General features: G+C 68.1%; 50 protein-coding genes (1 of these 50 cut by a window edge). 32 read left to right on the plus strand and 18 right to left on the minus strand.

The genetic code is table 11. From position 1 onward, the window contains the following. Nucleotides 1-55: 55 nt before the first annotated feature. The gene (locus VMT65_RS27115; protein WP_326311259.1) at nt 56-1138 is read right to left on the minus strand and encodes an AraC family transcriptional regulator; all 1083 of its coding nucleotides are present in this window, start codon (nt 1136-1138) and stop codon (nt 56-58) included. Here VMT65_RS27115 and VMT65_RS27120 point away from each other — a divergent pair. The 3 genes from VMT65_RS27120 (at nt 1137) to VMT65_RS27130 (ending at nt 3754) form a co-directional block, all read left to right on the plus strand. After that, on the plus strand, nt 1137-2624 hold the full coding sequence (locus VMT65_RS27120) for a flavin-containing monooxygenase (protein WP_326311260.1): 1488 nt from the start codon (nt 1137-1139) through the stop codon (nt 2622-2624). The two genes, VMT65_RS27115 and VMT65_RS27120, sit on opposite strands and share 2 nt — an antisense overlap. 104 nt (nt 2625-2728) lie before the next feature. Continuing rightward, a complete protein-coding gene (locus tag VMT65_RS27125; RefSeq protein ID WP_326311261.1) occupies nt 2729-3277 on the plus strand; it encodes an Rv3235 family protein in 549 nt (182 codons plus the stop codon). 135 nt (nt 3278-3412) lie between these two features. Beyond that, nucleotides 3413-3754 (plus strand): histone-like nucleoid-structuring protein Lsr2, encoded by a 342-nt coding sequence (locus VMT65_RS27130; RefSeq protein WP_326311262.1) that lies wholly within the window; start codon nt 3413-3415, stop codon nt 3752-3754. 6 nt (nt 3755-3760) lie between these two features. Here the strand turns inward: VMT65_RS27130 and VMT65_RS27135 are convergent, their stop codons facing one another. After that, nucleotides 3761-7378 carry a BTAD domain-containing putative transcriptional regulator gene (locus VMT65_RS27135; protein ID WP_326311263.1) on the minus strand — a complete coding sequence of 1206 codons (3618 nt, stop codon included), beginning with the start codon at nt 7376-7378 and terminating at the stop codon, nt 3761-3763. 267 nt (nt 7379-7645) lie between these two features. On the opposite strand from VMT65_RS27135, the gene VMT65_RS27140 reads away from it, so the two are divergent. Further along, nucleotides 7646-7870: a hypothetical protein gene (locus tag VMT65_RS27140; RefSeq protein WP_326311264.1), complete on the plus strand. Its 225-nt coding sequence runs from the start codon at nt 7646-7648 to the stop codon at nt 7868-7870. A gap of 34 nt (nt 7871-7904) precedes the next feature. Here VMT65_RS27140 and VMT65_RS27145 read toward each other — a convergent pair whose 3' ends face one another. Then, the gene (locus VMT65_RS27145) at nt 7905-9185 is read right to left on the minus strand and encodes a M20 metallopeptidase family protein (RefSeq protein WP_326311265.1); all 1281 of its coding nucleotides are present in this window, start codon (nt 9183-9185) and stop codon (nt 7905-7907) included. Nucleotides 9186-9345: 160 nt separating this feature from the next. Here VMT65_RS27145 and VMT65_RS27150 point away from each other — a divergent pair, with 160 nt between their 5' ends. After that, nucleotides 9346-11934 (plus strand): ATP-dependent Clp protease ATP-binding subunit, encoded by a 2589-nt coding sequence (locus VMT65_RS27150; protein WP_326311266.1) that lies wholly within the window; start codon nt 9346-9348, stop codon nt 11932-11934. Nucleotides 11935-11941: 7 nt separating this feature from the next. Here the strand turns inward: VMT65_RS27150 and VMT65_RS27155 are convergent, their stop codons facing one another. Then, on the minus strand, nt 11942-12556 hold the full coding sequence (locus tag VMT65_RS27155; protein WP_326311267.1) for a YbhB/YbcL family Raf kinase inhibitor-like protein: 615 nt from the start codon (nt 12554-12556) through the stop codon (nt 11942-11944). A 125-nt stretch (nt 12557-12681) separates the two neighbouring features. On the opposite strand from VMT65_RS27155, the gene VMT65_RS27160 reads away from it, so the two are divergent. After that, the gene (locus tag VMT65_RS27160; RefSeq protein WP_326311268.1) at nt 12682-13185 is read left to right on the plus strand and encodes a PaaI family thioesterase; all 504 of its coding nucleotides are present in this window, start codon (nt 12682-12684) and stop codon (nt 13183-13185) included. An 18-nt stretch (nt 13186-13203) separates the two neighbouring features. Here VMT65_RS27160 and VMT65_RS27165 read toward each other — a convergent pair whose 3' ends face one another. From VMT65_RS27165 to glpK (VMT65_RS27175), 3 genes are all read right to left on the minus strand, one after another. Continuing rightward, the gene (locus tag VMT65_RS27165; protein WP_326311269.1) at nt 13204-14034 is read right to left on the minus strand and encodes an MIP/aquaporin family protein; all 831 of its coding nucleotides are present in this window, start codon (nt 14032-14034) and stop codon (nt 13204-13206) included. Between the two features lie 208 nt (nt 14035-14242). Beyond that, complete coding sequence (glpD, locus tag VMT65_RS27170; RefSeq protein ID WP_326311270.1) at nt 14243-15919, minus strand: glycerol-3-phosphate dehydrogenase; 1677 nt, start codon at nt 15917-15919, stop codon at nt 14243-14245. A 42-nt stretch (nt 15920-15961) separates the two neighbouring features. Continuing rightward, nucleotides 15962-17500, minus strand: a complete 1539-nt coding sequence (gene glpK / locus VMT65_RS27175; protein ID WP_326311271.1) for a glycerol kinase GlpK — start codon at nt 17498-17500, stop codon at nt 15962-15964. A gap of 150 nt (nt 17501-17650) precedes the next feature. Here glpK (VMT65_RS27175) and VMT65_RS27180 point away from each other — a divergent pair, with 150 nt between their 5' ends. From VMT65_RS27180 to VMT65_RS27200, 5 genes are all read left to right on the plus strand, one after another. Then, entirely contained in the window at nt 17651-18415 is a 765-nt protein-coding gene (locus VMT65_RS27180) for an IclR family transcriptional regulator (protein WP_326311272.1), read from the plus strand. After that, nucleotides 18412-19926, plus strand: a complete 1515-nt coding sequence (glpK, locus tag VMT65_RS27185) for a glycerol kinase GlpK (protein ID WP_326311273.1) — start codon at nt 18412-18414, stop codon at nt 19924-19926. Before VMT65_RS27180 ends, glpK (VMT65_RS27185) begins: the two co-directional genes overlap by 4 nt. 10 nt (nt 19927-19936) lie before the next feature. Continuing rightward, entirely contained in the window at nt 19937-20770 is an 834-nt protein-coding gene (locus VMT65_RS27190) for a DUF72 domain-containing protein (protein ID WP_326311274.1), read from the plus strand. A gap of 70 nt (nt 20771-20840) precedes the next feature. Further along, on the plus strand, nt 20841-21560 hold the full coding sequence (locus VMT65_RS27195) for an ArsR/SmtB family transcription factor (RefSeq protein ID WP_326311275.1): 720 nt from the start codon (nt 20841-20843) through the stop codon (nt 21558-21560). A gap of 60 nt (nt 21561-21620) precedes the next feature. Beyond that, on the plus strand, nt 21621-22970 hold the full coding sequence (locus VMT65_RS27200) for an MFS transporter (RefSeq protein WP_326311276.1): 1350 nt from the start codon (nt 21621-21623) through the stop codon (nt 22968-22970). 54 nt (nt 22971-23024) lie between these two features. Here the strand turns inward: VMT65_RS27200 and VMT65_RS27205 are convergent, their stop codons facing one another. After that, the gene (locus VMT65_RS27205) at nt 23025-24023 is read right to left on the minus strand and encodes an acyl-ACP desaturase (RefSeq protein WP_326311277.1); all 999 of its coding nucleotides are present in this window, start codon (nt 24021-24023) and stop codon (nt 23025-23027) included. A 302-nt stretch (nt 24024-24325) separates the two neighbouring features. On the opposite strand from VMT65_RS27205, the gene VMT65_RS27210 reads away from it, so the two are divergent. Beyond that, nucleotides 24326-25570, plus strand: coding sequence for a KasA/KasB family beta-ketoacyl-ACP synthase (locus VMT65_RS27210; protein WP_326311278.1), 1245 nt, complete (start codon nt 24326-24328; stop codon nt 25568-25570). A gap of 149 nt (nt 25571-25719) precedes the next feature. Continuing rightward, complete coding sequence (fadD32, locus tag VMT65_RS27215; RefSeq protein WP_442790314.1) at nt 25720-27600, plus strand: long-chain-fatty-acid--AMP ligase FadD32; 1881 nt, start codon at nt 25720-25722, stop codon at nt 27598-27600. Between the two features lie 94 nt (nt 27601-27694). Here fadD32 and VMT65_RS27220 read toward each other — a convergent pair whose 3' ends face one another. Beyond that, nucleotides 27695-28303 (minus strand): NADPH-dependent F420 reductase, encoded by a 609-nt coding sequence (locus VMT65_RS27220; RefSeq protein WP_326311279.1) that lies wholly within the window; start codon nt 28301-28303, stop codon nt 27695-27697. A gap of 110 nt (nt 28304-28413) precedes the next feature. After that, a complete protein-coding gene (locus VMT65_RS27225) occupies nt 28414-28989 on the minus strand; it encodes an NADPH-dependent FMN reductase (RefSeq protein ID WP_326311280.1) in 576 nt (191 codons plus the stop codon). Between the two features lie 224 nt (nt 28990-29213). Between VMT65_RS27225 and VMT65_RS27230 the strand changes: the two genes are divergently transcribed. Beyond that, nucleotides 29214-30368: a lipase family protein gene (locus tag VMT65_RS27230; RefSeq protein WP_326311281.1), complete on the plus strand. Its 1155-nt coding sequence runs from the start codon at nt 29214-29216 to the stop codon at nt 30366-30368. Nucleotides 30369-30424: 56 nt separating this feature from the next. Here VMT65_RS27230 and VMT65_RS27235 read toward each other — a convergent pair whose 3' ends face one another. Together VMT65_RS27235 and VMT65_RS27240 are read right to left on the minus strand one after the other, a co-directional pair. Next, entirely contained in the window at nt 30425-31555 is a 1131-nt protein-coding gene (locus tag VMT65_RS27235) for a YeiH family protein (protein WP_442790332.1), read from the minus strand. Nucleotides 31556-31586: 31 nt separating this feature from the next. After that, a complete protein-coding gene (locus VMT65_RS27240; protein WP_326311282.1) occupies nt 31587-31739 on the minus strand; it encodes a hypothetical protein in 153 nt (50 codons plus the stop codon). A gap of 178 nt (nt 31740-31917) precedes the next feature. Here VMT65_RS27240 and VMT65_RS27245 point away from each other — a divergent pair, with 178 nt between their 5' ends. Beyond that, nucleotides 31918-33642 (plus strand): GMC family oxidoreductase, encoded by a 1725-nt coding sequence (locus VMT65_RS27245; protein WP_326311283.1) that lies wholly within the window; start codon nt 31918-31920, stop codon nt 33640-33642. 26 nt (nt 33643-33668) lie between these two features. Here the strand turns inward: VMT65_RS27245 and VMT65_RS27250 are convergent, their stop codons facing one another. Next, entirely contained in the window at nt 33669-34910 is a 1242-nt protein-coding gene (locus tag VMT65_RS27250; protein WP_326311284.1) for an oxygenase MpaB family protein, read from the minus strand. Nucleotides 34911-35009: 99 nt separating this feature from the next. Here VMT65_RS27250 and VMT65_RS27255 point away from each other — a divergent pair, with 99 nt between their 5' ends. After that, a complete protein-coding gene (locus tag VMT65_RS27255) occupies nt 35010-35678 on the plus strand; it encodes a TetR/AcrR family transcriptional regulator (RefSeq protein WP_326311285.1) in 669 nt (222 codons plus the stop codon). Between the two features lie 3 nt (nt 35679-35681). Here VMT65_RS27255 and VMT65_RS27260 read toward each other — a convergent pair whose 3' ends face one another. After that, the gene (locus VMT65_RS27260) at nt 35682-36386 is read right to left on the minus strand and encodes a TetR/AcrR family transcriptional regulator (protein WP_326311286.1); all 705 of its coding nucleotides are present in this window, start codon (nt 36384-36386) and stop codon (nt 35682-35684) included. A gap of 125 nt (nt 36387-36511) precedes the next feature. On the opposite strand from VMT65_RS27260, the gene VMT65_RS27265 reads away from it, so the two are divergent. The 5 genes from VMT65_RS27265 to VMT65_RS27285 are packed head-to-tail and all read left to right on the plus strand — an operon-like array spanning nt 36512 to nt 41808. After that, nucleotides 36512-37372 carry a metal-dependent hydrolase gene (locus tag VMT65_RS27265; RefSeq protein ID WP_326311287.1) on the plus strand — a complete coding sequence of 287 codons (861 nt, stop codon included), beginning with the start codon at nt 36512-36514 and terminating at the stop codon, nt 37370-37372. A 30-nt stretch (nt 37373-37402) separates the two neighbouring features. Continuing rightward, nucleotides 37403-38284 carry a metal-dependent hydrolase gene (locus tag VMT65_RS27270; protein ID WP_326311288.1) on the plus strand — a complete coding sequence of 294 codons (882 nt, stop codon included), beginning with the start codon at nt 37403-37405 and terminating at the stop codon, nt 38282-38284. 19 nt (nt 38285-38303) lie between these two features. Then, complete coding sequence (locus VMT65_RS27275) at nt 38304-39872, plus strand: flavin-containing monooxygenase (RefSeq protein ID WP_326311289.1); 1569 nt, start codon at nt 38304-38306, stop codon at nt 39870-39872. Further along, entirely contained in the window at nt 39869-40765 is an 897-nt protein-coding gene (locus VMT65_RS27280) for an SDR family NAD(P)-dependent oxidoreductase (RefSeq protein WP_326311290.1), read from the plus strand. The genes VMT65_RS27275 and VMT65_RS27280 overlap by 4 nt, the downstream gene beginning before the upstream one ends. Continuing rightward, complete coding sequence (locus VMT65_RS27285; RefSeq protein WP_326311291.1) at nt 40762-41808, plus strand: ferredoxin--NADP reductase; 1047 nt, start codon at nt 40762-40764, stop codon at nt 41806-41808. Before VMT65_RS27280 ends, VMT65_RS27285 begins: the two co-directional genes overlap by 4 nt. On the opposite strand, the gene VMT65_RS27290 is transcribed toward VMT65_RS27285, so the two are convergent. The 3 genes from VMT65_RS27290 to VMT65_RS27300 are packed head-to-tail and all read right to left on the minus strand — an operon-like array spanning nt 41734 to nt 45034. Next, nucleotides 41734-42588 carry a class I SAM-dependent methyltransferase gene (locus tag VMT65_RS27290; protein ID WP_326311292.1) on the minus strand — a complete coding sequence of 285 codons (855 nt, stop codon included), beginning with the start codon at nt 42586-42588 and terminating at the stop codon, nt 41734-41736. The two genes, VMT65_RS27285 and VMT65_RS27290, sit on opposite strands and share 75 nt — an antisense overlap. Further along, entirely contained in the window at nt 42585-43799 is a 1215-nt protein-coding gene (locus VMT65_RS27295) for an amidohydrolase (RefSeq protein WP_326311294.1), read from the minus strand. Before VMT65_RS27295 ends, VMT65_RS27290 begins: the two co-directional genes overlap by 4 nt. After that, complete coding sequence (locus tag VMT65_RS27300) at nt 43796-45034, minus strand: MFS transporter (RefSeq protein ID WP_326311295.1); 1239 nt, start codon at nt 45032-45034, stop codon at nt 43796-43798. The genes VMT65_RS27295 and VMT65_RS27300 overlap by 4 nt, the downstream gene beginning before the upstream one ends. A gap of 161 nt (nt 45035-45195) precedes the next feature. Between VMT65_RS27300 and VMT65_RS27305 the strand changes: the two genes are divergently transcribed. From VMT65_RS27305 to VMT65_RS27330, 6 genes are all read left to right on the plus strand, one after another. After that, a complete protein-coding gene (locus tag VMT65_RS27305; protein WP_326311296.1) occupies nt 45196-46419 on the plus strand; it encodes a serine hydrolase domain-containing protein in 1224 nt (407 codons plus the stop codon). 195 nt (nt 46420-46614) lie between these two features. Continuing rightward, nucleotides 46615-48276 carry a thiamine pyrophosphate-binding protein gene (locus VMT65_RS27310; protein ID WP_326311297.1) on the plus strand — a complete coding sequence of 554 codons (1662 nt, stop codon included), beginning with the start codon at nt 46615-46617 and terminating at the stop codon, nt 48274-48276. After that, nucleotides 48273-48935 carry an SRPBCC family protein gene (locus VMT65_RS27315; protein ID WP_326311298.1) on the plus strand — a complete coding sequence of 221 codons (663 nt, stop codon included), beginning with the start codon at nt 48273-48275 and terminating at the stop codon, nt 48933-48935. The genes VMT65_RS27310 and VMT65_RS27315 overlap by 4 nt, the downstream gene beginning before the upstream one ends. Beyond that, nucleotides 48923-49954 (plus strand): 3-oxoacyl-ACP synthase III family protein, encoded by a 1032-nt coding sequence (locus tag VMT65_RS27320; protein WP_326311299.1) that lies wholly within the window; start codon nt 48923-48925, stop codon nt 49952-49954. The genes VMT65_RS27315 and VMT65_RS27320 overlap by 13 nt, the downstream gene beginning before the upstream one ends. A 14-nt stretch (nt 49955-49968) precedes the next feature. After that, on the plus strand, nt 49969-50973 hold the full coding sequence (locus VMT65_RS27325) for a pyridoxal phosphate-dependent aminotransferase (protein ID WP_326311300.1): 1005 nt from the start codon (nt 49969-49971) through the stop codon (nt 50971-50973). 122 nt (nt 50974-51095) lie between these two features. Further along, a complete protein-coding gene (locus tag VMT65_RS27330; protein WP_442790333.1) occupies nt 51096-51485 on the plus strand; it encodes a MarR family winged helix-turn-helix transcriptional regulator in 390 nt (129 codons plus the stop codon). 19 nt (nt 51486-51504) lie between these two features. Here the strand turns inward: VMT65_RS27330 and VMT65_RS27335 are convergent, their stop codons facing one another. Beyond that, entirely contained in the window at nt 51505-52215 is a 711-nt protein-coding gene (locus VMT65_RS27335) for a Mut7-C RNAse domain-containing protein (RefSeq protein ID WP_326311302.1), read from the minus strand. Nucleotides 52216-52570: 355 nt separating this feature from the next. Here VMT65_RS27335 and VMT65_RS27340 point away from each other — a divergent pair, with 355 nt between their 5' ends. The 5 genes from VMT65_RS27340 to VMT65_RS27360 all read left to right on the plus strand — a co-directional run. Continuing rightward, on the plus strand, nt 52571-52987 hold the full coding sequence (locus VMT65_RS27340) for a hypothetical protein (RefSeq protein ID WP_326311303.1): 417 nt from the start codon (nt 52571-52573) through the stop codon (nt 52985-52987). 123 nt (nt 52988-53110) lie between these two features. Beyond that, a complete protein-coding gene (locus tag VMT65_RS27345; protein WP_326311304.1) occupies nt 53111-54625 on the plus strand; it encodes a condensation domain-containing protein in 1515 nt (504 codons plus the stop codon). 3 nt (nt 54626-54628) lie between these two features. Beyond that, nucleotides 54629-55945, plus strand: a complete 1317-nt coding sequence (locus VMT65_RS27350; RefSeq protein WP_326311305.1) for a glycosyltransferase — start codon at nt 54629-54631, stop codon at nt 55943-55945. After that, nucleotides 55942-56916: an ATP-binding cassette domain-containing protein gene (locus VMT65_RS27355; protein WP_326311306.1), complete on the plus strand. Its 975-nt coding sequence runs from the start codon at nt 55942-55944 to the stop codon at nt 56914-56916. The genes VMT65_RS27350 and VMT65_RS27355 overlap by 4 nt, the downstream gene beginning before the upstream one ends. Next, on the plus strand, nt 56913-57237 hold the 5' portion of the coding sequence (locus tag VMT65_RS27360; protein WP_326311307.1) for an ABC transporter permease. It continues 503 nt past the right edge of the window; the window shows 325 of its 828 coding nt (coding positions 1-325); it begins with the start codon at nt 56913-56915; the stop codon falls past the right edge of the window. The genes VMT65_RS27355 and VMT65_RS27360 overlap by 4 nt, the downstream gene beginning before the upstream one ends.

Below are 57237 nucleotides of genomic sequence, written 5' to 3' on the forward strand. Positions count from 1 at the left end.
AAACTCGCGTGCTTCTGATCGGTGGGCGCGTCATTTCGGTTCGTGCCGGACCGATTCAGCCCGTTCGGCCCCGCCGCACCGCGGTTGGCGTAGTGCCCCACCAGCGTTGGCAGCAGCGGGTGAATACCGACTGCTCGGACAGGCCGATGAGCGAGGCGACCTGGCTCATCGGCATATCGGTGGTGGTCAGATAGCGGCGGGCCTCGCCGCGGCGCACCTCGTCGAGAATGGCGGCGAAGGTGGTGCCCTCGGCGGCCAGGCGACGCTGCAGGGTGCGCGGGTGCAGGGTGAGCAGTCGTGCGACGGCATCGATTTCGGGTGCGGCGGTGCCGAGCAGCTTCTGCAGCGTGGTGCGCACGCGCGGGGTGAGGGTCGCGGCCGCGTCGCCGGACTGCTCGGCGAGAAAGGCCATGGCGAGCCGGTGCAGATTCTCGTCGCCGCCGGAAAGCGGACGATTGGCCAGGCTGCTCGGCACCCGCAGCAGCGCGGCCGAACGCTCGATTCGCACTGGCGCGCCGAAGAATTCCTCGTAGGCCTGGATCGGGGCCGCCGGACGGTAGGGCAGCTCCACCGACCGCAGGCCGTAGCGATCCTCGGCCAGACGCTGAATCGTCCTGTGCACGAAGGCCAATCCCAGATCGGTGCCCTGCACGGGAGTCGGCTGGCCGGGCGCGGCGACACCGTAGTGCAGCGCGATCACGCCGCGATCGCGGTACGGGTCCGGTGCCATGGTCAGACTGAGCGAGCGGGCGTGCACGAACAGATACCGCGAGGTGCACTCCAGCACCTCCGACAGGGTGGGTGAGTTGCGAATCGCGAGGGCCAGCGGGCCGAGCATGTCCAACTCCTGCCGCCGGGCCATGCGCAGCCCCAGATCCGGGCAGCCGAGCCGATGCGCGGCGAGCTCGAGCACCGCGGCCACCGCCTGATCGGGGACCAGCAGATCGTCGGTGTCGAGGGCGGCGACCGGCAGCCCGCAGGCGGCCGTGAGCTCCTCGGCGTCCCCGCCGAGTTCGGCCACGGTCGCGCGGAATCCCCGCAGTCCCGCGGATCTGATCACCGACATGTCGTCCAGAATCAAATACTTGTCGCGCAGAGTCAAGAAACCGAATAGTGGGCGCAACAGACTGGAGGTCATGAACGCTCTCCCCGCCGAACACCTCGACGTCGTCATCGTCGGAGCCGGGCTCTCCGGCATCGGCGCGGCGTATCGCCTGCAGACCGAGCAGCCCGGCCGCAGTTATGCCATTCTCGAGGCGCGTGCGGCGCTCGGCGGCACCTGGGACCTGTTCCGCTACCCGGGCATTCGCTCCGACAGCGACATGTTCACCCTCGGCTACCCGTTCAAGCCCTGGCGCGACGCCAAATCCATTGCCGACGGGCCGTCCATCCTGCGCTACATCGCGGAGACGGCGAGCGAGAACGGCATCGACCGGCACATCCGCTTCGGCACCAAAGTCCTTGCCGCCCAGTGGGACAGCGCCGAATCGCGCTGGACGCTGACGGTGGAGCGCACCACCGCCGACGGGGTCGAGCGCGACACCCTGACCTGCGGCTTCCTCTACTCCTGCTCCGGCTACTACAACTACGACCACGGCCACGAGCCCGAATTCCCGGGTCTGGCCGACTTCACCGGCACCGTCGTGCACCCCCAATTCTGGCCCGCGGACCTGGATTACGCGGGCAAGCGGGTGGTGGTCATCGGCAGCGGCGCGACCGCGGTCACCCTGGTCCCGGCCATGGCCGAACAGGCCGAGCTGGTGACCATGCTGCAGCGCAGCCCCACCTGGATCTCCGCGGTCCCCGGCCGCGACAAGGTGGCCGACCGGATTCGCGAACTGCTGCCGCCGGATCTGGCGCACCGCATCATCCGCACCAAGAACATCCTGTTCAATATCGGCTTCTACCAGTACTGCCGACGTCGCCCCGAGGCCGCGCGCAAACTGCTCACGGGGCTCACCACGCGAATCCTGAAGGACGAGAACCTGGTCGCCGAGCACTTCACCCCGGACTACAACCCGTGGGATCAGCGACTGTGCGCGGTGCCCAATGCCGACTTCTTCAAGGCCATGCGCAAGGGCGCGGCCGAGGTGGTCACCGATCACATCGAAACCTTTGTGCCCGAGGGCATTCGGCTGCAGTCCGGTCGGGTGATCGAGGCCGACGTCGTGGTCACCGCCACCGGCCTGCAACTGCTCGCCTTCGGCGGCATAGATCTAGTGGTGGACGGCGAGCCGGTGAAGCTGTCCGAGCAGTTCGTCTGGCAGGGCACCATGCTGACCGGCGTGCCGAACTTCGCGGTCTGCATCGGCTACACCAATGCCTCCTGGACCCTGCGTGCCGACCTCACCTCCCGGCTGGTCTGCAAGGTCCTCGCCTACATGGATCGCAACGGCTACACCGCGGTCGTCCCGCAACCCGAACGGGCCCTGCGGGAACGCCCGCTGCTGGACCTCGCCTCCGGCTACATTCAGCGCTCGATCGGCGACTTCCCGCGCCAGGGCGACAAACACCCGTGGTCGGTCCGCCAGAACTACCTCCTCGACACCGCCACCACCCTGCGCACGGACCTGAGCAAGACGCTGCGGACGGTGGCCGGAGCAAAGGCCCTGCAACGGGTGTGAGCGGCCACGGACCGAGGTGATCGGCGAGGGTGCGAAGTTCGTTTCTCGCCCTCGTTCCCCTCGTCATCCCGGCATGCTTGTGGTGTCGAGGGGAGGGGTTTGTGATGTCCGAGGGTGGGTTTCTGCTGCCCGCACCGCGATTCGAGCCGCCGGTGCGGCCGTGCCCGCGGCCCCTGATCGATCGGGCGGCGCAGTCGGGCCCATTCCGGTGTCGGAATCGGGTGGACAGCCTCCGGTCCCCGGCGAAAGCGGTCTCCCGTTCGGGTTCGGTCGGCCTGCAACGGGTTTTGCGGTCTTCGCACGCTGTGAAAACTCGAGACAGTGATGAGTACAACACTGCGGCAAGGCAATTCGCGGGGAAGGTGGTGCGTTTGGCACTGGAGGTGCTGGACGGCCGCCGCCCGCCGGCGCAGTTGGCCGTGGTGGCCGACCCCGCGGTGGTGGCGGCGGCGCGCACCTTGGCCGGTGCGCGGACCCTGCCCGGACGCGGACTCGGGAGCGCGACGCTCACCAGGGTGGATGTGATCATGGCCGACCCCGGCGCTGCCGAAGTTTGCGCGGCATACGATCGCGGCGCGCGGCATTTCGCGCTCGCCGCCCGCATTGTCCGCGGTCGTTCCGGCTGGCGCTTGGCCGCATTCCGGGTGTGCTGAAGACTGTCCGGTCTCTGCGGTAATAGCAAGAAAGTCTGGTGCCGCCTAATTCGATTCGCGCCTGGTTTGAATCCTGCATCCCGCGGCATTAGCATTTCGGCGAATAGCGGCACCTCACACGTGGAAGGGCAGTCCATGGCGAAGAAAGTCACCGTAACTCTGGTTGACGACTACGACGGCGAATCGAAGGCCGACGAAACCGTCTTTTTCTCGATCGACGGGAACGACTACGAGATCGACCTGTCGAACAAGAACGCCGGTAAGCTGCGGGAGTCCCTCGAGCCCTGGACCGACAAGGCGCGCAAGGTGGGTCGTTCCAAGCGCAAGACCGCGGCCGGTGGTCGCACCCGTCCGGCCGTGGACCGGGAAGAGAGCACCGCGATCCGGGAATGGGCTCGCGCCCAGGGACACCAGGTTTCCTCGCGTGGTCGTATCCCGGCCGAGATCGTCGACGCCTACCAGCGTGCCAAGAATTAACCAGCGCTAATCGAGGCCGCGGAAATTAGCTGGGAACCGATGGCCCGCGGTCATCGGTTCCGCGCGAAGCGACATATCCGACCAATGGCCCGATCCGGATTCGCGCGGTAGTGCGGCATCGCGATCGGGAAGTTCCGAGCGAATCCTTTCGAGTTGCCGTTCGGCATGGTCGCGATGCGCTGCGGCACGCTCGGTGTCGCCCAGGGCCGCGGCCAGTCGGGCCAGGATGGCGTCCATCGGGCCGAACTGCGTCATTCCGCTTTCGAGTCCGATGAGGGTCCCGGCGTGCGGAGCCAGGTATTCGTACAGTCGATGAATTGCTGGAATGTCGCTGAACTCGATGGCGGCAACCGCCCGCAATGCGGACATGAGAACCGGATAGAAACCCGCCGCAATCGGATCCGAGTTCTCGTAGACGACGCGAGCCCGCTCGTGCTGCCCCGCCTGGAGCAGGGCGAGCGTGTACGCCGGGGCCGCCGACGCGGGCAGTGCCGCATAGGCATTCGCGAGTCGATCCAGCAGTCCGCTCAGATCCCCGCGCGCCCAGCCGATCGAGAGCGCGCAGAACAACTCCGCCTCGGCGTGGTTGAGCATCCCCGATTGCCGGGCGTGGGTGGCGAACCGCCGATACAGCTGCTCGGCGGTGTCCACGTCCCCGCGCAGCAGCTCCATGGTCGCGGCGAAACAGCCGACCATATCCAGTAGTGGCCGCAGCTGCCCCTCGTCGGCGAACTCCACCGCGGCGCTCACCCGCCGCCCCGCCTCCCGCAGGTCGGTCCGCGCCACCGCGGCCCGATAGCCCAGATACTGTGCGAGCGCCCGATATTCGGCCAGCCCCGCCGCGGCCGCCACCTCCTCCAGCTCGGTGACCAGCCGCGCGAACTCCGGACCGTAGTCGAAGGCCAGATACGTCACGGCATTGATCGCCGCGCACAGCAATTCGGGATCCCCGGTCCGCCGCGCGATCGCCAGCGCCCAGGTTGCCAGCCGATGCCCGGCCGGGTACTCCACCAGACCGGTCTCGAAGGTCGAGGCCACCAGCAGCAACACCAGCTCGCCGCTCGCCGCGTCGGACGAATCACGATGGCCGACAAAGGCTTCCGCGTCGTCGGACGCCGATCCGGGTGGTGCCGTACCGGTCTCCAGCAGGACCAGGGCCGCCCGCGGCACGCCGTGTCGCGCCAGGGCGCGGGCCAGGGCCCGGCGCATGTGCTGATCGGGCGTGCTCCAATCCCGGATCGCCCAGATCACCGGCGCGCGCCAGCAGGTCAACGCCCGCACCACCAGATTCGGATCGCCGAGCTGCTCGGCCAGGGTGAGGGCCCGGTCCCGCTCGGCCCGCGCCTCCCGATGTCGATTGTCGTAGGCCAGCGCGGTCACCAGGGCACAGCGCGTGCGCAGTAGGGCGATTCGATCGGCCTCGGACGCGTGGTCGGCATCGTGGCGGGCCAGCCGGTGCAGTTCCACGGCCGACCGCAGCAGTCGCACACTCGCGCTGCGCATGCCCCGCCGGTACCGCTGCTCTGCCGCCCGCTCCACGTATTCGATGGCCCGCGAGGCCGTTTCGGCCGTCGCGCCCGCACTGGCGTGACGCGCCAGCACCTCCGGATCCCGGGCCAGCGCCGCGAACGCGTCCGCACGCGCTTCCAGCAGTTCCAATGCCGCCCAGTGCATCCGCCCGCGCCGCAGGGCGGGAATGCCCGCGTAGACCGCGTCCCGGATCATGCCGTGCTCGAACCGAACACTCCCGCCGCTGCGCGACTGCACCAGTCCGGCCCGCTCGGCCGCCGCCACCAGATCGATCACGACATCCTCCGCCAGTCCGGTCGAGGCGCTCAGGATGGCCAGGTCGGCCCCCTCGCCCCAGACCGACACGTGCCGCAGCACCTCGGCGACGCCCGGCGGCAACTTCTCGACCCGGACCTCGATCAACTCCCGTATCGAATCCGGCACATCATCCGAATCCCCCTGTCCGGCCAGCGATTTCGCCACCTCTCGCACGAACAGCGGATTACCGCCGGTCCGCCGACGCAGCAGCGCCACCTGCTCGTCGTCGAGCTCATCGGCCCCCGCGGCCCGGGCGACCTGTCTCGTCCCCTCCGCATCCAGCCCGGTGAGGTCCACCCACGTGCCCGTGTACTGTGCCAGCGCCGCGACCGAATCGTGCGCGCCCCGGCCCGCCTCGGATCGGCGCAAGCTCACCAGCACGAACACCGGCTCGTCTCGCAACCAGCTGGCGACCTGCCGCAGGACCTGCAGGGTCGCCGGATCGGCTCGCTGCACATCCTCGAGCAGCAGCGCCACCGGACCCGAAGTCGTTGCCGCGCGGCACTTCTCGGCGATCACCCGGGCCAGCGTGAACGTCTCTTCGTCGCCGCGGGGCGGGGGCGACTCCGATCGGATCGGTCCCGCCGTGGTCACGAAGGCCGGGCTGCGGGGTCGCGCCGCCGACGTGGTCGCGGCCGCGCCGGTGGCGGATTCCAGCGCGGTGAGTATTTCCGTCCAGGCCCAAGCCGTTGGCGCACCGTCGATTTCGGGACAGGTGCCGGTCGCGACCAGCCAATTCGCGTTCGCCAGAGCGGACAGGACCGCTTCGGCCAGCACGGTCTTGCCGATTCCGGCCTCGCCGGATACCCAGGCGAGCCGCAGCCGCCCGCCGCGCGCGGCCTCCGCGGTGCGCAGCAACTCGGATAGTTCGGTGACATAGCCTGTGGCGCACTGGGACTGCCCGCCCCCGGCGTCGGCGGCCGGTCCGTGTTCCCGCGCCGCGACCGATTCCGGCCGGGCCGCGGTCGTCACCGAGATATCGGCCGGGGTCGTGGGCGGTGTCGCGGCCGTGGAGCCGAGGGTGGCGGAGTGGTTGAGGATGGCGATCTCGAGGTCGCGCAGGGCGGGGGAGGGGTCGACACCGAATTGCATGGCGAGGAAGTCCCGCGAGCGGCGAATGGTGGTGAGGGCCTGCAATTGTTGGCCCAGTTGATATTGCGCGAGGGCCAGCAGCCGGACTATTTCCTCGCGCCCCGGATGATCCTCGAAGAGTTGGCGCAGTTCCCGCACGACCTCACCGGAGCGACCCAGTTCGAGTTCGGCGCGGGCATTCAGTTCCACGGCGGTGAGATAGAGGTCGGTGAGGCGATCGGCCTCCGCGATGGCCCAGTCCGCCTCGGCGAAGGCCTCCAGGGCGGGGCCGTGCCAGAGCGCCAGGGCGGCCTCCAGAAGAGCATTGCGTTCCACCGCATCGGTGTGAATGTCCGGATTGCTGACCAGTTCCTGATAGGTCCGCAACTGCTGTTCGAAATGCCATGCGTCGACGGCGTCTTCGGGAATCTTCAATGCATATCCGGACGATTCGGACACGATGAACCGGGAGGGCGCGCGGCGCGGGCGGTGCGGTTCGAACAGCCGCCGCAGATTGTGCACGTGGACCTGCAGCACCGCCGCCGCCTTGGGCGGCGGATGCCCGGCCCAGAGGTCGTAGCTCAGCCGCTCGGTGCTCACGACCTGGCCATGGGCGACAATGAGCCGTCCCAGCACCGCGCGTTGGATGGGTGTCCCGAGCGGGATGTCGTGACCGTCGACGGACAGCTGCAGCGGGCCGAGCACTCTCAGCTCCGCGCCTGCCATCGGTGTCCTCCTGCGCCCGGAAGCGAACTGGACGTTCGCTGCAAGAAGAGCACTATCCCGCAAAAACCTGGAGATGCCAAAAGGTTGCGGAATAGTTGTCGGATAGTTACGGGCGGCCCGGTCCATGAAGTAGACCGTGTGGTACGGAAAATTGTTTGTAATGCTAACAGTAGGAATGCGTCACACAACCCGACCAGAAGTGAATCGCAAGAGGCGGGGAGAATACTTCTGACTGGAAGCAAGCGAGACGAGGGGATGGTTGGTGTGGTGAAGCGTGTGGAATTCCCCCGGGGAATGGGTGAGCCGGGTGTCGAGCCCCAGCGCACCGGCATGTACGTCGACCGCGACGGCGATATCTGGGAAAAACAGTCCGACGGCTGGCGGCTGGTGTTGCAGCGCGGCGTCCCCGTCGATCCCGTGTCCCTGTGGGACTGGACCGAGGGGCACGTCCGCGACTACGCGCCGTTCCTGCCCGTCGTGGCCGGGCGCTGACCGGCGCTCGTGGACAATATCGCTGTCGGACAACCTATTTCGGTACCAGCGCACCCGTGAGATGGTCGTAGGCCACCTGCGCGTGCAGTCGCACCCCGGTCACCAGCGTGTCGTCATCGGCGTAGAAGTGCGGATTGTGGTTCATGAACATCCCGCGTCCGCCAGGCACCGGAACCGGTAGGCCCTCCGCGCCGAGCTGCGCGTCCTGCACCCCCAGCGTCACGTACAACCCGCCGTACCTGTTGACGAACTCGGAGACATCGTCGTATCCGAGCGTGGGTGGGGTCGGGACCACCCGGTCGTCGCCGACCACCCGCCGGAAGGTGGGCAGCGCGGCGTCCATCCAGGCCTGCTGATTGTGCACCGCGGGCACGTCCTGGAGGAATTCGACTGTCGCGGAACAGTTGTAGGCCGCCGCGGTATTGGTCGCCAGGGTCCGCAGCCGCGTCTGCACCTCGGCCATATCGCTCTCGATCGAGCAGCGAATGGTGCCCCACAGCGTCACGGTCTGGCCGATGATATTGAACCGCCCGACATCCTCCACGTGCCCGATGCTCACCGTGACCGGGTCGAAGGCGCTGATCTGCCGGTAGAGCTGGCCGACCCCGGTGAGGATGGCGCCGGCCGCGGGCATGGGGTCGATGCCCATCCACGGGGTGGACCCGTGCACCTGCTGTCCGGTGATGGTGATCTGGACCAGGCACGAGGCCCCGAACTGATTGCCGACCCGATATCCGATGTAGCCCTTGGGATATGGCGTCACGTGGAATCCGAACGCCATGGTGGGCGCGGGATCGTCGAGCGCACCCTGTGCGAGCATCTCGCTCGCGCCGCCCTTCTCCTCCACCGGCGGCCCTTCCTCGGCGGGCTGGAAGACGAAAAGCACCGTGCCGGGCAGCTTTTCGCGGACTCCGGCCAGGACGGTGGCCGCGCCCATGAGCATCGCGGTGTGACAGTCGTGCCCGCAGGCGTGCGACACCGGGAACGGCCCGCCGGGATAGGTCTTGTCGACCACGTGCGAGGCGAAGGGCACCCCGCACAGATCCGGCACCGGCAGCGCGTCGGTATCGGCGCGCAGCGCGATCACCCGGTCGCCCGGTAGCCCCCCGCGCAGCACCCCGACCACGCCGTGTCCGGCGATGCCGGTGCGAACCTCGTCCAGGCTCAACGACTTCAGATGATCGGTGATCAGCGCCGCGGTGTGGACCTCGCGGTTGGACAACTCCGGATGCTGGTGCAGGTGGTGTCGCCACCGCACCACCTGCGGGGACACCGCGGTCGCGCGGGTGTCGAGCTCGTCGTACAGGGCACTCATGGGGACTCCGTTCGATCGGAACAAAGTCATCACGGCCGCTTGCCGTCCGCGCCGAGGCTACTACTGTGGAACCGGAGTTCGCCATCCGTTAGTTGACGCGTCGGCAGACTTGTTTCCAATCCGAGTCGAAGCGAGCCGTCGCCCGAACCGTGAGGTGACCATGACGCAGGGTTGGCCCAGTTCGATGGGTTCCTTCGACTCCTTCGACGACATCTTCAGCCGTTTCTTCGGATCCGGAATGTCCCGCCAACCCCCGGTGCAACGCATCGACCTGAGTCGTTTGCTGAGCGAGAGCGCCAAACAGGTGGTCGCCGACGCCCGCCGGGCCGCGCACGACTGGGGCAGCACGGAGATCACCCCCGAACACCTGCTCTGGGCGGCCGCCGCCATCGAACCCGCGCGGAGCATCATCGCCGAAATTGGCCGTGACCCTGAGCAACTGCGCAAGCAGATGCAGGCGGCTACCGGCAGCGGCGTCGGCGCGCACGGCGGTGACCACGCCCTGGCCCTGAGTCCGGCCGCCAAGCTGGCCCTGCGCAACGCGCAGCGCAGTGCCGCCGAGGCGGGCAGCAGCTACATCGGCCCGGAACACCTGCTGCTCGGTATCGCGAGCCTGCCGGACAGTCCGGCCGCCCAGGCACTGTCCGGTGCGAAGATGCCCGCCGCCACCACGGCCAAGGAGCCCTCGGACACCCCGACCCTCGACGAATACGGCCGCGACCTCACCGCCGAAGCCCGTGCGGGCAAGGTGGATCCGGTGGTCGGGCGGGCCGAGGAGATCGAGCAGACCGTCGAGATCCTCTCCCGCCGCCGCAAGAACAATCCCGTCCTCATCGGCGACCCGGGCGTGGGCAAGACCGCCATCGTGGAGGGCTTGGCCCAGCGCATCGTCAATGGCGATGTCCCCGAGACGCTGGCCGACCGCCGCGTCATCGCCCTGGACGTGAGTTCCATGGTCGCGGGCAGCAAGTACCGCGGCGAATTCGAGGAGCGGCTCACCAAGGTGCTCGACGAAGTCCGCGCGCACTCCGACGAATTGGTGATCTTCATCGACGAACTGCACACCATCGTGGGCGCGGGCGGCGGTGGCGAGGGCTCCATGGACGCGGGCAATATGCTCAAGCCCGCCCTGGCCCGCGGTGAGCTGCACGCCATCGGCGCGACCACCATCGACGAGTACCGCAAGTACATCGAGAAGGACGCGGCGCTCGAGCGGCGCTTCCAACCGGTCATGGTGTCCGAGCCGTCGGTGGCCGACACCATCGAGATCCTGCGCGGACTCTCGGACGTCTACGAGGAACACCATCAGGTGCGCTATCTGGACGAGGCCCTGATCGCCGCGGCGGAGTTGTCCGACCGCTACATCACCGACCGCTTCATGCCGGACAAGGCCATCGATCTGGTCGACCAGGCCGGTGCGCGCGTGCGGCTGCGCGAACGCACCCCCGACCCCAAGGTCCGCGAGCTGGAAGACAAGCTCGCGCACCTGAATCGGGAGAAGGACGCCGCGGTCGCCGCCGAGGATTACGAGAAGGCGAACAAGATCAAGGCCGAGATCGCCAAGACCGAGAAGAAGACCGCCGACGAGGTGGACCGCACCTCGATTCCGACGGTCGAGATCACCGATATCGCCGAGGTGATCTCGCGCCAGACCGGCATTCCGGTCGCCGACCTCACCACCGAGGAACGCGCGAAACTGCTGAAGCTGGAACAGGATCTGCATCGGCGCGTGGTCGGCCAGGAGGAGGCCATTGTCGCGGTGGCCGAGGCGGTGCGCCGGGCCCGCGCGGGGCTCAAGGATCCGAATCGGCCCGTCGGGTCGTTCCTGTTCCTCGGCCCGACCGGGGTCGGTAAGACCGAGCTCGCGAAGGCGTTGGCGCAGACCGTCTTCGGTGACGAGGACCGGCTCATTCGCTTCGATATGAGCGAGTTCCAGGAGAAGCACACGGTGTCGCGGCTGGTCGGCGCGCCGCCCGGATACGTCGGCTACGACGATGCCGCCCAGCTCACCGACAAGGTGCGCCGCCAACCGTATTCGGTGATCCTGTTCGACGAGGTCGAGAAGGCGCACCCGGATGTGTTCAATGTGCTGTTGCAACTGCTCGACGACGGCCGCGTCACCGACTCCAAGGGCCGCACGGTCGATTTCAAGAACACCATCGTGATCCTCACCAGCAATATCGGTTCCGATCTCATCCTGTCCGCGAAGGACGGCGACCTGGCTTCGATCGAGCCGCAACTGGAGGAGCGGCTGCGCAAGCAATTCCGCCCCGAGTTCCTCAACCGCCTCGACGAGCAGATCATCTTCCACCGCCTCGACAAGTCGCAGCTGCGGAACATCGTCGACCTGGTGCTCGACGGCACGCGCCGCCGCCTGCACGCCCAGGACATCGGGCTGGACGTGTCGGACAAGGCCATGGATTGGTTGGCGGACAACGGATATCAGCCCGAGTTCGGCGCCCGTCCGCTGCGCCGCACGGTGCAGAAGCAGTTGGACAACGCGCTGTCGAAGAAACTCCTGGAGGGCGCGCTGGCACCCGGCGACACGGTCCGCATCGACGCCGACGACAACGGACTGACGATCGAGGCGGTCCATCACACCGGCGGGAAGAAGACCGACGCCAAGCTCACCGAGGAGTCGATCGCGACCGTCGGCAAGGGCGGAAAACCGAAGTCCGCCAATGGTAGTGGCCGCAAGAATGACAGCGCCAAGACCGGGAGTGGAAAGGCTTCCCCGGGGAAGGGCTGAGGGTGCCTTACTGCTGCGCCGTCACCGTCATGCGGGCGAAGCCGATGGTGCGGCGATTGAGCGCGAACGCGGCGAGCGCCGGTGGAGTATTGGCCGGAAGGCCCAGGGCGGGAGTGTCCAAGGCCAGCACCGTGATCCAGTAGTGGTGCAACCCGTCACCGGTCGGCGGACACGGCCCCAGGTAACCGGACATCCCGAGGTCGTTCGTCCCGGCGACGGCGTTCGCGGCGGCGGTCAGATCGGTGGCCGTCGCCGGTATGTCCCAGGTCAGCCAGTGCCACAGACCGCTGCCGGTGGGCGCGTCCACGTCGAACATGGTGACCGCGAAGCTCTTCGCGTCGGCCGGAGCGCCGGACCACCGCACTCTCGGGGCTTGATTGCCGCCGGTGCAGCCGTTCGAATTCGCCCACTGGGCCTGGGACATGGCCTGCCCGTCGGTGAGATCCGGGCTGGTGATGTCGAACTTCTTGGCAGAATCCGGAATGCCGGATCGAACCGTGCGGGCGGCCGGTGACGTGGTGGGGGTGGAATGATCGTTGCTCGATCCACAGGCCGTGGTCCCGGCGGCAATGGCCGCCAGGACGCCGGAGACGACGGCCACGGAGCGTGCGATGCGGTTCATGACTTCCTCGGGAAAGCGTCGCGATCTGACCGGGGAATTCTCTCACCATGCCCATGAGTTGGAATTCGCTTCCCAATATTTGGTACATACTTCGCACTTTTTTGAATCTGTATTAATTTTTACCCATGGATCATGATCGCGACGCCGCGCCGCTGCCGCTGGGCGACCTCGTCGCCGACGGGCCGTTCCCGCCGCATCATCCCGGGTGCTTCGGTTGCGGGCCCGCGAATCCGGCCTCGCCGTGCATCGCCTTCGAACGTCGCGGGGACATCGTGCGCGGCACGTTCACCCTCGACGAGCGGCATCAGGGCGCGCCCGGCGTGGCGCACGGCGGCATTGTGGCCGCGGCGCTGGACGACGCCTGCGGTGCGATCCTGGTCCCCCTGCGCCAGCCCGCCGTCACGGTCAAGCTCGACGTCACCTTCCGCGCCCCCGCCCGCCTGCATCGCGACTACGTGGTGACCGCGATGCTCGCCGCCCGCGAGGGTCGAAAGCTCTTCATAGACACCACGTTGACCGATGGCGATACCGTGATCGCCACCGGCCGAGCGATTTTCGTCGAGGTCGCGCCGGAACACTTCTTCAGTCTCGGCGCGGCCCCCGGCGATCTGAACAGCCTCGGAGTCTGAGCTCCGCTACCTGTACCGCTACATGTACCACTGGGCGACGAGGCCCGCGAGCGCGCCGCCGACGAGGGGACCCAGGACCGGGACCCAGGCGTAGGACCAGTCGGCGTTCTTCTCGGTGGAGGAGACCGGGTCGCCCGGATTCTCCTCGATCACGCGCTGGGCCGCGCCGCCCGCGGTCACGTCGGCCGGAATGCGTTCGGGTAGAACGCCTGCCGCGCGGCGGGTGGGAAGCAGGGCGTAGGCGATGCGGGGCCCGAGATCGCGGGCCGGGTTGATGGCGTAGCCGGTCGGGCCGCCCAGGGACGCGCCGATGCCGACCACCAGCAGGGCCGCGGCCAGCGGGCCCAGGCCGCTGGGGGTCTTGCCGAAGGCGAGGATCACGAAGACCAGCACGAAGGTGGCGATGACCTCGGTGAGGAAGTTCCAGGTGTAGGAGCGGATGGCCGGGCCGGTGGAGAACACGCCCAGCTTCTTGCCCTCGTCGGGCTCCTCGTCGAAGTGCTTCTTGTAGACCACGTAGGCGGCGCACGCGCCGAGGAACGCGCCGACCAGCTGACCCGACAGGTAGGCAACGGTATTGGTGAAATTCACCTCGATACCGGGCGCGTATTCCTTCGCGCCGGAAAACAGATTGCCGATGGTGACCGCGGGATTCAGATGGCCGCCGGTCTTGTAGGCGACATACACGCCGCCGAAAACACCGAGACCCCAACCGAAGGTAATGAGAAGCCAGCCGCCGTCGAAGCCTTTCGACTTGGCCAGCACCACATTGGCAACTACACCGGCACCCAGGAGTATCAGTACTCCGGTGCCTAGCGCCTCACTGACAAAAATAGAGCTGAAGCCCATTGATCCGCCTTCCGTTCGGCGTCCGATGCCACTCTGAACCAGACTCTACGGTCTTTCGCTCAGCAAACCTTTAGAAACACGCTAGAGGTAAAAGCACGACGAACACAAGTCCGGAAATAATTCCGGCGCAGCGGAATTCAGCGCTCGAGATACGGCTGTAGCGCCGTACGAAATGCCTCGTACGGCGCTACAGCGTGTTATCGAAATATCAGGCGGTGGCGACCAGGCGCGCCGCATTGGCCGCCTCGTCGTCCTTCTCCTCGTTCGCGGCCAGCTCGGCGTGCACGCGGTCGAAGTAGCGGTTGATCTCCTCGTTGGTGCGCTCATCGGTCCAGCCCAGGTGCGGGGCGATGAGACGGGCGATCTCCGGGGCCGCCTTCAGGCCGCGGTCGGCGACCTCGATGGAGATGCGGGTGCGGCGGGTCAGCAGGTCGTCCAGGTGCAGCGCGCCCTCGTGGGTGGCGGCGTAGACGGCCTCGGCGGCCAGGTAGTCCTCCGCGCCCGAGATCGGCTCGCGCAGTTCGGGAACCGCGGCGATGAGGGCGAAGATGTCCTCGGCCAGCGAGCCGTAGCGGCCCAGCAGGTGTTCCACGGTCTCGACCGGCAGTTCGGCCCGCGCGGCCACATCGGCGATCGAGTCCAGCATGTCCTGGTAGCCGACCGCGCCCAGGATGGGCAGGTTGGCGGTCACCGACGGCGCGACATCGCTGCCCAGGCGCTCGGCGGCGGCGTCGACCACATCGGCGGCCATCACGCGGTAGGTGGTGTACTTGCCGCCCGCGATGACGAACAGGCCCGGGGCGGGCTCGGCCACCGCGTGCTCGCGCGACAGCTTCGAGGTCTCCTTGGACGCGCCGGTCATGAGCGGCCGCAGGCCCGCGTAGGTGCCGACGATGTCGGCGCGGGTGAGCGGTTCGCGCAGCAGCGAATTGACGTGGTCGAGGATGTACTGCACATCCCCGGCGGTGGCGGTCGGGTGGTTCTTGTCCAGCGACCAGTCGGTGTCGGTGGTGCCGATGATCCAGTGCTCGGCCCACGGGATCACGAACAGCACGGACTTCTCGGTCTTCATGGCGATGCCGGTGCCCATGTCCAGCTTCTCGCGCGGCACCATGATGTGCACGCCCTTGGACATGCGCACGTGGAACGGGAAGTCCACGCCGGTCATCTTGATCATGTCGTCGGTCCACACGCCGGTCGCCGAGATCACGGTCTTGGCCCGGATGCTGTGCTCCAGACCGGTTTCCAGATCCACGACCTTCGCGCCCACGACCTTCTCGCCGTCGCGCAGCAGGCCGGTGACCTTGGTGCGGGTCAGCACGGTCGCGCCGTGCTGGGCGGCGGTGCGGGCGATCATCATGGTGTGGCGGGCGTCGTCGACCTGCGCGTCGTAGTAGCGGATCGCGCCGGTCATGGAGTCCTCGGCCAACGCCGGGGCCAATTCCAGTGCCTTGGAACGGCTCAGGTGCCGGTGCATGGGGACCGAGCGCGCGCCGCCCATGGTGTCGTAGAGGGCGATGCCCGCGCCGATGTAGAAGCGCTCGTAGTGCTTCTGCAGCGGGAACAGGAACGAGACCGGGTGCACCAGGTGCGGGGCCAGCTTGTTCAGCAGCAGCCCGCGCTCCTTCAAAGCCTCACGGACCAGGGCGAAGTCGTACTGCTCGAGGTAGCGCAGGCCACCGTGGATGAGCTTGGAGGAGCGGCTCGAGGTACCGGCCGCGAAGTCGCGCGCCTCGACCAGGGTGACGGACAGGCCGCGCGAGGCGGCGTCCAGGGCGGCACCCGCTCCGGTCACTCCACCACCGATCACGAGCACATCGATTTCGGTGTCGCCGAGCGAATCAATCGCCCGGGCGCGGTAGGCGGGATCCAGTTGTGCGGACACGAGACAACTCCTTGTTATCGGTGATGTGAAGTCTGGTGGGGCTCAGCGCTTCTGGTCGTCGTCATCGTCGAGATCGACCCAGTCGAGCGTGCGCGAGACGGCCTTGAGCCAACGCGCGTAACCCTTTTGGCGCGCCTGCTCGCTCATGGTCGGCTGCCAGTTCTTGTCCTCGTGCCAGTTGGCGACGAGTTCGTCGGTGCTGGACCAGAATCCGACCGCCAGACCGGCGGCGTAGGCCGCGCCGAGCGCGGTGGTCTCCGCGACCACCGGGCGCGAGACCGGGACGCCGAGGAAGTCGGCCTGGATCTGCATGGCCAGTTCATTGGCGGTGACACCGCCGTCCACGCGCAGGGTGTCGAGCTTGACGCCGGAGTCCTGCTGCATGGCCTCGACCACGTCGCGGGTCTGGTAGCAGATGGATTCCAGTGTGGCCCGGGCGATGTGGGCATTGTTGCTGTAGCGGGACAGGCCGACGATCACGCCGCGGGCGTCGGCGCGCCAGTACGGGGCGAACAGGCCGGAGAAGGCGGGCACGAAGTAGACCCCGCCATTGTCGTCGACCTGACGGGCCAGGGCCTCGACCCGCTCCGCGCCGGAGATGATGCCGAGCTGATCGCGCAGCCACTGCACGGCCGAGCCGGTGACCGCGATCGAGCCCTCGAGCGCGTACACCGGCTTGTCGTCGCCGAACTGGTAGGCGACCGTGGTCAGCAGGCCGTGCTTGGAGTGCACGATCTCCGGACCGGTGTTGAGCATCAGGAAGTTGCCGGTGCCGTAGGTGTTCTTGGCCTCGCCGGGCTGGAAGCAGACCTGGCCGACCGTGGCGGCCTGCTGGTCGCCGAGCACACCCGCGACCTTGACCGCGCCGCGGAAGGGACCGTCCGGATTGGTGGTGCCGAAGCCCTCGGGATTCGAGGACGGCGCGATGCGCGGCAGCATGGCCCGCGGCACCCCGAACAGGGCGAGCAATTCGTCGTCCCAGTCCAGGGTTTCGAGATCCATGAGCATGGTGCGCGAGGCATTGGTCGGATCGGTGATGTGCACGCCGCCGTGGACGCCGCCGGTGAGATTCCAGATCAGCCAGGTGTCGGGGGTGCCGAAGAGCGCGTGGCCGTTCTCGGCGTCTTCCCGGACGCCGGGGACATTGTCGAGGATCCACTTGAGCTTGCCGCCGGAGAAGTACGGCGCGGGCGGCAGACCGGCCCGCTGGCGAATGAGATCGCCCTTGCCCGCCTTCTCGATCTCGGCGACGATGCGGTCGGTGCGGGTGTCCTGCCAGACGATGGCGTTGTAGTACGGGACGCCGGTGCGGCGGTCCCACACGATGGTGGTCTCACGCTGATTGGTGACGCCGACCGCGGCCAGATCGGCGGCGGTGAGGCGGGCGCCCGCCAGGGCGCTCTTGATGACGGTGCGGGTGCGTTCCCAGATCTCCGCCGGGTTGTGCTCGACCCACCCTGCCTGGGGAAGAATCTGCTCGTGCTCGAGTTGATGGCGGGCAACCACATTGCCGCCATGGTCGAACACCATGAATCGCGTGGAGGTCGTGCCTTGATCGATGGCTCCGACGTACTGCGTCATCGCGGTCCCTTCCGAAAACTCGTCGTTGAGTTCGTTTTCCCAGGTGGGCGCGGGTTCGGCCGGGCCCGACGTCCACGCTACGAAGTGGAACGTCAATGGGACAGGCGACGCGTTCGACAATGCCGAACGGTTTGCTGATAGGTTACGAGCATGCCGGGTCCGATTCAGTCGATCGAGCGCGCCGCGGCCATCCTGCGGCTGCTCGCGCGCGGATCCGGGCGCATGGGGGTGGGGGAGATCGCCGCGGCGCTGGGGCTGGCCAAGCCGACCGCACACGGCATCCTGCGGACGCTGCAGGGCGTGGGGTTCGTGGATCAGGACGTGGTGAGCGGCAAGTACCAGTTGAGTCCGGCGCTGCAGGATCTCGGGGCCGGACACCTGGACGCCAACGAGTTGCGGTCGCGGGCCATCAATCGGGCCGACGCGCTGGCCGCGCGCAGCGGGGAGTCGGTGCGGATCGCCGCGCCCGTGGACGGGGGAGTGGTGGTGATCCATCACGTCTTCCGACCCGACAACACCGAACAGGAACTCGCCGTGGGCGAGGAATTGCCGCCGCACGCAACGGCACTGGGCAAGGTGCTGCTGGCCTACGACGGTGAGCTGGCCGACAGCGTGCGCGACGGCGGGCTGCCCGCGCTCACCCATCGCACCATCACCGATCCGATCGCGTTGCGGCGGGCCGTTTCCGAGGTGCGGCGCACCGGCTGGGCCGGGGATATCGGTGAATACCGTTCCGGCGAGGCGAGTGTCGCCGCGCCGATTCGCTCGCGCGGTGGTTTGGTGGTGGGTGCCATCGGCATCACCGGGCCGGTCGACCGGCTCTGCGACGGGCAGTTGCGTTTCCGGCCCGCGCCGATCGCCCAAGTGCGCGACGCGGCGGCCGCGGTATCGCGGGATCTCGGAGGTTCACAGTGACGCAGAAGTTCGTGCTCGCCATCGATCAGGGCACCACCTCGACCCGGGCCATCCTCTTCGATCAGCGGGCCCGGCTGACCGGGGTGGCGCAGCGCGAGCACAAGCAGCACTACCCGCGCCCGGGGTGGATGGAGCAGGACGCGCTCGAGATCTGGCGCAATGTCGAGCGCATCGTGCCTGCGGCACTGCGGGATTCGGGGATCACGCTCGAACAGGTCGCGGCGGTGGGCATCGCCAATCAGCGCGAGACCACGGTGGTGTGGGACGCGAGCACCGGGACGCCGATCGGCCGGGCCATCGTCTGGCAGGACGTGCGCACCGAGGAACTCGTCGAGCAGATGCGCGAATCCGATGGGGCGGAACGGATTCGGGAGCTGTGCGGGCTGCCGCTGGCCACCTACTTCGCCGCGCCGCGGCTGCGCTGGCTGCTGGATCGCACGCCGGGGCTGCGGGAGCGGGCCGAACGCGGCGAGGTGCTGTTCGGGACCATGGAGACCTGGCTGATCTGGAATCTCACCGGGGGCGCGGATCACGGGGTGCACGTCACCGATGTGACCAACGCGGGACGCACGCTGCTGATGAATCTGTCCACGCTCGAGTGGGACGACGAACTGTTGCGGTTCTTCGGGATTCCCAAGGCGATGCTGCCGCGGATCCAGCCGTCGACCGGTGAGTTCGGGGTCGCGCGGCGGGTGCTGCGGGGGGTGCGCATCGCGGCGGCGCTGGGCGACCAGCACGCCGCCCTGTTCGGGCAGACGTGTTTCGCGCCCGGCGAGATCGAATGCACCTACGGCACCGGCGGATTCCTGCTCATGAACACCGGGCGCGAGCTGGTGCGGTCCAAGCACGGGCTGCTGACCACCATCGGCTATCAGATCGGGCCGGAGCCGGTGTACGCGCTGGAGGGGCCGATCGCGGTGACGGGCTCGCTGGTGCAGTGGCTGCGGGACAACATCGGGCTGATCGCGAGCGCGCCGGAGATCGAAACCCTCGCGGGCACAGTGGAAGACAATGGCGGCTGCTATCTGGTGCCCGCCTTCTCGGGGCTGTACGCGCCGCACTGGCGCAGTGACGCGCGCGGGCTGCTGATCGGGCTCACCTCGTATATCACCAAGGGGCACATCGCCCGCGCGGTGCTCGAGGCGACCGCGTGGCAGACCCGCGACGTGGTCGAGGCCATGAACGCCGACTCCGGACTGCGGGCCGGGGCGCTGCGGGTGGCGGGCGGCATGACCTCGGACAACCTGCTCATGCAGAGCATCGCCGATGTGCTCGACATCCCGGTCATGCGGCCGATCGTGGCCGAGACGGTGTCGCTGGGCGCGGCGTACGCGGCGGGGCTGGCGGTCGGGTATTGGCCCGATCTCGAAGGCCTGCGCCACAATTGGCGCGTCGCGGCGCAGTGGCTGCCGCGCATGGATCCGGCGCTGCGGGCCGCCGAGTACGACAACTGGACCAGGGCGGTCGAGCTCACCTTCGGTTGGCTGCGGCCCAAGAAGTCCTTGACCTAACGTGGCAGGTATGCGGCTCTACGTCGGTTGCGCTATGTGGACACACCCGGACTGGCAGGATCGGCCGCTACCCCCGGCCGAACGCCTGCGCACCTATTCGTCCTGGTGCAATGCGGTGGAGGGCAACACCACCTTCTACGCGACCCCGCAGCGGCGCACCGTCGAATCCTGGGCCCGCCAAACCGATCCCGACTTCCGCTTCGTGATCAAACTGCCCCGCACCATCACCCACGACCGCCGCCTGACCGGCGTCGACGACGAGATGACCGCCTTCCTCGACGCCATCGAACCGCTCGGTCGCCGCCTGCACTCGCTGTGGGTGCAACTCCCGGCCTCGTTCACCAACCTGCCCGCCCTCGCCGACCTCCTCGACGGACTGCCGACCCACTACCGCTGCGGCGTCGAGGTCCGCCACCCGGTGTTCTTCGAGAACCCCCGCGCCACCGCGCAACTCGAATCCGTGCTGGAAGCCGCCGGCGCGGAATGGATTCCGTTCGACACCACGGTGCTGTTCGCGAAACCGGCCGCGAGTCCGGCCGAGTTCGAGGCGCGTTCCAAGAAGCCCAACAACCCCCGCCGCACCCGCGCGCTCACCCGGTACCCCATCGTCCGCTACCACGGCCGCGACGATCAGGCCGCCACCGTGGCCGGGTGGCAGCCCTGGATCGACACCACCGTCCGCTGGCTGCGCGAGGGCCGCTCGCCGACGGTGTTCATCCACACACCCGACAACGCGGCCTCGCGCGCCCTGGCCCGCCGCTTCCACGCCGAGGTTCGCACCCACCTCCCCGACCTCGAGCCCCTGCCCGACCCCATCCCCACCGACCCCATGACCCTGTTCTGACCGACCCGGTTCTGGCCGCGGCCCGAAAGGTTCGGCCGGGGCCGAAGTGTGGCGGCGGGAGACTGGAGACATGGAACCGATCAGAGACGGCGATGTGGACATCTCCGGGGCCGCGCGGCTGCTGGCGGATCCGGCCCGGGCGCGCATGCTGACCGTGCTGGCCGACGGACGCGCCCAGCCCGCGGGGGAGCTGGCGCGGGCCGCGGGGGTGACCGCGGCGACCGCCAGCGAGCATCTGGGGAAGATGGTCGAGCAGGGGTGGTTGGCGGTGGAACGGGTGGGCAGGCACCGCTACTACCGCATCGACCTGCCGGAGGTGGTCCAGGCGATCGAGGCGATGGCGTTGATCTCGCCCGTGCGGCCGGTGAAATCACTGCGCGGGGCGCGAGCCAACCGGGACTTGAAGATCGCCCGATCCTGTTATGACCACCTGGCGGGGGCCGTCGGCGTGGCGGTGTTCGACGCCCTGTGCGACGCGGCGATGCTGAACATCATCGACGGCCAATGGTCGGCCGCGGACCGCTCCCACCCGCTGCTCGACGAATTGGACATCGTCGCCTCGGATCTGCGGCAGTTCGGACGCCGACCGCCGGTCCGCGTCTGCCTGGACTGGTCGGAGCGCCGCTACCACCTCGCCGGTGGCCTGGGTGCGCTGCTGCTCCGGCGGATGCGCGAAAAACGCTGGTGCGCACCCGGAAACACGCCGCGCGCGCTGACATTCACCCCCGCCGGTCGAGAGTCGCTGCACCGAACGATCGGCCTCGACACGGCCGCGCTGCGGGTCGCCTGACCGACGCGCGGGCGGCATGGTTCGGTTCGGACCGAAGTGATTTCGATGCAGGGTGGGGTTATGACCCGAACATTGGAATCGGCTCGGACACAGAACGGAAGGCTGGCGCTGGTCGCGATCTCCGCGGGGTTCGCGCTGGTCATTTTGGATACGACCATTGTCGCGGTCGCCTTGGACCGAATGGCGGTGGGTTTGCACACCACCGTCACGGGGCTGGAGTGGGTGGTGGACGGGTACACCGTCACCGTCGCGGCGCTGCTCATGCTGGGTGGCGGGCTGGCCGACCGGTTCGGGGCGCGGCGGTCGTTCCAGGTGGGGCTGGCGTTCTTCGGATTGGCCTCGGTGGCGTGCGCGGCCGCCCCCGACGTGGGGGTACTGGTGGCGGCGCGGATCGCACAGGGAATCGGTGCGGCGCTGTTGATTCCGGCCTCGCTGGCCTTGATTCGGTACACGTATCCGGACGAGGCGGATCGAGCGCGTGCCACCGGGGTGTGGGGCGCCATCGGATCGACCGCCGCCAGTTGCGGTCCGGTGCTCGGCGGTGTGCTGTCCGAAAACTTCGGTTGGCCCGCCATTTTCGCCATCAATGCGCCCATCTGCGCGGTCACCGCGGTGGTGCTGCATCGGACCGCACCGTCGGCACCCGGTGTGGCGCAGCCGATTCCGCTGCTCGGCCACTTGTCGGCGGTCATCGCCATGGCCGGAGTCACGGCGGCCGCGATTCTCGCGGGTGCCAAGCCCGTGCGCGCGGGTGTGCTCGCCGTCGCCGTCGTGGCCGCGATCGCGGGTGTGCTGCTGGGTTCCTACGCGGCGCGGACCGGAAAGGGGTTGCTGCCCAGCGGACTCCGGCGCTCCCGCACCTTCACCACCGGCACGCTCATCGGCCTGGCACAGAACTTCGGCTTCTACGGGCAGCTCTTCGTGATCAGCCTGTTCCTCCAGCGGAATCTCCACTATTCGCCCACCGCCACCGGTTTCGCGCTACTGCCCGAGGCGGCGATCGGCATCGTGGCCTCCGCCCTGGGCGGCCGTCACGCCGCCCGGTACGGCTCGCGCCGGGTCATCGTGACGGGACTGTCGGTGGGTGCGGCGGGCCTGCTCGGCCTGGCCTGCGTCGGTCCCCACACCCCCTTCGCCGTGCTGGCGATCCCATTGCTGCTCACCGGTTTCGGCATGGCCTACACCATGCCCGCCGCCACCCACGCCACCGTCTCGGCGGCCGGTCCGGAGAACGGCGGACTGGCCGGCGCCGCCTTCAATGCCGCCCGCCAACTGGGCTCGGCCCTGGGCGTGGCCGTCGTGGGCTCGCTGATGATCCTCACCCCCGGCGCGATCGCCCTGCCGCTGAGCGTCTCCGCCCTGGTCTTCGTGGCCGCCGCGCTGCTCGCCCGCCGGGCCCTGGAACGCTGAGTGGCGCAGGGGGAGGGGCATTGTCGACCCCACCGCCCTGCGCCACCGGGGCATTCACCCGATCAGGACGGAATCCCGTTCGGCCCGTGCGGCTTCGCGCGCCAGCGACCGGTCGCGCTGCTCCTCGAAGCGGACCACGTCCTTGCGGAGCTTGTCGAGGAACTCGCCCAGCTCATTGCGGCGGCGGTCGCCCTCGGGTCCGAAGTCGGTGCGCTCGAAGATGTTCCACTTCTTGAGGTTGGGCAGCAGCACCTCCTCCAGATGCTGGCGGAGGTCGTAGACGCCGTGCTTGGCCATGAGCACGCCATTGCGGCGGAAGTTGGGCATTCCCATGCCGGGCATCTGGAAATTCTTGACGATATTGGTGATGGCGTCGATGGTCTGATCGGGTGCGAGATCCAGAGCCGCGCCGCACATATTCCGATAGAAGATCATGTGCAGGTTCTCGTCCGCGGCGATGCGCTGCAACATACGGTCCGCTATGGCGTCATTGCACACTTTGCCGGTATTGCGATGTGAAACGCGAGTCGCCAATTCCTGGAAAGTCACATAAGCCACAGAATGCAGAAATCCGGCATCGGCGCGAATGTATGTGCCCTCGCCGTGCTTGCGGATCAGGTTCGCGGGGCTGTACCCGTTGGTCATGTGCACCATCCGGGCCTGCTCCAGGGCCACCGGATCGACGCCGCGGGTCACCACCAGATAGTCGCGAATCACGATGCCGTGGCGGTTCTCCTCGGCCGTCCAGCGGCCCACCCAGGTGCCCCAGGCGCCGTCCTGAGAGAAGTTCTCGGCGATTTCCCGGTGATAGCTGGGCAGATTGTCCTCGGTCAGCAGATTGGTGATCATGGCCGCCTTGGCGACCTCGCTGAGCTGGGACTGTTCCGGCTCCCAATCCACGCCATCCATAGCTGCGAAGTTGCGACCGAGATCCCACGGCACGTAGTCGTGCGGGTTCCAGTCCTTGGCCATCGATAGATGGCGATTCACATTCTGCTCGGCAATCGGTTCCAGCTCCATGAGCAGCTCCAACTGCGTGAGACTCCTGGCCACGATCGTGTGCCCTCCCTCGAAATGGCTCAGCGCTGCGAGAATGATGGTGGAGAACAGAATGTTGAAGATCGGCGGGCCCAGTCGCGGCGAGGGGCTCCCGGGGATTGAAAAGGGACGCCCGCGTGTCGCTTAATGAGACTGGTCGGCTCCGCCTCGGATAATCTAGCCCAGTTCGCCGATGATTGGCTTCATACCCCGCCGATGCGTTCCTGGCCGGGCCCGCTCGCTAGTTGCACACCAGTCCTTGACAGCCCACGCGGATCGAATCCTGGTTCGCCGAAGCATTGCTACGGAGAGTGAACATGCAGACGCCCAACCGCCGGAAGTTCCCCAGTGTCGTTGTCACCTCGCTCGCGGCGACCACCTCGATCGCGGGAGACGTCGACTCGACGTGGAAGGGACTACTCAACGGGGAGAGCGGAATCGACGTCCTCGAGGACAGTTTCCTCGACGATTTCGGCCTCCCGGTACGCATCGGCGGCCACCTCAAGGTGTGCCCCACCGACCTGCTCACCCGGGCCGAGGCCCGCCGCTGGTCCTATGTCGAGCAGATGGCCGTGGTGCTCGGTCGCGAAGTGTGGGCCAATGCCGGAAATCCGGAGGTGGACAAGGATCGCCTCGGCGTCTCCATCGGCACCGGCCTGGGTGGCGCGGAAGTTCTGATGTCCGCGCGCGACAAGCTGGTCAACGGCGGCTATCGCAAGGTGCCGCCAATGGCCGTGCAGGCCATCATGCCCAATGGCGCGGCGGCCTGCGTGAGTGTCGAGTTGGGCGCGAGGGCCGGTGTGTCGACGCCTGTTTCGGCCTGTTCGTCCGGTGCGGAGGCCATTGCCAATGCCTGGCGCATGGTCGTCATGGGCGATGCGGACATGGTGGTCACCGGTGGCGTCGAGGGTTCCATCCAGGCGCTGCCGATCGCGGGCTTCTCCATGATGCGCGCCATGAGCACCCGCAACGACGACCCCAAGGGCGCGTCACGCCCCTTCGACATGGACCGCGACGGTTTCGTGTTCGGCGAGGCCGGGGCGCTCATGACCATCGAGACCGAGGAGCACGCCAAGGCCCGCGGCGCGACCATCCACGCGCGCATCATGGGCGCGGGCATCACCTCCGACGGCTTCCACCTGGTGGCCCCCGATCCCGAGGGCACCGGCGCGGCCCGGGCCATGACCCGCGCCATGGAGTACGCCGGTCTGTCGAAATCCGATGTCACGCATATCAATGCGCACGCCACCGCTACGCCGATCGGCGACACGGCGGAGGCGAACGCCATCAAGCAAGCCGTCGGCAACCATGCCGCGGTGTACGCGCCGAAGTCCGCACTCGGACACTCCATCGGCGCGGTCGGTGCGCTGGAGTCGGTCCTGACCGTGCTCAGCGTGCGGGACGGAATCATCCCGCCCACACTGAATTTGGAGAATCAGGACCCGGAGATCGACCTGGATGTGGTCAAGGGCCAAGCACGAACCGGTCAGTACGACTACGCCCTGAACGACTCCTTCGGCTTCGGCGGGCACAACGTGGCCATTGCTTTTGGCCGCTACTGACAACCGCTTCGGCGCCCGTAACGAGTGACGCGGGATTCCGGCACCTGCTAGAGTTCCCCAGCCCCCAGCTACATTCGGGCTTTCGGTGTCGATCTTTGTTCGGTGTCACTGCACAGTCTCTCGGACTGTGAGTTGAAGAAGGATAGGGAATGATCGGCGGAACCTTCGAAGACGTTCTGGACGAGCACGGAAACATCAGGATCCCGGACAACCAGACCATGGTCGACCTGGTCGACAGGCACGCGGCGGTCAACGGGGACGAGCTCGCCTATCGCTATATCGACTATTCGCGCGAACGCGACGGCGAGTACCACGACATCTCGTGGAACCGCTTCGGTGTCCGGCTGCGCGCCGTGGCCGCCCGGCTGCAGCAGGTGACGCAGCCGGGCGATCGGGTGGCAATCCTGGCGCCGCAGGGGCTCGACTACATCGTGGCCATGTACGCCGCGGTGTACGCGGGCAATATCGCCGTGCCGCTGTTCGATCCGGACGAGCAGGGCCACACCGACCGGCTGCACGCCGTGCTGGACGACTGCAAACCCTCCGCGATCCTGACCGTCGGTTCGGCCGCGGCCGGGGTGCGCGAGCTGTTCAAACACCTGCCCGCGCCGCAGCGTCCGCGCATCATCGCGGTCGAGGCGATTCCGGACGGCGTGGGCGAGAGTTGGGTTCGGCCGGTGCTCCAGATGGACGATGTGGCCTACCTGCAGTACACCTCCGGATCGACCAGGACCCCGGCGGGCGTGGAGATTACGCACCGAGCGGTCGCTACCAACCTGCTGCAGATGATCGACGCCATCGGCATCACCGAGAAGGCCCGCGGCGTCACCTGGCTGCCGCTGTTCCACGACATGGGCCTGCTCACGGTCATCCTGCCGACCATCGGCGGCAAGTACATCACCATCATGAGCCCCAGCGCCTTCGTGCGGCGGCCCAGCCGCTGGATCAAGGAGTTGGCGGCCCAGGAGGACGGCGCCGAGATCTTCGCCGCCGCACCGAATTTCGCCTACGAGCACGCGGCCGCGCGCGGATTGCCCAAGCCCGGTGAGGAATTGGACCTGTCCAATGTCATCGGTCTGATCAATGGCAGCGAGCCGGTGTCGGTGACCTCGATGCGAAAGTTCAACGAGGCCTTCGCCCCCTACGGTCTGCCCAAGACCGCCATCAAGCCCTGCTACGGCATGGCCGAGGCGACGCTGTTCGTCTCCGCCACCAAGCGCGAGGACGAGGCCCGCACCGTTTGGGTGGACCGCGATCGCCTCAATGCCGGGAGCATGGTCCCGGTCGACGAGCACGCGGACAACGCGGTGGCCCAGGTGTCCTGCGGCTATGTGGCGTTGTCGCAGTGGGCGGTGATCGTGGATCCGGAGACCGGCGCGGAGAAGCCGGAGGGCGAGGTCGGCGAGATCTGGCTGCACGGGGCGAATATCGGCCGCGGATACTGGGGCCGTCCGGAGGAGACCGAGGCGACCTTCCACGCCAAGCTCACCTCCCGGCAGCCCGAGAGCCGTGCGGAAGGTACCGAGCCGGACGCGAATTGGATGCGCACCGGTGATTTCGGCGCGTACTACGACGGCGAGCTGTTCATCACCGGCCGCGTCAAGGATCTGGTGATCGTGGACGGCCGCAATCACTATCCGCAGGATCTCGAGTACTCCGCCCAGGAGTCCTCGACCGCCCTGCGCCCGGGATTCGTCGCGGCGTTCTCGGTCTCGGGCGATCAGCTCCCGACCGATATCGTCGCCGCCACTGGCGCCGATTCGGCCGATGCCGCCGAGCAGTTGGTCATCGTGGCCGAACGCGGTACGGGCGCGGCCAAACTCGATCCGGAGCCGATCACCGAGACCGTGCGCGCGGCCATCGCCAAGCGCCACGGGGTGACGGTGCGGGATCTGCTGCTGGTTCCGGCCGGTTCGATTCCGCGCACCTCCAGCGGCAAGATCGCGCGCCGGGCCTGCAAGGCGGCCTACCTGTCGGGCACCCTGCGCGGCGGCCACCGCCAGCAGGCGTTCCCGGACGAGGTGGAGTAGGCGCTCACGCCATGACGACGAACGGGCCGGTCACTACGACCGGCCCGTTCGTCGTCGGAGGGTGTGAATGTCAGGGCGCGATCAGGGGAGAATGTCAGGGCGCGATCAGCGGAATGGAGAGGGCGCGCAGTGCCCCACGGGGTTCCAGCACCACGCTGTCCTCGATATTGCCCACGATGATCGGCACGAAGCCGGTGGTCTTGATCAGCTCGGCCACCCGGCAGAGCGCGGCGGGGTGATCGCCAGCGATCGGGGCCACGATGCGGCCCAGCGAGGTCAGCGGTCCGGAGCGGTACATCGGGGTGGTGAAGGCGTTGAAGGCCTTGACCAGCTGCGCCTTCGGCACCAGATCCGCGACGACGGCGCTGGTGGGTCGTCCGTCGGTGGACAGCAGGGTGACGCTGCCGTCGGCCTCGCGGACATACGGATTGGCCGGATCGATCCAGATCTTGCCGTCCAGTTCCGGGAGTTCCTTGGCCAGGGTCTCGAGCTGGAGCCACTGCACCGCGCCGATGAGAATGGTCGAGGATCCGGCCACCAGATCGATGTCCCCGGCGTAGGTGTGGCGCAACCCGCGCTCGGCGACGGTGTCCGCGAGCTCGTCGAGGTGGCGACTGGCGATGTGCACGGTGTGCCCGGCGCGGTCGAAGAGGCCCGCCAGGCTCAAGCCGAAGTGTCCGGCTCCGAAGATTCCCACGTCCATGGCCCGCACACTCCTGTGTCCGGAGGGGTGTTCTGCCTTCAGTGCTCGACTAGCTGCAAAGCAGTGCTCGACTAGCTGCAAAGCAGTGCTCGACTAGCTGCAAAGCTCGATCATCCTCGATTATCGAGCTTGACCGAGGTGAGGGGCGCGGCGGGGCGGCGGACATGATCGGCGAGGGCGCGGGCGGCGGCATTGAGCCGGGCACGGGCCTCCGCATTGCCGACCAGACCGTCGGGTCCGATATCGTTCTGCACCACCGTGATCCGCCCGCACGCGGCCTCCACGATCTCGGCCCCGGCATAGCCCACCACCGTGCGCAGGGTGGCGACCGCGGCCTCGCCGCGGCCCTCGTAGGCGACATTCACGTAGGCCACCGGCTTGTCGCTCAGATCCGCGTTGCCGATGGTCCATTCCAGGAGGTTCTTGAGGCTGCCCGGGATCATGCCCGCGTATTCGGGGGTGCAGAACAGCACCGCGTCGACCGCGCCGAGCCGGCGGTGCAGATCCTGGACCGCGGGCGGTTCGGGATCTTGGCCGGGGATGAACTGCGGCAGGTCGGTCAGTCCCTCGTACTGGCTGACCTCGAGGTCGGGACCGGCGTCGGCGGCGATGGTGCGCAAGGCGGCGGAGTTCGTCGAGGCGGCGCGGGTGCTGCCCGAGATCAGCAGGATGCGGGGAATGGTCACGAGTGCGGCAACGTGACTGCGGGCGGGAGTATTTCGCGGGGGAGTGGTCGTTGTCACTCATAGGGGCCGTCCCAGCGAGTGGGAGTACCTGTGACAGCAGGTGTCAATTTGTCCCATTCTGGGTATGGTTTCATGCAACCAGACTGTCCGGGACAGCTGTAACGCCCGGATCCGGTTGTGCGACAACTGCATAACGCGAGTTTGTGCGAGAAGGGCAGGCAATGATGACTGCGAACACCAACCGCTTCGACGAGGCGGCGGTCGGTGCCGGACATGCCGGTGCGTTCGGACCCGGCCGGCTGCTGGCCGCCGAACCCATGACCGCGCGCATGCTGCCCGGTCTGCGACTGCCCGCTCGCGCCTGGCGCATCAGCTACGCCACGACCACCGCCAAGGGCGACCCGACGCAGGTCACCGGCACCGTCCTGGTGCCGGACACCCCGTGGCGCGGGCCCGGATCGCGGCCGCTGGTCGGCTACGCGGTCGGCACCCAGGGCATGGCCAATACGGTGGCCGCCGCGTCCTGGCAGCTGCGCCTGGGCATCGAGTACGAATCGGTCTTCCTGCGCACGGCCCTGCGGCGCGGCTGGGCGCTGGCCATCGCGGACTATCCGGGACTCGGCAGCCCGGGCCTGCACCCGTACGTCATGGGCCGCGCCCTCGGGCCCGCCGTGCTGGATAGCATGCGCGCCGCGCGCCGCCTGCCGGAGGCGGAGCTGGATCCCGATGGGCCGCTGGGCATCTACGGCTACTCCGAGGGCGGCAATGCCGCGGGCTGGGCGCTGCAGTTGCAACCCACCTACGCGCCGGATCTGCCGCTGGTCGGCGGGGCGGTGGGCTCGGCGCCCGCCGATCTGGTCGACATGGTGAAGTTCCTGGACGACACCCCGTACGCGGTGCTGCTGTTCTACGGCGTGCTCGGCATCGAGGCCGCCTATCCGGAACTGAATGTGCTGCAACATCTCAACGTGACCGGCCGGGTGCTCGCCGCCCTGGCGCGGCGCACCCACGCCGGGGTCGCGGCCGTGATCGGCATCGGCGCGGGCATGATCGTGCCCACCAAGGTCTCGACCTACACCCACCGCCCGCCGTTCGAGGTGCCCGAGGTGAAGGCCCGGCTGCTGGAGAACCGTTTGGGCGGAATCGCGCCCGCCGCACCGGTTCTGGTGGCCGGTGGCACCAGCGAGCAGATCATTCCCTACCCGCAGGCGGTGCGGCTGGCCGAGGAGTGGAAGGCGCTGGGCGCGGACGTCACCATGCACACCATGAAGAACCGCGAACACATCGGCGGCGCACTGGCTTTCGCGGGCCCGGGCATGCGGTTCCTGGCCGAGCGCTTCGCCGACTCGGTGGCGATGCCCCTGCGGCGCGGGGCGTGAGACGCGAAAGCCGGGAACCCGCAAGGGCTCCCGGCTTTCGGATTGTCAGTGGGTACTCAGCTCCCGACGCCCCAGTGCAGGACGCGGGAGGTGAGCAGCACCAGCAGCAGCGAGACCACCGCCACCGACACCAGCCCGACCACGGCCACCACGAGCGGCCGCCACCCGGTCCGCGCCAATTCGCGGATATTGGTGTTCAGTCCGACGCCCGCGAAGGTCAGCAGGAACGCCCAGCGGGACACCGCGCCGAGATTGGCGACCTGGGCCTTGTTCAGCCAGTGCACGGTCGCCAGCGCCGACACGGCCAGGAAGCCCAGCACGAACTTCGGGAACTTCGCCCACACGAACGCCGCCTTGGCGCGCACGCCCGGCGCGATGGCGTCGGCCTCGCCGCGCGCGGCCCAGTAGGCCGCGAAGCCCAGCACCACGAATCCGATCAGCGCGTTGCGGGTCGACTTGACCAGCACCGCGATCTTGCCCGCCTCGTCGGAGAACAGGTAGCCGGTGGCGGTGGTCTCGGCGGTATTGTCCACGGCCAGACCCGCCCACAGCCCGAACTCGTGATCGCTGAGCCCGATGGCGTGACCCAGCGGCGGCAGCGCGAACAGCGCCACCGCGCCGAGCGCCAGAATGGCCGCGATGGCATAGGAGACATCGGAATTGCGGGCCCGGATCGCGCCCTTGCCCGCGATGATCGCCGACACGCCACAGATCGCGGTGCCGATGGCCAGCAGCGATCCGAGCTTGCCCGAGAGCCCGAGCTTGCGGGCCACCAGCAGGATGATCGCCCCCGACACGGTCATGTCGACCAGGATCTGCAGGAAGCTCGTCCCGCCCAGCTTGGCCACATCGCCGAGCACGAAGCGCGCGCCCAGGGCGATGATGCCGATCTTGAGCCAGAACTCGTAGGTTCCGATCCCGGGCTTGAAGATCGGATGCAGGCCAACGGTATTGGTGATGAGCAGCCCGATCAGGATGGCCCACAGCACATATTCGATATCGGGGACGGTCCAGTGCTCGTGCTTGGCCAGCTTCAACCACCAGATCTCGGCGTACTTGCCCAGTACGCCGACCGCGATCAGCAGCGCGATGCCGGGGAGGTAGCTCAGCAGGCGGGTGAGCGTCAGCGGCCCGCTCGGCGCGTCGAAAGCCTCGGTGTCGGAACCGGTTTCGACGGTCTTGGTCAACTTCGGGGTAGCGGCGACATCACTCACGGCGTCACCACGGAATCTTCGGCAGGACGTCGAACACGGCGAGCACGACCACCACGCCGGCCACGATCACCGACCACCAGTCCGCGCCCAGACGCCCGAGGGTGTCGGGCCACGACGGTCGGCCGGATCTCTCCGGCGCGGGATTGGGACTGTTCACCAGGGCCTCCAGGTAAGCACACGCAGTACAGCAGGTCTGCACTATCGGGTCTCCGGAGGTTTTCGGACACCGTTGGAATCGCGCTGATTCTGGCCGAAAATACGGATTTTCTGGCCGCCACTCTGTCATGACCGAATAACCCCAGGTCGTAGCGTCGAAACAAACGCGAGGAGTGACAATGCGATTCGACTATGACGTCCTCGTCATCGGCTCGGGCTTCGGTGGCAGTGTGAGCGCGTTGCGGTTGACCGAGAAGGGCTACCGCGTCGGCGTGCTGGAGGCGGGGCGGCGCTTCGAGGACGACGAGTTCGCCGAGACGTCGTGGCGGGTGCGGCGGTACCTGTGGGCACCGGCCCTGGGCTGCTTCGGGATTCAGCGGCTGACGCTGCTGAAGGACACCTTCATCATGGCGGGCGCGGGCGTCGGCGGCGGCTCCCTGGTCTACGCCAATACCCTGTACGAGCCGCCGGACAAGTTCTACGCCGACCGCCAGTGGGGGCACATCACCGACTGGAAGGCGGAACTGGCCCCGCACTACGACCAGGCCAAACGCATGCTGGGCGTGACGACCAATCCCGGGACCACGCCGACCGACCGCGTCCTGCTCGAGGTCGCCGAGGATATGGGCATCGCCGACACCTACCGGCGCACACCGGTCGGGGTGTTTTTCGGTGGTCCGGGCCGACGGCCGGGCGAGGATGTGCCGGACCCGTTCTTCGGCGGGGCGGGACCGGACCGGCGCACCTGCACCCACTGCGGCGAATGCATGACCGGCTGCCGCCACAATGCCAAGAACACTCTGGTCAAGAACTACCTGTATCTGGCCGAAAAGGCCGGTGCCACCGTGCATCCGCTGACCACGGTCACCGATGTGCGGCCCCTGTCGGGCGGCGGCTACGCGGTGACGACGACTCGCACCGGATGCCTGGTGCGCCGACAGTGCCACGAATTCACCGCGGAGCAGGTGATTTTCGCGGCGGCCGCACTCGGCACCCAGAAACTGCTGCACCGCTTGCGGGACCGCGGCTCGCTGCCGCACATCTCGTCGCGTCTGGGCTACCTGTCGCGGACGAATTCCGAAGAGCTGCTGGCGGTGCGCAGCCGCGAGCGCGACAGCGACTACACCAAGGGCGTGGCCATCACCTCGTCCATTCACCCCGACCAGGACACCCACATCGAGCCGGTGCGCTACGGCAAGGGCAGCAACGCCATGTCGCCGATGACCACCGCCATGGTCAGCGGCGACGGCCCGCGCTGGCGCGGCTGGCTGCGCGAACTCGCCCGCAACCGCCGCGACCTGCTGCGCATCCACAATCCGCGCCACTGGTCCGAACAGACCATCGGCCTGCTGGTCATGCAATCGGTGGACAACTCGATCACGACCTACACCAAGCGCGGCCTGCTCGGCCGCCGCATGACCACGAAACAAGGTGAGGGCCAACCCAATCCGGACTGGATCCTCGCCGGTCACGAGGTCGCCCGCCGCATTGCCGACAAGATCGACGGCGTGCCCACCGCCGCCACCTCCAGCAGCATCTTCAACGTCCCCATGACCGGTCATTTCATCGGCGGGTGCGTGATCGGCGACAGCCCCGAGCACGGCGTCGTCGACCCCTACCACCGCCTCTACGGCCACCCCGGCCTGCACGTCATCGACGGCTCCACCATCTCGGCCAACCTCGGCGTGAACCCGTCGCTGACCATCACCGCCCAGGCCGAACGCGCGATCTCACTGTGGCCCAACAAGGGTGAGCCCGATCCCCGCCCGGATCTGGGAGCCACCTATCAGCGCATCGCGCCGATCGCACCCCGCAGCCCGGTCGTCCCACCCACCGCCCCGGCCGCGCTGCGCCTACCCATCGTGGGCATCAACGACTCCCACACCGAACCGGTGGGCACCTAGGTCCGGAAGGCCGAAAGCCGAGCACCTCAGGCCGCGTGGCCTATGTAGTTCACGGAGCCGCCGATGGCCCCCTCGTCCTTCGGGCCGATCAGGGTCGTCATGAAGGCGTGCTGGGCGCGCAGGCCCGCGCGGGCCTGCCGGGTGCGCCACCCCGGGACCAGGATGCCCAGGCCCGAACGGGCCACGTTGACCGGGAATTTGGCCAGCGGGTACCAGGGCGGCATGTAGGCGGGCAGGCCGAGCTGGCGCATGCTCCCGCGGCCGAGGAAGGCCGTGCTGATCGAAAGATGCTGAGCCCAGGCGATTCTGCGGCGCAATCCGGGGAGATGCGGGTAGTACCAGGTCAGCGGGTCCTCGGCCATGGGGCGGGCCAGCCGCGCGCTGGTCTCGTCCGGGGCGGTGAGGACGGACAGGTAGTGGTAGAGCTGTTTGGTGGCGTCGAGGAAGCCGGTGGGCAGGTAGCGCTCCTCGATGCCCATGACCCAGCCGACGTAGCGGGTGAGATGCACGATGGCGTCGAGTTCCCGCGGCGTGAAGACATTGCCCATCATGATGCTGGTGAGTGCCGGTGCGTAGAGAGCGCCCAGCATGGTGACCGCCATGTCCGTCTGATTGACCGGCACGCCCCACTCCTCGGCGCGCCACTCGGGCAGGTTCGCGACATGGCGGCGCACGAAGGTGTGGATCAGCCGGACGTGCAGGGTGGAGCGGAAACCCACTCCGCCGGGCCGCATTCCGCCGTCCGAGATGACGTCCAGCGCCCACTTCATGGTTTCGGCGAAGCGCTGCCCGCCGCCGGTCGCGCCGCTCTTGCCGGTATTGGTGAGCAGCAGCGTGCGGTTGATGCCGGAGGCCACGAACCCGCCGAGAAACGGGACATCGCGCGCGAGGTAGATGCCATCGAGACCGGCGGCCTGGAAGATGCGCTCCCCCAGTGCGATTCGCTTCCAGTCCACCCAGGCGGGCGGGTGCTCCACCTGGGTGAAGAAGGCCCGCAAGGGTTCCGGCGCGTCTGGAATGCTGTCGATGCCGTGCTCGAGGGCCCGATCGAACAGCGGCCGCACCGTTCCCATCCCGGCGGTGTACATCCACTCCACCAGTTCGTCCATGGGGCGATCCCCGACGGTGAGGGCTTCGCCCATGGCCGCCCACTCGGCATCGTTCGGGGGCTGGATCCCCAGCAGCCTGGCCACCGGACCCAGCACCGGCACCGTGGCCGGTTCGTCGGGGTGTCGGGCCGGAATGGTCATCGGTCGCGTGCGCGTCATCGGGCAGCTCCTCGTGTGCATCTGGTGAAGACTGTCACCAGAACGTTTGGTGATAGTCTTCACCAAACTGTTCGGCATGGCAAGAGATGAGGCGGCACCGTGGACGGAACCCGTGGTCGGGACGCTGGACCCGCTGGTCGGTACGCCGGGCGCAGCGCGGACGAGCGCCGGGCCCAGCGGCGCGAACAGCTGCGGGCGGCGGCGCTCGAGGTCATTGCCGAAGAGGGCATCGGGGGGCTCAAGGTGCGCGCACTGTGCGCCCGTGCGGGGCTGAACGATCGCTATTTCTACGAGGCGTACGGGCATACCGATCGGTTGCTGTACGAGCTGGTGGGGGAGGAGTTGGCCGAGGTCGTCGCGGCCGTCATGGGTGTCATCGTCACCGCGCCCGCCGACGCGCGGATCCGGCTGCGGGCCGTGGTCGAGGCCGGTGTCGCCGCCATCGCCGACCATCCCGCCCGGCGCAGGCTGGCCATCGATATGCAGACCACCGACGAATTGCGGCAGCGCAGAACGGATCTCGTCGGCGTGGTCGCCCAGGTCATGCTCGATCAGGGCCGGGAACTGCTCGGCGATGCCGCCGTCACCGGTGTGCACGCCGAACTCGCCGCGCGCACGGTCGCGCACGGCGGGCTGGAGATCCTCATCGAATGGCTGCGCGGCGAACTCGATATCGACCGCGCGCAACTCATCGACTTCCTGGTGGCCATGATCCTGACCGCCGCCGAGATCACCACCACGGTCCAGCGCGAAATGGCAGCTGGCTGAGGGCTATTCGCTGAGTTCGTGGACCGGCACGAGCGGGGCGGCGGGATCGAGGGTGAGGCCGCGGGCCTCGGCGGTGGCCGAGAGCGCGCCCCAGGCGAAGGCGGTGAGCTCCTCGGTGAGCTCCCTGGCGGTGATGACGGGTTCGTTGAGCCAGCGCAGGACGCCGAGTCCGATCGCGCCGAGCATGGCGTCGACGGCGAACTGGGTGTGGTCGCCGTTCGCGCCGCGCAGGCGCAGCACGCCGGAGAAGAAGTCCGCGACCGTATCGGACAGTGGGCGGCCGTCCTCGATCAAACGGGCCGCGCCGAAGGCCGCGACCACGTGTGAGCTGACAATGAAGCGAAACAGGTTGGGGCGCTCGGCCACCAGGTCGATATAGGCGGACAGGGCGGTGCGCAGGCCCTCGCGCAGCGGCCGGTTCGGGTCCAGGTGCGGGGTGACGCGGTCGACGATGAGCTCCTGCACCCGACCGCTCACCGCGGCCAGCAATTCGACCTTGTCGCCGAAGAAGCGATACAGCTTGGGACGCGGTATACCAGCGGTTTTCACCACATCGTCGATGGACAGATCGGGGCCGTGGGTGTCGATGGCGCGAATGGTGGCCTCGATGAGTTCGGCGCGGACCGAGGCGCGGTGCGTGTGCCAGCGGTCGTAGCGGGCATCACCCTTCGGCTCGGCCGGACGGTCGCGGCGCGGGTGGGAGGCCATGCGGCAGATTGTAATTCGATTCGTGGGCACGCAACCCCTTGTGTGCTGTCTGGGACAATTCTACACTGGGGTCTACATCGAACACACGGTACTAGGTACTTTGTGTTGCACCAAGGATGGTCCAGATGGCGAATACCCTTCCGGCGCAGGCCTATCCGAAGGCCCGTCGCATCAGGTTCCGATTCGATCGCGCCGACTCGCACGACAAGTACTTCGTCGAAAACGACATGGTCTACAGCCATTTCGTGGCCGGTATGTCCGGCGGCTTCCCGGCGGGCGAGGAATCCTTCATCCGCTCGGTCCGGCGGGTGGCCGACCGCGTCACCGATCCGACGCTCAAGAAGCGGGTCACCGGCTTTGTCGGCCAGGAGGCCATGCACGGCCAGGAACACCGCAAACTCAATGAAAAGCTCGTGGAGCTCGGCTATCCCATTCAATGGCTGGACACCGACAAGGCCAAGGAACGCGCCCGGTGGCTCGAGCAGCGGCTCTCACCCGAGGTGCATCTGGCCATGACCGCGGCGGCCGAGCACTACACCGCCGTGCTGGCGCAGCGGGTGCTGTCCAGCGACGAGATCCAGAACATTCCCGGCGATCCCGAGGTGTGGAACCTGCTGAATTGGCATGCGCTGGAAGAACTCGAGCACAAGTCGGTGGCGTTCGACGTGTTCCGTGCGATCGGCGGCACTGAGCGCACCCGCATCGGGGTCATGCTCGCCATGTATTCGCTGACGCTGCCGCTGACCTATGTGGCGCTGGCGCTGGCTGTCGCGGGTGACGAGAACGCGCGTCGGCAACCGGTGCGGGTCGCGCGCGAGGCGTATCGGCTGTTCACCGGTCCGGTGTTCCGCGGCCTCATGCCGGAGTTGGCCAAGTATCTGCGCCCGGGCTTCCACCCCGACGACATCGACACCTCGGCGCTGCTCTCCCGTTGGCAGCAGGAGCTTTTCGGGAAAGACGGACAGCTCGTAGATCACCTGAAGTAACCACAACTCCATTCGAGAAAGGACCGACCAATGGCGATCGGTCGGCAGGAAACCACGTCCCCCATGCCCTATCCGAAGGTGCGGCGCATGCGATTCCGATTCGGCGAGCCCGAACCCATGGCGCATCACTTCGTCCAGGGCGACATTCCCCTCACCCATCTGATCGCCCTGCTGTCCGGCGCTTTTCCGCCCGGCGAGGAGTCGTTCATCCGGTCGGTGCGCAAATACTCCGACGAGATCACCGATCCGGTGCTGAAGAAGCGGGTGGCGGGCTTCATCGGCCAGGAGGCGGTGCACGGGCAGCAGCATCGGCGGCTGAACGAGCAGCTCATCGCGAATGGCTTTCCGATCGTGCGGGTCTTCACCTTCGGGCACGACGCGCTGCGGGAGAAGGCGCTGATCCGGGTGGAGAACCTGGTGCCGCGTGCGGTGCACCTGGCGTTCACCGCGGCGGCCGAGCACTACACGGCGACGCTGGCCAAGCGGGTGCTGGGCACGCCCGAGATCCAGGCGATTCCGGGCGACGCGGAGGTGTGGAACCTGTTGAACTGGCACGCTTTCGAGGAGCTCGAGCACAAGTCGGTGGCCTTCGACGTGTATCGCGCCCACGGCGGTCCCGAGCTGGTGCGCATCGGGGTCATGGCGGCCATGTACTACGTGACCATTCCCGGTGTCTCGCTGGGCGTGCTCGCCTCGATCCTCAGCGATCCGCGCAGCTGGCGGCCCCTGAAGGTGGCGCGGCAGTCGATTCGGCTGTATCGCGGGCCGATCGTGAAGGGGCTCATGAAGGAGATGCGGCCGTATCTGCGGCCGGGCTTCCATCCCGACGATATCGACACCACCGAGCTGCTGGAGCGGTGGCGCCGCGAGCTGTTCGGCGCGGACGGCGAACTGCTGGATCGCATCGGCTGAGCCGGAAGGGTTGCGAGCAATGGGGAGAAACGGTGGCAGTGGTGTGCCCGCCGAGGCCCGCCCCGATCACGAGGTGATCGTGGTCGGGGCCGGGTTCGGAGGCATCGGCACCGGGATAGCACTGCAGCGCAAAGGGATTCACGACTTCGTGATCGTGGACAAGTGGGATCGGGTGGGCGGCACCTGGCATGCCAATACCTATCCCGGGGTGGCGGTGGACATCCCGTCGTTCATCTACAGCTTCTCCTACGAGCAGCGCGGCGACTGGTCGCGGGTCTTCGCGCCCGGCACGGAGTTGCGCGACTACGCCGAGGGCATGGTCGACAAGTACGGGCTGCGGGACAAGCTGCGGCTGAACACCACCGTCGTGGCGGCCGAGTTCGACGATCGGAACAGCCTGTGGCGGTTGCGCACCGACGGCGGCGAGCAACTCACGGCGCGCTACGCGGTGCTGGCGGTGGGCGGGCTGGAACGGCCCAAGATGCCGGATATCGAGGGGTTGAACGACTTCGGCGGGACCCTGATGCATACCGCGCTGTGGGATCACGATGTGTCGCTGTCCGGCAAGCGGGTCGCGGTGATCGGGACGGGAGCGACGGCGCTGCAATTGATTCCGGCGATCGTGGACGAGGTCGAGCATCTGACCGTCTTCCAGCGGACGCCGATCTGGGTCTTCCCCAAGAACGATGCCGAGATCGGGTGGTTGGGGCGACAGATACTGGGCAACAGCAGGATTCGCTCGGCGTTGCGTCTCGTCGGCAATATCGGCACCGAGATGGCCATGAGCGGCATGGTGGTGGGACCGGCCTGGCTCACCGCCGCCGGTCGCCGTCTGGCCGAAGCCCCGATTCGCCGCTGGATGCGGGCGCAGGTGACCGATCCCGAGCTGCGGGAGAAGCTCACGCCGCGTTATGGATTGGGCTGCAAACGGCCCTCCATGTCGAACGACTATCTGAGGACATTCAACCGCTCCGATGTCAGCCTGGTCACCGACTCCATCACGCGGATCACCGAGCACGGTGTGCTCACCGCCGACGGCACCGAGCATGAGATCGACGTGCTCATCTGCGCGACCGGGTTCAAGCTGTGGGACAAGGGCTCGGTACCGCCCTTCCCGGTCCGCGGGCGCGGCGGCAAGGATCTCGAGAAGTTCTGGGACGAGCACCGATACCAGTCCTACCAGGGTGTTTCGGTGCCCGGCTTCCCGAACTCGTTCACCATCACCGGTCCATACGGATTCGTGCTCGGCTCCTACATCTGGATGATCGAGGCCACCGCGGCGCATTTGGCGCGGGTCATCGCGGAATCGAAGGCGCGCGGGACGACCGAGGTGGAGATCCGCCAGGAGGCGCACGACGAGTACTTCCGGCGTTGCCTGCGACGGCAGGAGAAGAACTTCCTGTTCACCCCGGTCTGCGCGGGTTCCAACACCTATTACATCGACAATCACGGCGATTCGCCGTTCCGTCCGTCCACGCACGGCGAGATGTATTGGCAGAACCGCCATTTCGATCTCGACGTGTACCGCTACACCGTCGGCGCGCCGATCGCGTCGGAGTCGGCCGTGCTCTCCGAGGAGGCGTTGTGAAGCTCAACTCCATCGATCCGCGACTGGTGGTCGTCACCGGTGCGGGCAGCGGGATCGGGCGGGCCACGGCATTGCGGTTCGCGCGCATGGGGGCGCGGGTCATCGTCTCCGATATCGACAAGGACGCGGCGCTGTCCACGGTCGCGGTCATCCAGTCCAAGGGGCAGCGCGCGGTCGCCATGCAACTCGACGTCACCGATCCGCACGCCTGGGCGGCTTTCGCCCGCGACGTGCACGCCGATCACGGGGTCCCGGATGTGCTGGTGAACAATGCCGGAGTCCTGGTCAGCGGCGCGTTCCTGGACCTCGAACCCGAGGACTGGGACCGCCAGTTGAGTGTGAATCTGCTCGGGGTGGTGTACGGCTGTCGCGTCTTCGGCCGTCTCATGATCGACGAGGGCAGGCGCGGCCACATCGTGAATATCGCCTCCGCGGCGGCGTTCACGCCGACCCCGGTCATGTCCGCGTACTCGGTGTCCAAGGCGGGGGTGAAGATGCTCACCGAGTGTCTGCGCCTGGAGCTCGCGCCCAAAGGCGTTGGGGTGAGCGCGATCTGCCCCGGTGTGATCAATACGAATATCGCCCGGCACGCGATCGCGGTCGGTGTCGATCCGGTGTTGGTGGAGCGGGGCAAGCAGATCACCACCCAGATCCAGGAGCTGGCGGAGCGGTTGCCGTTTTCACCCCTGAGTCCGGATCTGGTGGCGCGGGCCGTGGTTCGGGCCGTGCGCTACGACCTGGCGGTGGTGCCCGTCCGGGCCGAGGCTTGGCTCGGCTACTTCATGCTCCGCCTGGCTCCCGGCGTGAATCGCCGCATGACGCAACCACTGTCGATGGAGCGCATCCAGTCGCTCGGCGAGCTTGTCGTGGGCAGGGGAGGAGGCCCCCGGTGAATGCCCGCGCCCACGACCTGAAGGTGCGCGAAGTCATCAGCGAGACCGCCGACGCGGTCTCGCTGATCTTCGATATCCCCACCGACCTGACCCACCGCTTCACCTACGCGCCGGGCCAATACCTGACCCTCCGAATCCCCAGCGAACGCACGGTTTCCGTGGCCCGCTGCTACTCCCTGTCCAGCAGCCCCCACTGCGACGACCGCCCCGCCGTCACCATCAAACGCACCCCCGGCGGCTACGCCTCGAACTGGTTGTGCGACAACATCTCCGCGGGCGACCTCCTCACGGTCCTCGAGCCCGCCGGAAACTTCACCCCCCGCGCCTGGAACCGCGACCTCCTCCTGTGCGCGGCAGGCAGCGGCATCACCCCCATCATGTCGATCCTCAAATCCGCCCTCACCCTGGGCCGAAGCGATATCGCCCTCCTCTACGCGAACCGAGACCGCCCCTCGACCATCTTCGCGAGCCAACTGGACCAGCTGGCCCGCCGCCACCCCCGGCGCATGACTCTCCTGCACTGGCTCGAATCCGAGCGCGGCCTCCCCACCGCCCGCGCCATCGCCACCCTCGCGCGTCCTTACCGTCGCCACGATGTCTACCTATGCGGCCCAACAGGTTTCGCCACCACGGTCAAGCAAGGCCTCGGCCAACTACGAATCCCGGACCGATCCATCCATCAGGAGCAATACCGCTCGCTGACCGACAACCCCTTCGAACACCACACCCCTGTCGCCACCGAACCCGCAACCACTCCCACCTCCGACATCTCCACCGTGCGCGTGGACATCGACGGCCAAACCCACACCCTCCCCTGGCCCAAAACCAAAAAACTCCTCGACGTCCTCCTCGACCACGGCATAGACGCCCCCTACGTCTGCCGCGAATCCGCCTGCGCCACCTGCGTCTGCACCGTCAAACACGGCCGCACCCACATGCTCCACAACGAATCCCTCATCCCCGAAGAACTAGCCCAAGGCCTGACCCTCGCCTGCCAAACCCTCCCCGATTCGCCCACCCTCCACATCGCCTTCGACCAGTGACTCGTCCCTGACGATGGCGCGAATCACGGTGGTGCGCAGGGGCATGTCGAATTCGCCGGTGGCGGTTGCGGGGTTGGTGTGGAGGTAGGTGGAGAGGCGGGTGAGGAGGGTGGTGCGGGCTTCGGGTGGGAGGACGAGGGTGTGGGAGTGGGTGCCGATGGTGGCGGTGAGGGTGGCGGCGGTGCGGCGGTGGGTGTGGGGGAAGGCGGATTGGTCGAAGGGGGTGAAGAGGGGGTGGGTGGGGAGGCCGTTCTGGGTGGCAGGGGGGAAGGAGGCGTTGGAGCGGGTGAGGCGGTGCAGTTCGGCTACCCAGTCGACCGTCATGTCGGGTTCGTTCCAGAAGGCGGCGAGGATGCCGCCGGGGCGGAGGACGCGGGCCATTTCGGGGAAGGCCTGGGGGAGGTTGAACCAGTGCAGGGCTTGGCCGACGAGGATCGCGTCGACGGAATTCGAGGGGAGGGGAATCGATTCGGCGGTCCCCGGGAGTGCCGTCACATCGGGGTAGTGGCCCTGGAGGATGGCGCGCATGGCCGCATCGGGTTCGACCGCGGTGACGTGAGCCCCCGCGGCGAGCAGCACCCCGGTGAGTTTGCCCGTGCCCGCGGCGAGATCCAGGGCCCGAACATCGGTGTCGCCCAGCGGCTCCAAGGCCCACCGCACGCCAGCCAACGGATAGTCCGGGCGGTGTTCGTCGTAGGCTGCGGCTTCCGCGCCGAAGGAACTCGCCCGCCGCGCGTGCAGGGCGGAGTCCTTGACTTCCCACCGACCGGATTCGCTCATTCCGTCATGGTAGGTCGGGTGAGCTCGGCGCGGGCGGCGGTGAGCATTGTCGTGATGGCGGCGGGGAGCGCCTGGACCGGGTCGGGGGCGAAGTGGGGGGAGTGGTTGGAGGGGAAGCGTTCGGGGAGAGCGCCTTCGGTGAGCATGTGGAGCTGGTCTTCCTCGGTGAAGCGGGCCGGGTCGATGCCGCCGATGTGCCAGAACACCGAGGGGGCCTTGGCGGCCGTACCGAACGCGCCGAAATCCTCACTGCCGGTTACGGGATTGTCCATCGGCATGACGGGCAGACCCGCGTCGGTCAGGGCGGCGAGCACGCGCTCGGTGTCGCCCGGGGTGTTCTCGGTGACCGGGAAGTGGTCGTAGAACTCGACTTTCGGATCCTGGGGCGCGCCCGCCGCGGCGGCCTCGGCCTCGGCCATGCGCGCGATGCCCTCGATCATGCGATTGCGCGAGCCGTCGGTGAAGGTGCGCAGGCTGAGCAGCACCTCGGAGGTGTCGGCGATGATGTTCGGCCGGGTGCCCGCGTGCAGGGCCCCGGCGGTGAGCACGGGCGTTGCGGCGGTAGCGGTTTGGCGGGCGGCCAGCGATTGCAGCCGCACCACCAGCGAGGCCGCCATGAGCAGCGGATCGATGGCGGTGTGCGGCTGGGAGGCGTGCCCGCCCTTGCCCAGGAAGGTGACGCGGATCGAATCGGAGGCGGCCATGAGGGTGCCGGGCTTGCTCAGGATGATTCCGGCGGGCAGCGGGCTCACATGCTGGCCGAGCACGATCCCCGGATGCGGAAACCGGTCCAGCAGACCGTCATTGATCATCCCCTGCGCCCCCGAACCGGTCTCCTCGGCGGGCTGGAAGAGCGCGACGACCGTACCCGGCAGCGGCTGGGCGGCCAATTCGGCGCAGACCCCGAGCAGCGCGGTCACATGGATGTCGTGACCGCAGGCGTGCATGACGCCGGGCACGGTGGACGCGTACTCCAGTCCGGTCTCCTCCTGGACCGGCAGCGCGTCCATATCCGCGCGCAGCCACACCACCGGCCCCGGGCCGTTGCGCAGCACGCCGACAACGCCGGTGCCGCCGACGTTCTCGGTCACCTCCCACCCGGGCATGGCGCGCAGTTCGGCCGCCGCCAGGCTCGCCGTCGCGTGCTCCTGGCCCGACAGCTCCGGATGGGCGTGCAACTGCCGGTACACCTGCTGCCAATGCTCGGTCATGTGAGACTCTCCTCCGAGGGAACGGTCGCCGAACCGCGTCGGGCGATACTCGCCCGGAACGCCTCGGCGGTTTGCGGAACCGCGGCCGCCGCCAGCAACGCCAGCAGTGGTCCGACGGCCATGGCTTCGAAAGCCGTTGTGTACGACAGATGATCGGTGATCACGCCGAACATCAGCGGGCTGAGCACTCCCGCCACTTGCCCGCCGAAAATGATGGCCCCCGTGGCGACGCCGATATAGGCGCTGGGCAGCGACCGCAGCGGCACCGCGAACGCGGGCATGTACGCCATCCCGGCCACCAGGCTCATCACGGTACCCACCAGCACGAACATCGGCAGCGACGCCATCCGCGGCAGGACGAACAGCATGGCCGCGGTGAATGCCATGGCGGGCCCCACGATGACGCGCGGACGCCCGCCGATCCGATCCGAGATCCGGGCCCCGATCACCACGCCCGCCGCCGCGGCCAGCGTGGTCGGCACCGCCGCGAAGGCGATGCCGCCCTGGGACACCGAGAGCTTCTCGTGCAGGAAGGTCGGCGTCCACGCGGTGACACCCCACACCAGCACGTCGTAGCCGAAGAAGATGACCGCGAACCCCAACAGCGCGGGGGAGCGCAGCACGGCCCGGCGTTCGGCCTTCGTCCCGATGTTCGCCACCGGAATCTCGTCCTGCACCAGCGGTTCCGGCATCCACCGCCGCCACGCCAGGATGACCGCCACCCCGAGCACTGAGATCACCGCGAACATCACCCGCCAGCCGACGGTGGGCAGCAAGATCCCCGCGATCACCGCGGCCAGCAGCAGCCCCGCCGCATTGGAGGAGTTCGTCCACCCCGCGGCGGTCGTACGCTGTTCGGGCCGACTGCGTTCGGCCAGCGCCTTGATGGCGGCGGCCGGAAAAACGCCCTGCACCAAGCCGAACAGGAACCGAATGCCCAGCAGCACCGCGAAAGACCAAGCGATGGCGGTCAATCCGGTGAAGACCGACCACGCCGTCAATCCCACGATCCCGACCGTCAAGGCCCCGTAACGGTCCGCCAGCAAACCACCGGGAATCTGGATCAACGCGTAGGAGATGAAGAACACCGACACCAGCAGACCCTGTTGCGTATGGTCGAGCCCGAGGTCGTGACCGATCGACGGCAGCGCGAAATTGATCACGGTCCGATCGATGTAGTCCACGACCCAGGCCGCGAACAGCAGCACGATGGTGATGCGGGTGGTGCGTGGCATCCAAGCCCTTTCAGACGCGGGAGGAGTGGCTGGGTGCCACACTGACCCATGCCCGAGGATACGGCCGAATTGCCGGATACCGACGGGCCATGCGGTGGGCTATGTCCCATTCCGGGTCCGGGGTGGAGCTGAAGAGGGCTCGTTTCGTTAGGCTCGCCTCGATGACTGGGACGCTGACGCACGGATACGTCGCCGAGGGATACGGCCGGGTGGCCGACGCCTTCCGGCGCAATTTCGACCATCGCGGCGAGATCGGTGCGGCGGTCGCGGTCTTCGACGGGGACACGCCCGTGGTCGATCTCTGGGGTGGTTGGCGCGATCCGGTGCGGCGGCTGCCGTGGGAGCGCGACACCATCGCCCCGGTCTTCTCCGCCACCAAGGGTGTTGCGGCACTGATCCTCGCCATGCTGGTGACGCGCGGGCAGCTGGACTACGACCAACCGGTGGCGCGCTACTGGCCGGAGTTCGCCGCGCGCGGCAAGGGCGAGGTGACCGTCCGCCAGCTCATCGATCATCAGGTCGGCCTGCACGTGCTGCGCGGTACCCGAATGACCCTGGCGGATCTGCGGGATCTGGACCGGGTCGCGGGGGTGCTGGCGGCCCAGCGACCCGCGTGGACGCCGGGCACCCGGCAGGGCTACCACCCGGTCAGCATCGGACTGTTCATCAATGAGCTGGTGCGCCGCGCCGATCCGGCCGGACGTGGCATTCGGCGCTTCCTCGCCGAGGAGATCTCCGGCCCGTTGGGTGTGGATTTCACCCTCGGGCTGGACGCCGACCTCGGCGGCGATCGCATCGCGCACCTGACCCGCACCACCGGACTCGACCTGCGATACGAGCGGAACCTGCCCTGGAATCAGGCGATTCCGGCACTGCTGCGGCGGGGTCAGCTCTTCCGCGCGCTGGCGGTTCCGGAGCTGGGCATGCCCGAGGATTTCGTGCGCCCGGAGATCATGTCGGTGGAACTGCCCGGCAGCAATGGTGTCGGTTCGGCGCGCGGGCTGGCCCGCATCTACGCCGCGGGCCTGTCCGGCGAGCTCCCGATCGCCGAGGCGGTCCGCACCCGCCTCGCCGACGCCGGTCCGGTGCCCGCCCCCGACGCCGTGCTGCGCACCACCACCCGCTTTCATCTCGGCTTCCGAAAGTCCTGTCCCACTTTCCCGTTCGGCTCACCGGACCACCGCGCCTACGGGACCCCGGGCATGGGCGGCTCGCTCGGCTTCGCCGACCCGCACACCGGTCTCTCCTTCGCCTACGTCCCCAACCGCCTCGGTCTGACCCTCAATGGCGATGTCCGCTGTCTGAGTCTCGCGCGTGCGGTTTTCGCGAAATCGACGCGCCGATCGAGTTCTCGTGGTGAACCGCGGCAGCCCGTCGTTCGTTGATCTAGATGTACCGGCCCCTAGGCCGGGGTATTTGCATGGCTAATTGCCATGGCTAACAGCGCTTTTCGGACTAGCGTGTGACCTGAGACACATTGATCGACAGCGCTCCACCTGGATACCTTGTGTGCGATGTATCGCGGACAAGTCAGTGTGGAACGGGGGAACGTGTCCCAGAAGGAGTCCGACAGACGAACCGTGACCGACCTCATCGTCGACCGCATCGCGGCGCACGCCGACCATCTCTTCGGCGTGGGCGGCGCGAATATCGAAGACCTCTACGATGCCGTCCAGCGGCACCCGACGTTGACCGGCATAGTCGCCAAACACGAGTTCGGCGCGGCCACCATGGCGGACGGTTACGCCCGCGCCACCGCCGGACTGGGCGTCGTGGCCGCCACTTCGGGCGGCGGAGCCATGAATCTCCTTGCGGCCCTGACCGAATCCTTCGACTCCCGGACCCCGGTGCTGGCCCTGGTCGGCCAACCGCCCACGGTGTTCGAGGGGCACGGGGCCTTCCAGGACACCAGTGGACTCCCGGGCCGCCTCGACGCCGAACGCATCTTCGGCGCGGTATCTGTCCACTGTGCGAAAGTCACTCGGCCGCAGGATATTACCGCTGAACTCGATCGGGCGATCGCCGCGGCGCTGAGCGGTGGTCCGGCGGTATTGCTGCTGCCCAAGAACATTCAAGCCGCCGAGGCGGTGATTCCGGATCGCACCGAGCCCACCACCGACCGGCAGCCGGTCGCCGACGCTGTGCTGCCGACCGAATTCACCGCCCTGCCGACCGAATTCACCGCCCTGCTGGCCGGAGTCCCGGCGGCGGGCCGGAGGGTGATCATCGCGGGCCCCGAGGTCGCGGCCGCCGATGTCCGTCCCGAATTGGCCGTGCTGGCAAGGGAGCTGGACGCGTCGGTCCTGCTCACCCCGGACGCCAAGGACGCCTTCCCGAATCGCGATCCACGGTTCGCGGGCGTCGTCGGTGTCATGGGGCACCCCCACGCGCCCGAACTCGTGGCCGGAGCGGCGCTGTGCCTGATCATCGGCACACCGCTGTCGATGACGGCACGGGCGGGCCTGGACGCCGCGCTGGCGGCATGCCCTCGGGTGCTTCACCTCGGAGCGGAGCCGCCCTTCGTGCCGGTGCACGCCGAGGCGCGGGGTGCGCTGGCCGCGACACTGCGTGAGCTGGTGACGCTGTCCCGAGCGATGAATCCCGCTGGTACCCAGTCATATCCAACCGACATGCCCGAACTGCCGGTGCCGCGGGCGTCCGGACCCGGCGTGCGGTATCGGGCCGCGGTGGCGGCTCTCGAAGCCGCGCTGGCACCCGGAACCGATGTCGTCGTCGACGCCGGGAACACCGGTGCCGCGGCGGTCCACCATCTGCGTGTGCCCGAGGACGGCCGATTCCTCATCGCGCTCGGGATGGGCGGGATGGGGTACTCGTTCGGCGCGGGGATCGGGTGTGCGCTCGGGCGGGGGCGGCGGACCGTCGTGATCGCCGGGGACGGTGCGTATTTCATGCACGGGCACGAGGTGCACACGGCCGTCGAGTATCAGGTGCCGGTCACCTTCGTCGTCTTCAACAACAACGCCCATGCCATGTGTGTGACGCGGGAACAGGTCTATTACTCCGGTGACTACAGCTTCAACCGGTTCCGCGCGGCGGAGATCGGGGCCGGGGTGGCCGCCATGTTCCCGGACCTGCCCGCCTGGACCGCGCGCACCCTGACCGACTTCGAGAACGCCCTCGAGAAGGCGCGGGCAATACCCGGGCCCGCATTCATCGAACTGCAGTGTGACCCCGACGAGATCCCCCCGTTCGCACCGTTTCTGAAGGAGCCCCGCCCATGACCGAGACCACCGTGCAGGACGAGCCGATCGAGGTTCCGGACCTGGATGTGCCCGGCGTGTATCGCATCGAGACCATGCCGCTCAAGGAGGGCATGCCGCTGGTGCTGGACATGACCCGCGCCGTCTACCCGCACGACGAGATCTACGGCCAGTACTGCACCGTCACCGAATACATCGACGCGCCGCCGGACGAGGTGTACGACTACCTCGCCGACACCCGCAGCCTGTGCGAATGGACCTACAGTATGCGGGGTTTCGCCCGCACCGAGAATCCGGAGATCTGGGTCTCCGACGACCGCATCGGCTCGCACACCCGCATCTACACCCGCACCGTCGCCAATCCCGAGGCGCGCACCGTGGACTACCACTGCGCCTGGGACCAGGCCGACCACCTGTGGATGATCTACCTCATGCGCGTGGTCGACGCGCAACTGGTGCTGAACAAGCCGGGTTGCGTTGTCACCTGGACCAATTGCCACCACCCGTTCTACGAGGAGAACGGCTACCCCGAGACCGCGCCCGAGGGCCGCCCGGTGTGGGTGGGCGACTTCTGGCACCTCTTCGCCGCCGGACACCTGCTGGAACTGCGCAATCTCAAGGCCATCTGCGAACACCGCCACGCCAACGGTGAGTCGATCAAGCCGGAATGGATGAACTGAGCATGAGCACCGATACCGTCAGCCTGATCGACGTCGCCGGGTACCTTCCCGAGAACATCGTCGCCGCGGACTATTTCGCGCAATACGCCGACCCGGACGAGGTCACCTCGAACCTCATGTTCAAGGCGCCCAAGTTCCGCCGCCATATCGCGCCCGGTGAGAAGCCCGCCGATATGGCCGAACGCGCGGTCGCCCCCATCCTGGAGCGCCAGGGCCGGAACGTGTTGCGCGACATCGACGTTCTCATCGTCCACACCCAGCTGCCCGAGATCGCCATTGTCGGCAATGGCGGCGAAGTGGCCGCGCGCCTGGGCATCTCGCCGGAGTGGCTGATCGATCTGCACAATGGCGGCTGCGCGTCGTTCGTGTACGGCATGAAGCTGGCCCGCCAGATCCTGCTGTCCACCGACGCCCGCTCCGCGCTCGTGGTGACCGTGCAGAACGCCGCGGGCCAGATCTTCACCCAGGAGCAGGTGCGCGGCAAGGCGCAGGCCGCCATTCCCGGCGACGGCGCGGGCGCGGGATTGCTGGTGAAGTCCGGTGCTTCGCCGATCCTCGATATCGAGACCCGGCACCTGCCGGAGTTCGCCGGGCAGATGACGGTCATCGCCGACCCGCCGCGCCGCTACTGGGAGGCCGGGGCCGGTGAGATGCACGTGGGATTCACCGAATCCAAGATCGCCAAGGTGCTGCAGCGCGGCAATCGGCTGGTGCCCGAGGTCGCCGAGGCGGTGTGCAAGCGCATCGGCGTGACCTCGCCCGAACTGGATCTGCTGGTCACCAACCAGCCCAACCGCGCCTTCCTGCGGAACTGGCGCGACGCGCTGCAACTGCCGCCCGAACGCCATCCCGACACCTTCGACGACTGCGGAAACCTGTTCGGCGCGGGCATTCCCGTCACCTTCGACCGGGCCGTGGACGAGGGCCGGGTGCCGGCCGGTGCGCTGGTGATGTTCGCGGGCTTCGCGCACGCGGGCGATTTTGCCGGGGCCGCCGCGGTCCGGTGGGGCGGGCGCTGAGCGGGGCGCGCGCGATGACCTCGCTCGTCACGGCCGGACACCGGTTGCAGCTCAACGAGATTCCCTTCGGACCGCCGCCCTCGGTGCGCGAGGCGCTCAGTCGCGCGCTGGCCTCGGCCAACCGCTATCCGGAGTTCCTGCCGCGGCGCCTGCCCCGGCTGATCGCACAGCGGCTCGGCTGCGGGCCCGAGCGCATCGTGGTGGGTGCGGGCGCGACCGGCGTGATCATGCACATCGTCCAGGAATTCGGTTCCGGCGGAGCCGAAGTCGTGATGGCGACGCCGACCTTCGACGGCTTCCCCATTCTCACCACCATGGCGGGCGGACGGCCGATCCCGGTGCCGCTCACCGGAACCGGCCGCCAAGACCTGGCGGCCCTGGCCGCGGCGGTGACCGATCGGACCCGGCTGGTGGTGGTGTGCAGCCCGCACAATCCCACCGGAACCCTGGTTCCGCCAGCGGAATTCGAATCTTTCCTGCGGGACGTCCCCGCCTCGGTCACGGTCGTCCTGGACGAGGCGTATGTGGATTTCGTGGCCGAGGCCGACCGGGTCGACGTCTTCGCGCTCTTGGACAAGCACGCGAATCTGCTTGTGCTGCGCACCTTTTCGAAGGCGTACGGGCTCGCGGCACTGCGGGTCGGCTACGCCATCGGTGACGAGGAGCTCATCGACCGCGTCGCCCGCTGGCAGCTGCCGTTCGGTATGACCGCGCTCGCCGAGGTCGCCGTGCGCGCCTGCTACGAGGCCGAGGCCGAGATCCAGGCCCGCATAGCGGTCTTGGCCGAGCACCGGGACCGGCTCACCACGGGACTGCGCGAGCTCGGCCTGTGCGTCCCCGACAGCTACGCCAACTTCTCCTACCTCACCCTGCCCGCCCCCGACGCCGAAGCGGTGGCAACCGCGCTCGCGGGCGCGGACATCCACGTCAAGACCTATCCCACCGGGATTCGCATTACGGTTGGCGATCGTTCGGCCACCGACGCCGTGCTCGCCACGGTCCGCAGTACAGTGCAGTAATGCACGAACATCCGCCTTCCGCACCCGAAGGGCACCGGGCCGGAGCGGACGAGGAGATCGATTACGCACTGCTCTCGCTCAATGCTCAGCTGTGCTTCGCGCTGTACTCCACGTCTCGGTCCATGACCGCTGCCTACCGGCCGTTCCTGGACGATATGAATCTCACCTACCCGCAGTACCTGGTGCTGCTGGCCCTGTGGGAGCGTCCCGGCATCACCATGAAGGACCTGGGCGAACAGGTCCACCTCGACTACGGCACCCTCTCGCCCCTGGTCCAGCGACTACAGTCGCGCGGCCTGGTCGAGAGCGTGCGCAGCGCCACCGACGGCCGCGCGGTCGTCCTGCACGCCACCGAGGCCAGTCGTGAGCTTCAGCAGGGTGCGCAGCACATGATCCAAACCGTGCTGGATCTGGTGGGTGTTCCGGTGGAGGAGATCGAGACGCTGCGCGACCAGGTCAAGGCGCTCGGCACCCGCCTGGACGCGGCGGCCGCGGCCGCCCGCGCCCGCTGACCGCCCCGTCCCGGGCTACTCAGGCGAATTTCGCCAAGGCGTCCGCCACGATGGCGTCCAGCCGCGCGTGGTGGGCGCCCTTCCAATAGGTCTGGCCGCAGTCGACGCACTGGGCGAAGGAGTCGTAGCTGCGGCCGGTATTGCCCGGCAGGTGCGCGCGGACGGCCTCGCGCTCGGCGGCGCGCAGGACCCCGTTGCAGGAGGTGCAGCGGGTCCACGGATCCAGCCGGGGTGCGAAGCGGGAGAGGATGTCGTCCAGCTGCTCGGCCGGATGGTGGCTGTAAACATAAGCGCCGGAATAGATTTCCCGACGCCGTAGCAGGCCGCGGTCGCGCGAGAGCAGGACCCGGGATTCGGCCGCGGAGCGGGCCGCGAGGGCGGCGTCGCCGATATCGGGATTCTCGTACGCCGCATCGATTCCCAGCAGGCGCATGCGCCGGGCCAGGGTGCCCAGATGTATGTCGAGCAGGAAGCGCAGTGGCTCCGCGCTCGGCTGCGGGCGCGTCACGGCCGCCACCGCGACCTGCTCGCCGCCGGCGGGAATGTGCCCGGCCGCAACCGCTTCGCCGTTCACCGACAGTCCACCCACCTCGGTGAGCGGGACGCCCAGCGACTCGACCACGTGCCCGAGCGTCGAGGTGCCGTCGATGCGGATGTGCGCGCCGTCCCGCTGCCCGACGAAAACGCGCAGCTCGGGCGCGAACTCGACGGTGATTTCCCCTGGGTTCACCAGCTCAGGATCTCAGAAACGGGGCGGCGGCGAGCAACTCGATTTCGATCTCGAGCCGCCGGCGGCTTCGGAGAAAGTGAAGTGGAGGCCAATTTCTCCTCCCCAGTGGTCTGAAGCACAGTGGAAGGATATCGGAACAGCTCGTTAACCAATTGTTTGCAGTTCTATGGGTTGCGCGGTTGGAATGTTGGTGTTTTTCTTGGTGCGCAGGTCGATTTCGACCCACCGACGGACGAAGGAGAAATTCCCGTCGGGTGCCATTCTCGGCAGCGTCGCCGCCGCACATTCGATCTGCGACCACCGAGCCGCCGCCCGTCGGCGCTCGTCCTGATGAAGGTTGAAAGGAATACAGGCCATGAGCGAATCTCGATTGGCCGGTGCGGCCGTCATTCTCGCGGGCATCGCGGTGCCCCTTCTCGTGCCTGCCCTGGCTGCCGCCGTGCCGGTGGACGGCGCTCCCTCCGCCGCCACCGGCACGGGAGTCCAGGCGCCCGATCCCGCACCCCAACAGTCGATCTTGCCGCAGCTCGGAACCGGTAGCGCCGCGGCCGGAACCGGCAGTTCGACCGCCGCCGGACTGGTCGGGGCACTGGGCACCGGCAGCGCCGCGGCGGGCAGTGTGGCCGGGCTCTTCCCCGGACCGGGCACGCTGCTCTCGGTGCTCGGCACGGGCAGCGGCGCGGCCAGCGGTTCGGCGCAGGCCGGTGGCACGGCCGCACAGGCATTGGGTACGGGCAGCGCCGCCGCGGGCGCTGGATCCTCCGGTAAGTAGCAGTAGCTTTCAATTCGCCGGACAGAAATTGATCGTTTCAGGTGGAAGTGTTCTGCTTAGCCTGATTTATTAACGGATTTCTAACGGTCACTGTCCGAGCGGATTCAGATGAGGGAGACGGTCATGGACTACACCCACCTGTCCGAATTCGCGGTGCGCCCCGGCGCACTCACGCTCTGGCGGGCCGAACTGGCCGCCGGGGCCGCCTGGGTCACCGACGAGCGACCTTTCACCAGCGTCCATGTCCGGCACTGCCGCGATACCGACGCCACCGATCCGCGTCCGGGCCGAGGCCGTTGGATCGGAACCATTTTCGAAATGGACGCGCCCTTCGACGCCGCGCACTGGAGCGAGACGGTGCGACTGTGGCACGCCCGCCACGAGGGTTTGCGCACCACGCTGGCGTCGTGCGGGGACACCGAGCTCGCCTCGTACCGAGACACCGAACCGGAGCGGCTGATCTGCGCGGCCGCCGATGTCACCGTCGCCGCCGAACCGGTGCCCGATGTCACCGAATCCCGGCACATCAACGAATACCTCACCGACGCACTGGAATTGCGGTTGTCGCCGCTGCGCTGGCCGCACTGCCTGCTGGCCACCGTGGAGCACGCCGAGACCGCCGACTTCACCGTGCTGGTCGCCGCCGACCACTCGGTCATGGACGCCTACTCGCAGGCCATCGTCATTCTGGAACTGCGCGCGCTGTATGCCGCTGTGGCCCAGGGCGAACCGGTCCGCGAATCCCCGACCTTCGGCAGTTCGGCCGACTTCGCGCAGTGGGAGCGCAGCATGGCGGCCGCGCTCACCCCCGAGTGCGAGCCGGTGCGCTACTGGCGGCGTTTCCTGGACGGCTCGGGCGGCATGCTGCCGCGCTTCGAGCCCGCCATCACCGCCTCCAGCACGGCGGTATCGCACCGGCCGCAGGAGAGCGTGTCGCGAAAGCTCTTGTCGCTCACCGATCTCGAGCGCGTGGAGCAGGCGGTCACCGAGCGCGGCCACCGGCTGTCGGTCGCGGTGTTCACCGCGCTCGCCATCGCCTACCGCCGCACCTTCGGCTACATCTCCCTGCGCGCCATCATGCCCATCGCCACCCGCCCCGATCTGCGCTGGCTCGAATCCATGGGCTGGTTCGTGAATGTCGTCCCCATCGACATCACTCTCGCCCCAGACCTGGATGTGGACAGCGCCCTGGAGACCACCCGGACCACCCTGCGCCGCTCCAAGGTTGCCAATGACGCCACCTGGACCCGGGTGCTGGAACTGCTCGGCTGCACCGACCGTCCCCGTTTCGGCGTCTCCTTCCTCGATATTCGGGTGCTGCCCGACTACGAGCTGGTGGAATCGCTGCGCGGGCACACCCTGCGCGCCGAGTCCTACTCCGGCGACGAGGTGTTCTTCTGGATCGTCCGCGCCGCCGACGGCCTGCGCCTGTCCACCCGCTTCCCCGCCTCCTTCCCGGCGGTGGAGATGGACCGCTTCCTGGCCGAATTCACCAGAGCCATGCTGGAATTCGCGCACGCACCGCAGCCGAAGGTCGGTATCGGACCCGCCATCCCGAGTGCCACGCAGGTGTTGCGCGGCGAGGGCGACACCGCGGTCGATCCCGGCTCAGCGCCCCTAGCCCCCGCCCGGGTGTAGACCATGCGGGCCCTGCTGGCGTTCGCGGGTAGTCGCGGCGACGCTCAACCCGGCGTGCTGCTCGGGCGCGAGCTCGCGCGGCGCGGGCACGAAGTGACCGTGGCGGTATCGCCGAATCTCGTGGAATTCGCCGCGCGGCACGGGGTTTCGGCGGTGCCGTTCGGGCTGGACAGCGGCGAGCTGCTGCGGGCCCAGCGGGACGACGAACGGTTTCGCGGGCTGAATCCGGTTCGGCGCGTGCAAGCCGTGCTGGATCTGCAGCGGCGCGGATTCGGTACGGCGGCGGGCGATCTGCTCGCGCTCGCCGGGGACCTCGGGCTGGCGCGGGACAAGGGCGTCCTCGTCACCGGGATGGCGTGTGAGGAGGTCGCCGCCGAAGTCGCCCGCCACCACGCCATCCCGCTCGCGGCGCTGCATTTCTTTCCGATCCGGCCCAACCGGGTGGTGCCGGTGGTTCCGGCGGGCCTCGCGTCCCGATTGCCCGGCGAGTTGCACCGGCTGGGCTGGCACGCCCTGACCAAGGCCCGCGCCTGGGCACTGGCCAGCGAGATCACGGCCTTCCGGCGGGCCAACGGGTCCGGGCCGCACGACACCGACGTGCCGTTGGTGTCCTACACCGCCGTTCAGGCATACGACCCGGATCTGTTCCCGGGACTCGTGGACGAGTTGCGCGACGAACCTTTCACCGGATTCCCGGTACCCGCCGCGGGCGGCGAACTCGACCCCGAGCTGGCCGCGTGGCTGACCGAGGGTCCGGCTCCGGTATATGCCGGGTTCGGGTCCATGCCGGTCGCCGACCCGATCGCGACCGAGTCGATGGCACGGGAGGTGTGCCGACGGCTCGGACGGCGACTGTTGTTGGTGGGCCCCATGTTCCGGCCGCGCATCGGTCTGGATCTGGCCGTCGTCGATCAGGTCGACCACGGCGCGGTGCTGCCGCTGTGCACGGCGGCCGTGCACCACGGCGGCGCGGGCACCACCGCCGCCGCGTTGCGCGCCGGTGTCCCGTCGGTGATCTGCTCGGTGCAGGCCGATCAGCCCTACTGGGGCAGACAGCTCGAGCAACTCGGGCTGGGCGTGACCGTCCCGTTCGCGGGCCTGACCGCGAATCGGCTGGAGCGCTCGCTGATTCGGGCGACCGCGCCCGAAGTGGTGGCCTGGGCGGCGGCCTACGGCGCGGGCTTCCGCGACGACGGCGTCGCGCGGGCCGCCGATGTCATCGAATCCTTCTCCGCCACCGGAGAATCCGCCAACAGAGAATCCATTGCTCCGGACACCGGTGTTCGCGAGCTTCCGAGCACGATCGGAGGTGTGCGATGAGCACGGAGATCGCCATCGAAACCCGGGGGCTGGGTAAGAGTTTCGGGTCCATGAACGCCGTCGAGGCGGTGGACCTGCGGGTCGCGGCCGGGACGGTGTTCGCGCTGCTCGGGCCGAACGGCGCGGGCAAGACCACCACGGTGCGGATGCTGTCCACACTGCTGCGCCCGTCCCGCGGCACCGCAACGGTTTTCGAGTACGACGTGGTCGAGCAGGCCACCGCGGTGCGGTCCATGATCGGGCTCACCGGGCAGTACGCGGCCGTGGACGAGAACCTGACCGCGTGGGAGAACCTACGGCTGTTCGGGCGGCTGCTCGGCCTGACCCGCCGCGCCGCCCAGGATCGCGCCGCCGAACTGCTGGAGGAATTCGAGCTGACCGGTGCCGCGCAGCGGCGGGTGTCCTCGTTCTCCGGCGGCATGCGGCGACGGCTGGATCTGGCGGCGACGCTGATCACGGTGCCGCCCTTGATCTTTCTGGACGAGCCGACCACCGGCCTGGATCCCCACACCCGGGAACGCATGTGGGGCGTGGTGCGCGGGCTGGTCGGGCGCGGCGCGACGATTCTGCTCACCACCCAATACCTCGAGGAGGCCGACGCTCTCGCCGACCGCATCGCCGTCATCGATCACGGGACCGTGGTGGCGGAGGGTACGGCGGGTGAGCTGAAGTCCTCCATCGGCGAGGAGATGCTGCGCATCGATCTCGCCGATCCCGAGCAGCGCCCGCTGGCGGACGCCGCCGTCGAACGGCTCACCGGCACGACACCCCTGCACGGTGACAATCCGGCCACCCTGACGGTGCCGCTCTCCGATATCGGCACCGCGGCCGACGTCGTGACCGCCTGCCGCGACAGCGGAATTCGCCTGCGCGGCTTCGGGGTCGAGCGCCCCGACCTGAATTCGGTGTTCCTGGCGCTGACCCAGCGCCCGGCCCGCACCCCGCTTCCGGCAGAAAGGGCGAGCGCATGACCGTCGCCAACCCGGTGCTCGTGCACCCGACCGCCCGCATCGCGCGCGCCCCGCGCATCACCCACGTCGGCCTGCGCGCGGGCCTGGCGCAGTCGCTGTTCATGGCCCAGCGCGGCATGCTGACCTTCCGGCACAGCCCGCAGCTGCTCTACGACGCCGTCCTGCTGCCCATTGTCGGGCCGCTGCTGTTCGGCAGCGTGTTCGGCAAGGCCATCGCGGGCAGCCTGGACGCCTACCTGCCCACGCTCATCCCCGGCGTCCTGGTGCAGATCGTGCTGACCTCCTCGGTCGCCATGGGAGTCCAACTCTCCGAGGACATTC

Origin of the sequence: Nocardia sp. CDC153, from assembly GCF_035818515.1 — a bacterium.
GTDB lineage: Bacteria > Actinomycetota > Actinomycetes > Mycobacteriales > Mycobacteriaceae > Nocardia.

Excerpts from the sequence above, each read along its gene's own strand:
- VMT65_RS27120 (WP_326311260.1), top strand. The coding sequence starts at position 1,137 with ATGAACGCTCTCCCCGCCGAACACCTCGACGTCGTCATCGTCGGAGCC.
- VMT65_RS27115 (WP_326311259.1), bottom strand. The coding sequence starts at position 1,138 with ATGACCTCCAGTCTGTTGCGCCCACTATTCGGTTTCTTGACTCTGCGC.
- VMT65_RS27125 (WP_326311261.1), top strand. The coding sequence starts at position 2,729 with ATGTCCGAGGGTGGGTTTCTGCTGCCCGCACCGCGATTCGAGCCGCCG.
- VMT65_RS27130 (WP_326311262.1), top strand. The coding sequence starts at position 3,413 with ATGGCGAAGAAAGTCACCGTAACTCTGGTTGACGACTACGACGGCGAA.
- VMT65_RS27135 (WP_326311263.1), bottom strand. The coding sequence starts at position 7,378 with ATGGCAGGCGCGGAGCTGAGAGTGCTCGGCCCGCTGCAGCTGTCCGTC.
- VMT65_RS27145 (WP_326311265.1), bottom strand. The coding sequence starts at position 9,185 with ATGAGTGCCCTGTACGACGAGCTCGACACCCGCGCGACCGCGGTGTCC.
- VMT65_RS27150 (WP_326311266.1), top strand. The coding sequence starts at position 9,346 with ATGACGCAGGGTTGGCCCAGTTCGATGGGTTCCTTCGACTCCTTCGAC.
- VMT65_RS27155 (WP_326311267.1), bottom strand. The coding sequence starts at position 12,556 with ATGAACCGCATCGCACGCTCCGTGGCCGTCGTCTCCGGCGTCCTGGCG.
- VMT65_RS27160 (WP_326311268.1), top strand. The coding sequence starts at position 12,682 with ATGGATCATGATCGCGACGCCGCGCCGCTGCCGCTGGGCGACCTCGTC.
- VMT65_RS27165 (WP_326311269.1), bottom strand. The coding sequence starts at position 14,034 with ATGGGCTTCAGCTCTATTTTTGTCAGTGAGGCGCTAGGCACCGGAGTA.
- glpK (WP_326311271.1), bottom strand. The coding sequence starts at position 17,500 with ATGACGCAGTACGTCGGAGCCATCGATCAAGGCACGACCTCCACGCGA.
- VMT65_RS27180 (WP_326311272.1), top strand. The coding sequence starts at position 17,651 with ATGCCGGGTCCGATTCAGTCGATCGAGCGCGCCGCGGCCATCCTGCGG.
- VMT65_RS27190 (WP_326311274.1), top strand. The coding sequence starts at position 19,937 with ATGCGGCTCTACGTCGGTTGCGCTATGTGGACACACCCGGACTGGCAG.
- VMT65_RS27195 (WP_326311275.1), top strand. The coding sequence starts at position 20,841 with ATGGAACCGATCAGAGACGGCGATGTGGACATCTCCGGGGCCGCGCGG.
- VMT65_RS27200 (WP_326311276.1), top strand. The coding sequence starts at position 21,621 with ATGACCCGAACATTGGAATCGGCTCGGACACAGAACGGAAGGCTGGCG.
- VMT65_RS27210 (WP_326311278.1), top strand. The coding sequence starts at position 24,326 with ATGCAGACGCCCAACCGCCGGAAGTTCCCCAGTGTCGTTGTCACCTCG.
- fadD32 (WP_442790314.1), top strand. The coding sequence starts at position 25,720 with ATGATCGGCGGAACCTTCGAAGACGTTCTGGACGAGCACGGAAACATC.
- VMT65_RS27220 (WP_326311279.1), bottom strand. The coding sequence starts at position 28,303 with ATGGACGTGGGAATCTTCGGAGCCGGACACTTCGGCTTGAGCCTGGCG.
- VMT65_RS27230 (WP_326311281.1), top strand. The coding sequence starts at position 29,214 with ATGACTGCGAACACCAACCGCTTCGACGAGGCGGCGGTCGGTGCCGGA.
- VMT65_RS27245 (WP_326311283.1), top strand. The coding sequence starts at position 31,918 with ATGCGATTCGACTATGACGTCCTCGTCATCGGCTCGGGCTTCGGTGGC.
- VMT65_RS27250 (WP_326311284.1), bottom strand. The coding sequence starts at position 34,910 with ATGACGCGCACGCGACCGATGACCATTCCGGCCCGACACCCCGACGAA.
- VMT65_RS27260 (WP_326311286.1), bottom strand. The coding sequence starts at position 36,386 with ATGGCCTCCCACCCGCGCCGCGACCGTCCGGCCGAGCCGAAGGGTGAT.
- VMT65_RS27265 (WP_326311287.1), top strand. The coding sequence starts at position 36,512 with ATGGCGAATACCCTTCCGGCGCAGGCCTATCCGAAGGCCCGTCGCATC.
- VMT65_RS27270 (WP_326311288.1), top strand. The coding sequence starts at position 37,403 with ATGGCGATCGGTCGGCAGGAAACCACGTCCCCCATGCCCTATCCGAAG.
- VMT65_RS27275 (WP_326311289.1), top strand. The coding sequence starts at position 38,304 with ATGGGGAGAAACGGTGGCAGTGGTGTGCCCGCCGAGGCCCGCCCCGAT.
- VMT65_RS27290 (WP_326311292.1), bottom strand. The coding sequence starts at position 42,588 with ATGAGCGAATCCGGTCGGTGGGAAGTCAAGGACTCCGCCCTGCACGCG.
- VMT65_RS27295 (WP_326311294.1), bottom strand. The coding sequence starts at position 43,799 with ATGACCGAGCATTGGCAGCAGGTGTACCGGCAGTTGCACGCCCATCCG.
- VMT65_RS27300 (WP_326311295.1), bottom strand. The coding sequence starts at position 45,034 with ATGCCACGCACCACCCGCATCACCATCGTGCTGCTGTTCGCGGCCTGG.
- VMT65_RS27305 (WP_326311296.1), top strand. The coding sequence starts at position 45,196 with ATGACTGGGACGCTGACGCACGGATACGTCGCCGAGGGATACGGCCGG.
- VMT65_RS27315 (WP_326311298.1), top strand. The coding sequence starts at position 48,273 with ATGACCGAGACCACCGTGCAGGACGAGCCGATCGAGGTTCCGGACCTG.
- VMT65_RS27320 (WP_326311299.1), top strand. The coding sequence starts at position 48,923 with ATGGATGAACTGAGCATGAGCACCGATACCGTCAGCCTGATCGACGTC.
- VMT65_RS27325 (WP_326311300.1), top strand. The coding sequence starts at position 49,969 with ATGACCTCGCTCGTCACGGCCGGACACCGGTTGCAGCTCAACGAGATT.
- VMT65_RS27330 (WP_442790333.1), top strand. The coding sequence starts at position 51,096 with ATGACCGCTGCCTACCGGCCGTTCCTGGACGATATGAATCTCACCTAC.
- VMT65_RS27340 (WP_326311303.1), top strand. The coding sequence starts at position 52,571 with ATGAGCGAATCTCGATTGGCCGGTGCGGCCGTCATTCTCGCGGGCATC.
- VMT65_RS27345 (WP_326311304.1), top strand. The coding sequence starts at position 53,111 with ATGGACTACACCCACCTGTCCGAATTCGCGGTGCGCCCCGGCGCACTC.
- VMT65_RS27350 (WP_326311305.1), top strand. The coding sequence starts at position 54,629 with ATGCGGGCCCTGCTGGCGTTCGCGGGTAGTCGCGGCGACGCTCAACCC.
- VMT65_RS27355 (WP_326311306.1), top strand. The coding sequence starts at position 55,942 with ATGAGCACGGAGATCGCCATCGAAACCCGGGGGCTGGGTAAGAGTTTC.